This window comes from Methylophilus flavus (genome assembly GCF_042678905.1).
GTDB lineage: Bacteria > Pseudomonadota > Gammaproteobacteria > Burkholderiales > Methylophilaceae > Methylophilus > Methylophilus flavus.
The window spans coordinates 1,946,337-2,004,007 of sequence record NZ_JBHTLN010000001.1 but is presented as its reverse complement, the minus strand read 5'-3'; the positions used below and the strand labels follow the sequence as shown (position 1 = coordinate 2,004,007).

Here is a 57,671-nt window from a genome sequence, read left to right as displayed (position 1 = left end):
CATGCATGCGCAAATAGCACGTGCGTATGTTAACAAAGGATTTACGCAGGGACAGTCTCTGGATCAACCTGAAGTTGCAGTTGCAACTTGGAATGCTTTGATTCAAAAACTTGAAAAATCTTTACATCCTGTTGTTCAAGCACATGTTGCACATGCTTATCTCAATCGAGGGTTTATTCAAGAGCAAGTTCTGAGTCAACCTGAAGCTGAACTTGAAACTTACAATCATTTAATTCAGAAATTTGCAGGTTCTAAATATCGAATTGTGCAGGCTAAAGTAGCGATAGCTTATGATGGTTTAGGATTTAAAAATCTTTTGTTAGCAAAACAAGCTTGGAAGATTAGGTCACAACGTGAAAGGCTCTTAAAAATTGCCATTTATAACTTTGAAAAAGCCGTTGAGCTTTGCGACGAAGTGGAACGGCCAATGATTTTAAGTAATATCGCCTACAGTAATTGGTTGCTGGGAATAAAAACAGATACAAAAAAACAGTTAGCTGAAGCTTTTGCATTGAACGGAAAAAGAATACGCCAATTTACGTTAGAGAATTTAGAAATGCATTCAGTTAGCCCGGACGAGTCTTTTAAAGACTTGTTAAATACAGTTTTTAGGCAAACTGTTGATCAAAATGTTTGATATCCATCAAATGACACCAGTTTCTGGTATAAGCGACTTTAATTTTCGAATTCCAAATGCGCCACGCAGTATCCAAAAAGATCAGCCAATCAAATTTATATTGGATAGCGAAGCAATCGATTGCCTGGCCCATAACATTGCGCTGGTGCATTCCGGTTTCGATTCTTCTGCGTTTAAAGAGTTAGCGCTCAACAACATTGCACCACTTGGTTTTATGGACCGTTCAGCGCATATTGCCACAGCGCTGAAGGCGACATTACCTGTCAAATTTTCTGATGCGACAGAAGTATTAATTAGTACGCTGACGCTACCAAATTTACATACAGAGCGCCTGGGGCTTAGCGTATTTTTCTATCTGCCGCATACGCGTTTTGTGGCGGAATATGGCCGCGATGCTCTGCACAATGCCGGTGAAGACCCGTTTGACGCAGCCATGCTTGCACAGTATGAACTGACTCGCCGCTTCACCGCAGAATTTTCCATCCGCCCGTTCCTGATTCATGACTTTGACCGCACGCTCAAGCAGCTCACGCAATGGCTGGATGACCCTGACCCGCATGTGCGTCGCTTGTGTTCGGAAGGCACCCGCGCGCGTTTGCCGTGGGGAGCACGCATTCCGCAATTGATCAAGGACCCGACGCCGACTCTGTCTATCCTCGATGCACTGAAAAGTGACCCTAGCCTGTACGTGCGGCGCAGTGTGGCAAATCATGTGGGCGACATTGCCAAAGACCATCCCGAGATTGCCTTTGACCTGTGCGACCGCTGGTTAAGTAATGCCGATAAAGAACTGAAATGGGTGATTCGCCACGCGGTGCGTCATCCGGCAAAACAGGGCAATGCCACAGCGATTGCCTTGCGCAAAGCCGCCGGGGGCAGATAGCCATGTCACAAACGGTGCAACAGTTGCTGCAAACTGCGAGGCAACAGCTGGCGCAACTGGTGCCTGCCAGCGAAGCATCCATAGAAGCGCAGATATTGCTGATGCATACACTGGATGTGAACCGTGCATGGTTACTTGCGCATGCCACGGATGTTGTGCCTGAAAAGTCCACACAGGACTTCACGCATTTATTGCAGCGCCGTTTACAAGGCGAACCGATCGCCTATATTCTTGGCTACCGTGAATTTTTTGGCCTTAAACTCGCCGTCACCTCCGATACGCTGATTCCACGGCCGGATACTGAAACCTTGGTCGAAGCTGCCTTGCAAAAAATAATGCAACCATTGCAAATACTGGATTTAGGCACAGGCACCGGCGCTATTGCGCTAGCGCTCGCGTGGCATGCACCTCAATCGCAGGTGACAGCCGTCGACGCTTCAGAGGGCGCCTTAAGGGTGGCTGAAAAAAATAGACATTGCTTGCAGCTTGATAACGTCACATTGCTGCATAGCCACTGGTTTTCTGCGCTTGCCAACCAGGCATTCGACCTGATCGTCAGCAACCCGCCGTATATTGAAGCTGCCGATCAGCACTTAAGCCAAGGCGACTTACGTTTTGAGCCGCTCTCTGCATTGGCTGCGGGCGAAGATGGCCTGGCGGATATACGGCAGATCATCACGCAAGCGCCTGGCCATTTAAATGATGGCGGATGGCTGATGCTGGAACATGGTTACAACCAGGCAGAGGCTGTACAAAATCTTTATCAAATAGCCGGGTTTGAGCATATTCAAACTTTGCGCGATTTAGGCGACAATCCAAGGGTCACGCTGGCGCAGTGGTTGGTAATTTAAAATACCAGGCGTCACCAATAATAAAAAAGGGGGAATCATGATTCAAAAACTACGTCTGGCGATACGCAATGATCTGGAATCGCCGGAGGAATTAAGGCGTTTTGGTTCGGGCTGGTTAAGTGGGGTGGCCGCGCTGGTGCTTGGCATTGCCGGCCTATGTTTGCTACTTGGCGAGCGCTTGCAAGGGGTGTTCTCTACCCAGATGCTGGCGCCTTTATATGCATTGCCACAATTCACATGGATTATTCAGGGCTTGTTAGTCGTCAGTTTTGTGCTGGCTTGCACTAACCTGGTCTTGCGCAGGAATCGCATCCTGGGTTTTAGCGCTATCCTGCTGGTGCTGGTCACCATGACCATAGCGCAAACGCTGGCTGCGCAAGCCGCACGTACCAGCAATCTGGCACTTAGCCTGGACTGGTTTGTGCTGAATATACTGCTGACCGGCTTCCTGTTTATTCCCCTGGAAAAACTGTTTGGTCGCTTGACCCAACAGGCTTTATTCAGGGATGAATGGCGTGAGGATCTGTTTTATTTTTTAATCAGCAGTGTATTTGTGCAAACGCTGACGCTGTTTACGCTGGCACCGTCGATGACAGTGCTGCATTACACCGGTGACTGGGCAACGTTTAGAGCTGCCATTGCCAGCCAGCCGCTCTGGCTGCAAGTGATTGAAATCATGTTTCTCACGGATTTTGTCCAGTACTGGTTCCACCGCGCGTTTCATCAGCTGCCGTTTTTATGGGGGTTTCATGCTGTACATCACTCTGCTAAAAAGATGGACTGGCTGGCCGGTTCACGCATGCATATTGTTGAAATCGTCGGTTTACGCAGCATGACAGTGATCCCTATGTATGTGCTGGGCTTTGCCGAGAGCGCATTACATATTTATATTTTGCTGGTGTATCTCAATGCCACCTTTGTGCATGCCAACGTGCGCTTTAATGTCGAATGGCTGAAACCGTTCATTGTCACGCCACGTTTTCACCACTGGCATCATGGCATTGAAAAGGAAGCGATTGACGTGAATTTCGCGATTCACTTCCCCTTATTCGACAAGCTGTTCGGCACGTATTACATGCCAAAAAATCAATGGCCAAGTGGTTATGGCATCGGCGGACACCCGGTGCCGAACGGCTACTGGAAACAGTTTCTGTATCCGTTTAAAAAGTAACACTGCGCTGTGCACGATTCTTGCTGCTACAGTTCTATTCGATTGCAGCAAGAAAGGCCGTGTATGTTTAATTTCAACTCCATAAAAGCTGTCCTGTTTGATCTGGATGGTGTCTTGTATATCGGCAACCAGCTGATTCCCGGTGCACTGGCGTCTGTGGCCCAGTTACGTAAAGCTGGCATTGCCGTGCGTTTTGTCACCAACACCAGCACCCTATCGTTAGATTCTTTGCAAGACAAACTGAACCGGCTTGGCTTTAATACAGTGCCTGAAGAAATCATGAGTGCACCACAAGCGACCATACAGCACTTAAATAGACAGCCCAACCCGGTGTGCAAGTTACTTTTGGCTGAAGATGTGAAAAAAGATTTTGCCTGCTTTGACCAATCCGACACCGCTGCCAATTACGTGGTGATTGGTGATATTGGCGACCAATGGTCTTATGAATTACTCAATGAAGTTTTTCACTGCCTGGTGAATGGCGCGCAACTGATCGCCATCCATAAAAACCGTTTCTGGCAGACCGAAACCGGACTGCAAATGGATATCGGCGCATTCGTCACCGGCCTGGAATATGCCAGCAATACCAAAGCCATGCTCATGGGTAAACCTTCTCGGCATTTTTTCAATATCGCGGTGGATGCATTACGCCTGAAGCCTTCCGAAGTGATGATGGTGGGAGACGATATTGATGCCGATGTCGGGGGTGCGCAGGATGCCGGGTTACATGGTGTGCTGGTGAAAACCGGCAAATACCGGGAAACCTACACGCGCCTGTCTGCCGTCGATCCGGATGCAGTGATCAACTCGGTGGCAGACCTGCCAGCCTTGCTTGGCTGCCTGTCAGCCGCACCGCAATAAAAGCAAAGACGCGCTGACTCGCCGTGAGGCATGCCACATAGTATAATCGCGGCATGTCTGAATCGAATTCCGTTGGTATTGTTAAAGCGCAGGTAGCGCATTTCAACAAACCACTCACCTTGCAAAGCGGCGCTGTGTTACCGCAATACCATCTTGCCTATGAAACCTACGGCGAGCTCAATGCAACCAAATCCAATGCCGTGCTGATCTGTCACGCCTTATCGGGCAACCACCATGTGGCTGGCCGTTATTCAGAAGATGACAAATACCCAGGCTGGTGGGATAACCTGATTGGCCCCGGCAGGCCGCTGGATACAAACAAGTTTTTCGTGATTGGCCTGAATAACCTGGGCGGCTGTCATGGCAGTAGCGGTCCATCGAGTGTTGACCCGCTGACTGACCGGCCATATAGCGCTACCTTTCCGGTGGTGACAGTGGAAGACTGGGTTGAATCACAGGCGCGACTGATGGATTACCTTGGGATCGAACAGCTGGCTGCAGTGATCGGCGGCAGTCTGGGTGGGATGCAGGCCCTGCAATGGAATATTGCTTACCCTGAGCGCTTACGCCATGCATTTGTGATTGCTTCTGCGCCGAATTTAACCGCTCAAAACATGGCTTTTAATGAAGTCGCGCGCCAGGCGATTATTACCGACCCTGAATTTTACGAAGGCGATTATTACAACCATGGCACCGTGCCGCGCCGAGGATTGCGCATTGCCCGTATGCTGGGTCATATCACTTACCTTTCCGATGATGTGATGGGCGAAAAATTTGGCCGCAAACTGCGTCATGGCGAGCTCAAATACAGTTTTGATGTTGAGTTTGAAATGGAATCCTACCTGCGTTACCAGGGCGATAAATTCGCCGGTGAGTTTGATGCCAACACTTATTTGCGCATGACACGCGCTTTGGATTATTTTGATCCAGCTCTGGCTTACGGCGGCGATTTGAGCCAGGCGCTCAGCAAAGCAGAAGCCAAATTTATCGTGATTTCGTTCACTACCGACTGGCGCTTTTCTCCAGGTCGCTCGCGGGAAATCGTACAGGCATTGCTCGATAACGCGTTGCCGGTCAAATATGCCGAGGTTACTTCAGCACATGGGCATGACGCATTTTTGATGCCTGACCCGCATTACCACGACATCATGCGTGCTTATTTAGAGCAGGTCAAAGTATGAAAAATGTAGATATTACAAATATTCGCCCAGACTTTGCATTAATAACAAATTGGGTGCGTTCAAAAACCAAGGTGCTTGACCTTGGTTGCGGCGATGGCACTTTGCTGACCCATCTGCATGAAACGCTGGACACTACCGGTTATGGTGTGGAAAAAGACGATGCTAATTGGCTGGAAGCGCTCAAGAATGGCGTCGATGTGATCCAGATGAACCTGGAAGACGGTTTATCCGGTTTTGAAGACCAGTCATTTGATACCGTAATTCTGTCGCAGACTTTGCAAGCCATGCACAACACGGAAACCATTGTTGAAGAAATGTTGCGCGTTGGCCGTGAAGCGATTGTTACCTTCCCCAACTTTGGTTACTGGCGTAACCGCCTGCAGATAGTAACCGGCAAAATGCCGGTATCCAAGACCCTGCCTTACCAGTGGTATGACACGCCGAATGTGCATTTATGTACGATTCACGATTTTGATGAATTTTGCACCAATCATCAGATACAAGTGATTGAACGTAAAGTCATTACGGGTGGTCAAGATGTGCATATGTTGCCCAACCTGATGGGTAACCTGGCCATGTACCGACTGAAAAGCGCTGGCAGCTAACGTACTTTCTATCCAATTCAAGGCGTTACCATACGCCTCAAAACCCATCAGGAACTAGGCCCTGCAGCATTGCAGGTACTTGCCTGATGCTATTCCGCATCAATTTTTACCCGAGTTTAATTTCCCAGAATAACAACAACCATTGACTTCAATGTTTTATCCAATCATAATGATAATCATTCCCATTACTATCTGGTAGCGGGGATACATGGTAAAGACGTTTGTGAGTAACGCGGCCAGTTAACAATTCTGGCACTTATTAAAGATGCCAGTCATTAATAATTACTCAAAGGAAGTTAGTAAAATGAAAGCTAAATATCTCAGCATCGTTATCGGTGCAAGCCTGTTCGCAATCGCTGGTCTGGCACAAGCGAACACCACCTACAGCAGCTTTGTTGACGTTGCAAACTCTGTGTCTTTTGACGGCTGGAACCAGCTGAACCGCAACCGCGTGGATGATAACGGTGCTGCGAATCCATTGACTGCTGCCCAACTGGCCGCAGGTACAGCAGGTAACGTTGCCGGTTCTGGCGATGCATTGCTGACACAGGTTACCGGCAGCTATTATCCGGCCGGTTTTGGTCTTTACGGTGACGGCAACCTGACCTTCACTGACAATACCGTTTCAAACAACATCGGTTCACTGGTATTCCAGGGCATCGTCAATGACTTCAATGCTTCATTCGGTGGTGAAGCTTATACCATTACGCTAAGTTACAACGGCGGTAACCAGGCCATTGCAGGGTCATTGATCAACTTCGTGAGTACCGGCACTGTTGATGATTATTATCGTTACTCCTGGGACCTGAGCGGTGTTTCTTCACCGATCACTTCTTACACTTTGAGTTTCAGCGCTGGTTTCTCACAAGCTTTGGCTTTCCAGGTGGACCAGGTCGCATCTGCATCTGCTGTGCCGGAAGCTGACAGCTATGCCATGATGATGCTGGGTCTGGGTGTAATGGGTGCAGTGGTACGTCGTCGCGGCAAATAATAGCTAAAATAAAGCCATGAAAAAAAGCCCCGGCAATGCGCTGGGGCTTTTACATTGCTGCTCGTTGATTAAGTTAAATGCAATATCTTCAAACGGCGATACAGCGTATTTCTGCTCATGCCTAACTGGCGTGCAACGGCGGACACATTGCCAGCGTGTTGCTGCATGGCAGAACGTATGGTTTCGTCCGATTGCGCTTTTAGAGTCAGTGCCGGGCGAACAGCCTGGTCTCTACCAGAGACTTCAAGCTCATCGAGGAAATCCTGCGTCAGATGTGGCAAGCCAATCATTGCGCCATCTGCCAGCGCGATTGCCGTACGCAATACATTATGCAGTTGCCGCACGTTGCCGGGCCATGGGTGGCGCGCAAACAATGCCATCACTTCTGCGCTGATTTCAGTTTGCGGTGATTGCTCAACCTGTAAAATCAAACTGATCAGACGCTGCAGATCCTGGCGCTGGTGTAAAGATGGTAACTGCACTGCCAGGCCATTAATGCGGTAATACAGATCACTGCGGAATTCACCGGCAGCCACTTTCTCTTTCAATTTTTGGTTGGTAGCACTGATCAGCATAAAGTTAACCGGGATCGACTTGCTTGAGCCTAACGGCGTCACACAGCGTTCCTGCAACACGCGTAGTAACCTTGCCTGCAATGACAGTGGCATATCGCCAATTTCATCCAGGAACAATGTGCCGCCATCAGCTTGCTGGATCTTGCCGTGGTTGCCTTTGCGTTTGGCGCCGGTGTAAGCGCCTTCTTCATAGCCAAACAATTCGGCTTCAATCAAACCTTCGGGCAGTGCGGCGCAATTGACCGCTACAAAGGGCTGGTCACGACGGTTGCTGGCATCGTGAATGGCACGGGAAAACAGTTCTTTACCAGCCCCGGTGTTGCCCAGCACCAGCACGGGAATATCGCGGTTTAATACCTGTTTGACCTGGGTGATCGCCTGTTTCAGTTGCGGGTCGCCGGTATCCAGCATTTCCAGGCTGGCGGCTGATTCTCGGGCTTGCGAAACAATGGGCTGCGCACGTGAAGGATTTTGTACGGATGCGCGTGCGAACAGGCGGGCGCCGTTACGCAATTGCAGAGGGAAAAGCAGGTCACTGCCCTGGCAACGCTGTTTGAATGCTGCCCAGGACTCATCAAACACATCAGCAAAGGGCACACGTCGATTGGCCAGCACATCTTCATCCAGCGGTAATCCGAACTGGAACTGGCCACTGCGGTTAATTGCGCGTAACTGGCCATCGCTATCAAATAATGCCAGGCCTTCCCACAGCGTACCGATAAACTCAGGCCGCGCATGAAAATGCACGCCGATTTCGCCTTGGGCAGTGGCATGGAACAAGCGATTCTCCACCATTTGCGCTGCCATTTTGACCAGCGCCAAGGTGTGCTGCTGTGGCTGGTTCAAGTCATTCGACACATCCAGGGTAGCCACCAGCTGGTTATTCGCAGCAAAGATCGGCACCGCAGAGCAACTCAGCGAATGGTGGTAAGCCATGAAGTGTTCGGCACCCTGCACACTGATAGGTGCGCGTTCGACCAGGGCTGTGCCTATCGCGTTGGTCCCTCTATGCTCTTCGCTCCATGAGGCGCCGGGTAAAAGGGATGAGCGGATATCGCCTTGCTCCACGCCTTCCCCCATGGTGCGCAAAATCACGCCATCGCTATCCGTCAGGATCACCAGGCTGCGCGTATGCGCGATTTGCCCGCTGAGGGTCAGCATTTCCGGCTCGGCATGCGTCAGCAGCAAACGGTTTTTCTCCAGCCGTTGTGTTAATTCCTGTGCCGTAATGATCTGGTCATGCGCGGGCGCCTGCTCATCCACGCCCTTGACCATGCAGCGCCGCCAGGAGCGTTCAATCGCTTCGGCAATCGCCAATTGATCATCACGCATGGCGGGCAATGATGTTTGCGAGGAGGCTGGAGAAAACTTGGACATGACTGCTTGCACACCTGTATCACATGAATTGAACAACTGTACCAATCTGACACAACCCTGAACAGTTTTCACCGTTGCATTACCCTGTGTCACCACTGATACCAATAAATAACCGTTTGATTTTAATTCATTTTTTTCATTCACCCAAATAAAACACACTGTTGGCACAGGCGTTGCAATCATTGCCCTGCGGGTAGCAAAAGAAGCATTTGTTTACTTGCGTGCAAATCACTTATTCCAGCTTCAGACACACCATTTTTGGAGGTATGTATGCAACACCAAATCAAGCTTGCCATCACTGCAATGATGCTAGCCGGCATGAGCACCAGCGCATTGGCCAATGCAGAGCTGGACGCTTTAATGAAGGACGATAACCAGTGGGCGATGGCACGTAAAGACTACGCCAACCAGGGTTACAGCAAACTGTCACAAATCAACAAAGGCAATGTCAAAAACGTCAAACTGGCCTGGTCATTCGCCACCGGCGTTAACCGCGGTCACGAAGGTGCGCCATTGGTCATCGGTAATACCATGTACATCCATACCGCATTCCCGAACAACGTGTATGCGCTGGACCTGGACGACAACCAGAAGATCCGCTGGTCTTACTTTCCCAAACAGGACCCGGATGTGCAATCGGTATTGTGCTGCGATAACGTAAACAAAGGCCTGGGCTACGGTGACGGCAAGATTTTCCTGCAGCAGAATAATGGTGTGCTGGTGGCTTTGGATGCCAAAACCGGTGCCAAAATCTGGGATGTAAAAGTCAACGACCCAAAAACAGGCGCGGCCAATACCAACGTTCCTCACGTATTTAAAGACAAAGTGGTGACTGGCTGTTCAGGTGGCGAGTTCGGCGTACGTTGCCATATCTCCGCCTACAGCATCAAGGATGGCAGCCTGCTATGGAAAGCCTACAGCACCGGACCGGATAGCGAAATGCTGATTGGCAAAGACTTTAACAAAGAGAATCCGCATTACAGCGCACTGTCTGTCTACCAGGATGTAAACGGCGGCAACAAAGAGGGCGGTTCTTTCAAGCCTCTGGATAAATCGCAACTGAAATACCCCGAAGCTGACCTCGGCGTACGCACCTGGCATAAACCGCAGCAGCAAAAAGATGGCTGGCAGAATGGCGGCGGCCCGACCTGGGGCTGGTACTCATACGACCCAAAACTGAACCTGATGTATTACGGTACCGGCAATCCAGGCACATGGAACCCGGACGTACGCCCTGGCGACAACAAATGGTCGATGACGATTTTCGCGCGTGATCTGGACACCGGCATGGCGCGCTGGGCCTACCAGATGACCCCGCACGACGAGTGGGATTATGACGGTATGAACGAAATCATCCTGTGGGAAGCCAATGGCAAACAACTGGCGTCGCACTTTGACCGTAACGGCTTTGGCTATACCTTTGACCGCACCAACGGCAGCCTGCTGGTGGCGGAAAAAATGCATCCGTTCGTAAACTGGGCCAGCAAGATTGACCTGAAAACCGGTATTCCAGTAAAAGATGCCAAGTATTCCACACACCAGGATTACAACGCCAAAGGTATTTGTCCATCAGCCCTGGGCGTGAAAGATGAACAACCGGCAGCTTACTCACCGAAGAACAAAATGTTTTACGTGCCACTGAACCATGTATGTATGACATACGAGCCGGTTGAATCAAAATATGTGGCCGGCCAGCCATGGGTAGGCGCTACCTTGACCATGTTTGCCGGGCCGGACGGTGTGATGGGCGGCTTTATGGCGTGGGATGCGCTGAAAGGTAAAGCGCAGTGGTACAACAAAGAGAAGTTCTCTGCCTGGGGTGGTGCGCTGGTGACTTCAACTGACCTGGTGTTTTACGGGACGTTGGACCGCTGGGTAAAAGCACTGGATGCCAAAACCGGTAAAGAACTGTGGAAGTTCCAGGTGGGTTCCGGTGTGGTTGGCAACATGATCACTTACGGTCACAAAGGCAAGCAATATGTAGGCGTATTGTCAGGGATTGGCGGCTGGGCTGGAGTTGCGATGAACCTGGGTCTGACCAATGAAACCGATGGCTTGGGGGCTGCCGGTGGCTACAAAGAGCTGACCAAGTACAACGCGGCACCTGGTGGTGGCGCAATGAACGTGTTCAGCCTGTAATACATTTTTCAAGGAATGACTCTATGAATTTATTCATTAAAAGCCTGGCAATGACTACCCTGTTGGGGATGACAGCTTCTGTCATGGCAGGTAGTAATGCCGAAGCACTGGCGCAAAAAAGTAATTGTCTGATGTGCCACAGTGTGGATAAAAAAATCCTGGGACCAGCCTATAAGGATGTTGCCGCCAAATACAAAGGCGACAAATCTGCGGAGGCAAAATTGATCCAGAAAGTAAAAGCCGGCGGCAGTGGCGCGTGGGGTGATATGCCCATGCCGCCTAACAGCCCGCAGGTAAAGGACGAAGATATTAAAACCTTGGTCCAGTGGATACTCAGTCTGTAGGGCTTTTCCACAAAGAATTGTTTGACCATTTGATCTCCGAGTGTGCCAACCCGCAAGGGTTGGCTTTTTTTTGCCTGGCGAATGTCTGCCAGACAAAAGCGATTACAATGCGGACATGACCATCGCACAAACCCTGTTTACACGCCGCATGCTGATGTGTGTGGCGCTTGGCTTCAGCTCCGGCCTACCTCTTTACCTTTTACTGCAGTTATTACCCGCCTGGCTACGCAGCGAAGGGCTCAATTTAAAAACCATTGCCGCGTTCGCATTTATGCAACTGCCGTATACCTGGAAATTTCTATGGGCACCGTTGATGGACCGCTATACATTACTGGCAAGCCTGGGCCGCAGACGTAGCTGGATACTGTTCACCCAATTTGCATTGTTGGGCTCCATCATTGCACTTGGCTCGTTTCAACCAGCATTTGATATCACCGCGGTTGCATTACTGGCTACACTGGTCGCTTTATTCTCCGCCAGCCAGGATATTGTGATTGATGCCTACCGACGCGAAATACTGAGCGACGAAGAATTGGGTTTGGGTAACAGTATTCATGTGAATGCCTACCGTATCGCCGGATTAGTCCCTGGCTCACTGGCATTAATCCTGGCCGACCATATGGCCTGGTCGCAAGTGTTTCTGATTGTGGGTTTATTTATGCTACCCGGCATAGGCTTTACCCTGTGGTCACAAGAACCAGTGGCCGCCAGCATGCCAAAAACATTGCTGGCTTCCGTGGTCGAACCCTTCAAGGAATTTATCCATCGCAGTGGCTGGCAATATGCAGTCTGGGTATTGCTGTTTATCCTGCTGTATAAACTGGGGGACAGCATGGCGACTGCGCTGGCGACACCTTTCTACATTGATATGGGCTTCAGTAAAACCGATATTGGCGCAATAGCCAAAGGTAGCGGCCTGGTCATGCAGATTGCCGGCGCATTTGTCGGTGGCTTATGGATGCTCAAAATAGGCATTAATCGTGGCTTATGGGTATTTGGTGTGATACAGGCATTATCTATTCTGGGTTTTGCATGGCTGGCACAAAGTGGACCGTTCACTGAAATCGGCGCTGCCGAGCGCAGCATGCTGGCGTTTGTAATCGGTGCCGAAGCGTTTGGCATCGGCTTGGGAACAGCGGCTTATGTGGCTTATATGGCACGTGAAACCAATCCGGCGTATACCGCGACGCAACTGGCATTATTTACCAGCTTGTCAGCCGTACCGCGATCGGTATTCAATGCACTAACGGGCGGGATGGTGGAGAGTCTTGGCTGGGAGCAATTTTTTTATGCGTGTACGTTGCTGACTATACCGGGGATGGTGTTGTTGTTTAAGGTAGCGCCGTGGCGGGAGCGTTAAAGCAGATACTTGCTGTATCAGGTCGTCATATGATGTAGGGAGTAGCAGCGGTTTCTAAGTCACTGCTTTTAACCCTGCGGAACGGTTTGCTTAATGGTGGGTACTACACCAGTCCGTCATTTCGGCGGAGGCCGGAATCCAGGCAGGATGATTTTTAGCTTGGTTACAATCGTAGAACGAGAGCGGCACTTACTGTAAATACTCGTGGATATTTCTTCGAATCTTGATAAACGTTCTTTTTCGCCTCTAGGCGAGTGACTTTTCTTTGCTTGCCCAAAGAATAAGTAACCAAAAGAAAGGGCACCCTAGCTTCCGCTTGTTTCCTCCGTTGCTCGTCCTAGGACTTTCGTCTGTAACCGGACTCTGTGTGGGCGTCCAACGAAACTCGCCCTAGCGGCTTGCAAAGAACGCAAGCCACCGCGGAACTCGAACAGACGCTGGCCGAAAACTCCCACGCTCCCTGCGCTACTCGGCGCGTCAGATAGGGGCCCGTTAAAAACACTACGCGTTCAGTTAGTCGAGACTCCCCACATTCATTCCCGCTCAACCATTGAAGCAAAGCACAAACAAAACTAAAGTTAGTTTGTTAGGATTTCGTCTTAGTAATTAAAAAGGTACTAAGCGCCCTGAATGCAAAACCTTTTAACCAAAGCTTCGTCGTGGTGGTTTTAAATGGGCCCCTATCTGACGCGCCGAGTAGCGCAGGCAAAATAAGGAGGAAGGGAGCGACTGTCTGAGCTCCGCAACAAGCCACGTTCTGTGTGGCTTGTCAGGGCGAGTTTCGCGACCGCTTATTTTGACGAGCAACGCAGGATACAAGCGGAAGCTAGGGTGCCTTTTCTTTTGGTTACTTATTCTTTGGGCAAGCAAAGAAAAGTAACTCGCTGTGAAAGCGAAAAGCAACGGTGAATGTTCTAAGAAATATCTATTAAAACCATCAGCAAGCGCAACATTCGTTTTTTTATTGTACCCAAGCTAGCACTAACTCTGCCTAGATTCCGGCCTCCGCCGGATGACGGGCTGTTGCAGTAGAAATACCTGTTTCGCATATAAGCGAGCAGTTACACAATTACACAGCAGATAGTGCGAACCCTACTTAGGCTTCGCCTCTTTAATCGGTAAGTTCACCACCGCCGCCAATGAAGCCAACACAATATCCCCCACCCACATCCATTGATAATCACCATTCGCATAAAACACCAGCCCACCCAACCACGCACCAAAGAATCCCCCAATCTGATGACTGAGCAAGGTCAAGCCAAACAAGGTAGCCAAATATCGCGGCCCAAATAATTTACCCACCAGCCCTGCTGTGGGTGGCACGGTAGAGAGCCAGGTAAACCCAAGCACTGCCGCAAATATATAAAACGTCAGGGCCGTTTTTGGCGCTGCCAGATAGATGCCCACGGCAATGGCGCGCGAGGCATACATCCAAAAAAGGATCATTTTCATGCGTTGGGTTTGCCCAAGCCAGCCGGCATATAAACTGCCCAGCACATTCGCCAGGCCGATAATCGCCAGTGACGTGGCGCCTACCACAGGCGGCAAGCCACAAATGTTGACTTCACCTGGCAGGTGCGTGACCAGGAAGGCGATATGGAATCCGCACGTGAAGAACCCGGCATGCAGGCAAAGATAACTGCGATCTTTAAACGCGATACTTATTTGTTGCCTCAGGGTGATGCTTTCCGGGGCTTTGATTGCGTTTTGTGCAATCGTGCTGTGGTTTTCCCGCAATGGCAGTGCCAGAAAAATGCTGCTTAGTGATGTGAACGCCAGGATCAGCAATGCGTTGATCCAGTTGAAAGAATGAATCAGCGCTTGTGCCAGGGGTGCAAAAACAAATTGCCCGAATGAACCTCCGGCATTAATAAATCCTGCAGCGAAAGAACGACGTTCGGCGGGTAATCGCGCTGCCACAGCACCGATCAGGATAGAAAAGCTGCCGGCCCCTGCGCCTACAGCCGTCAGTATGCCTATGGAAAATACCAGGCCAAACTCTGAGCTGACAAATGGGGTCACAGCCAGCCCAGCTGCCATCAGCAGGGTGCCAATCAGTATCACTTTGAATGACCCGACCCGGTCAGCCAGCATGCCAAACAAGGGTTGTGCTAAGCCCCAGGCGAACTGGGCAATGGCCATGGCAAAGCTGATGGTGACGATACCCAGCCCGGTACTGGTATTCAACGGCGAGACAAACAGGCCCAGGGACTGGCGTATGCCCATGGTGACCGCCAGGATGGCAGCGGCGGCGATGACTATCGTCCACATGCTTTGCGGTTTATGCATCTGCAAAGCCTCTCAGCCGGCGACCTGACACGGCCTAATCCTGGTAATCCACTATCAACGGTGCGTGGTCGCTGAAGCGCTCGGCCTTATACACACTTACCGCTTTTGCGCGTTTTGCCAGTGCCTGTGTGGCAAGCTGGTAATCAATGCGCCAGCCTACGTTTTTCGCCCAGGCCTGGCCGCGGTTGCTCCACCAGGTATAACATTCGTCTGTGGTTTCCGGGTGTAAGGTGCGATAGACATCTACCCAGCCGACACGTCCGAGTATATCGGTCATCCAGGCCCGTTCTTCCGGTAAAAAGCCGGAGTTTTTCCGATTGCCTTTGTAATTCTTGAGATCGATTTCCTGATGCGCGATATTCCAGTCACCGCAGATCACCACCTCGCGGCCTCCGGCGATCAGTTGTTCCAGATGTGGCAGAAATAACGCCAGTACCTGAAACTTGAATTGCTGGCGCTCTTCACCACTGGAGCCGCTTGGCAGGTATAAAGACACGACACTCAGGTTGCCATACTGGCACTCCAGGTAACGGCCTTCAGCATCAATATGGGCATGACCCAGGCCGATAATCACCTTATCCGCTGGCTGTTTGCTGTAGATGCCAACTCCGCTGTATCCCTTTTTTTCGGCATAGTGGAAATAGCCGTGATAACCCGGCGGTTGCAGCATATCCGGCTGCATATCGCCTGCCTGCGCTTTCAGCTCCTGCAGACAGACGATATCCGCGCTGCTCGCCGCCAGCCAAGGCAAAAAGCCTTTGTTACAGGCTGACCGTATGCCATTCAGGTTCAAGGTTATAATACGCATTGTTCAAATTCTTTCTGTTTTTTTTCAAATGACTGCAAAACCAATCAGTGCCGATTTTATTACTTTTTCCATCCAGAAACAGGTATTACGTTTTGGTGAATTTAAAACCAAAGCAGGCCGTTTAAGCCCGTATTTTTTTAACGCCGGCCTGTTTGATGATGGTGAAAGCCTGCTCAAACTGGGTGAATTCTACGCACACAGTATTCTACAGTCTGGCTTGCAATTCGACATGCTGTTTGGCCCTGCGTATAAGGGGATCCCCCTGGTGTCGGCAATCAGCATCGCATTTGCGCGCATGGGGAAAAATTTCCCTTATGCCTATAACCGCAAGGAAGCTAAAGACCACGGCGAAGGTGGCACGCTGGTGGGGGCGCCCCTCAAAGGCCGCGTGCTGATTATCGATGATGTGATTTCTGCCGGTACTTCGATTCGGGAATCTGTGGAAATGATACGCCAGGCGGGGGCAACACCTTGTGGTGTCAGCATTGCGCTCGACAGGCAGGAAAAAGGCCTGGGCGAATTATCTGCCGTGCAGGAAGTTGAGCAAACCAACCAGATGCCGGTAGTGAGTATTGCCAAACTGACAGACTTGTTTGCCTACTTGCAAGGGAATGACAGCCTGGCGCAATATTTCCCGGCGATACAGGATTACCGGGCAAAATACTGCATCGTGTGATCTTGAGACACAGAAAATAGCGGGCAGCGGCCCGCTATTTTTGTTTCAGCATCCCCATTAATCTGGACATGATCAGCGCCGGATTATTTTCCACGACGCCGTTCGGTGTCACTTGATTCACCACATCAGGGATGTATTCAGCAATTTTGGCTGCGAGCTCTTCTTTGCTGATATCCAGTTTGGTGGCGATGCCGGTTAACACGCTGTCCCCTAATGCGGTGCCTATCTGCTGGGCGGAAACGTTTAGATTGGCGCCGGTGCCTACCCAGGAATCGACTTGCTCGGTCAAGCCGCCATTTTTGAGGGTTTGCAGGATTCCAGGCAGGCCGCCGTATTGCTGGAATAGCTCCATGGCGAGTTTTGCCATGGGGGCTTTATCGCCCATGACTTTAGTCATCATATTATTGGCTAAGTTGTCGAATAATCCCATTGTGGTTCCTAGTTGGTTAATTTTTTATTTTTCGCCTATTGGCGGATTTTTTTGTGTATTTTAATGTATGGGATGTAAGTAAGTTTGTTTTTCGCCACTAGGCGACCCTCTTTCTTATGCTTGTCCATAAGAAAGGTAGCGGAGGATAAAACATCCTACCCTCAGTTTGGGGTGAGCTAGTTTGTAATGTTTATTTACTAATTCAGCACTTTCTTTCGCCTCTAGGCGAGTGTCTTTCCTTTGCTTGCCCAAAGAAAAGTCACCAAAGTAAAGGGCACCCTAGCTTCCGCTTGTTCCCTGCGTTGCTCATCAAAACAAGCGGTTGCGAAACTCGACCTGGCAGCTCACACATTTCGTGAGCTGCTGCGGGACTCAAACAAACGCTCCCTTATCTCTTGTTTTGACTCCGCTACTCGGCGCGTCAGATAGGGGCCCGGTTAAAACCACCACGCTGTAACGTAGATTGGATATACGCCATTCAGCGCGCTAAGTAAGTTTTTTTCCAAATACCAAGCTTAAATCAAATTCTTTAGGTAGTTTTGCCGCGGTTGAGCGTGCTTCAATGCAAAGAATTACATTCAAGTGAAAGCGTGTGCCTTTCATGGGCCCCTATCTGACGCGCCGAGTAGCGCAGTCAGCGTGGGAGTCTTCGGCCAGCGTCTGTTTGAGTTCCGCAACAAGCCACGTTCCGTGTGGCTTGTCAGGGCGAGTTTCGTTGGCCGCCCACGTTGACGAGCAACGCAGGAAAAAAGCGGAAGCTAGCGTGCCCTTTCTTTTGGTTACTTGTTCTTTGGGCAAGCAAAGAAAAGTAACTCGCCTAAAGGCGAAAAGAAACGTTCACATGATCCAAAGAAATACTTTATTAAATCTTCCGGCAAGTGCGATATTCGTTGTCTATTGCCTCCGAGCTAATCATTAACTTTGCCTGGATTCTGGCCTCCGCCAGAATGACGGACTGATGCAGCGACTCACTGTTTCAGACATAATCCATCAAAACTTCTCATGTGCCGCTAAATACCGCCACTGCCCCGCCGGCAACTTACCCAAACTAATCCGCCCAATGCGGATCCGCTTCAACCCAACCACCTTCAAGCCCACCAGCTCACACATCCTGCGAATCTGCCGTTTGCGCCCCTCACGCAACACAAACCGCAACTGATCTTCATTCTGCCACGACACTTTGGCCGGTTTAAGCTGCACACCATCCAGGCTCAAGCCATGATTCAACTTTGCCATGCCATTGGCACTCAGCTCACCTTCAACCCGCACCAGGTATTCTTTTTCCACACTGGAATCATCACCAATCAATACACGCGCAATCCGCCCGTCCTGGGTCAGTACCAGCAAGCCGGTGGAATCGATATCCAGGCGTCCGGCAGGTGCCAGGCCGTGATAAATGCCTCTGTGGAATGTTTTCTGGGTTGGGTCTTCTGACCACTGATTTTCGGGTTTCACCAAAACCACGGCGGGTTCATAACCATCTTCCGCCTGGCCGCTGACATAGCCCACCGGTTTATGCAGCAGGATGGTGACATTCTCTGCCTGGTATTCTTTTGCATAGGTGCTGATAATGATCTCGGCATCCGGGTCTATGCGTGTACCCAGGGCCTCGATGATCTCTCCATTGACCTTGACCCAGCCGTTGACGATCCAGTCATCAGCTTCGCGGCGCGAACACAGGCCACGATCCGCCATCACTTTGGATAATCTGGGCTGTGCGTCTGGATCCGTTGGGGGGATAGGGCGTCTGGGTGCCGCATCATCACGCCGTACAGGGCGATCTGAGCTATATTGTTTGCGAGAGTCAGCCTGTGAGCCATACCTGGAGTCGTTTCGCGATTCCCTGCGTGGCTCATTGCGCGAATCTTTTCGCGCATAGGGTTTATCGCCCGGTTTGCCCTCATGCCTGGTGCGCTCCTGGCGCGCCGGTTTTTCTGCATGGCTATTTTGCCTGTCGGTAGACGATGCTTTCTCAACCACTTTAGGCGCAGGTTTTGGCGGTGGTTGGGTGCGGTCACGCAAGGTAGGCGAGGCGCGACGCACCGGTTTGCTGCGCTTTGGTGCTTCGTCATTGTCAGCAGCGGTTTTATTCAGTTTGATTGTACTCAAAATACAGGTCCCGACTTGATTGGGAAATAAAGTGCTATTGTAAGTTATCCGGCGACTTTCACCGGACGAAAATTCAAATTGCCGGGCTCTTTGCGTGCGCTGCGTGGCATAAAATGCAGGATATCTTCCGCGCGCTTCAGATCTGGCTGCTGCTGGATATACTGTTTTTTCCAGGCGCGGTGTGGGTTACTGATAATGCCAGCCAGCCAGGCAGCTTGTATAGGATTCAATTTATCGGGTGTCAGATCGAAATAATAGCGCGAGGCAGCATGTGCACCGCAAAGACTGGGGCCTAAATCCACCGTGTTAAGGTAAAGCTCCAGGATATCGGTTTTGGTCAGCGCAGCTTCCAGTTGCACGGCGTAGAGCAACTCTTCTACTTTACGCTTCCAGGTGCGCTCGCCGTTAGTGAACATGTATTTCGCCAGTTGTTGTGTGATAGTACTGCCGCCTACCTGTTTATCTGCGCTTTCCTTGCCTAGCAGATGCTGCATTTGTGCCATCACATACCCGGGATGATGCTTGAATTCGGCATCCTCGGCGATGATGGCAGCCACCGGCAGCCAGCGCCCCAGTTTGTCGTAAGACACCCATTGCATATTTTCCGGGTGCTTATGCTCATCAAGTAACGGGCAATCATACTGTATGGGTAGCGTACTGGCAGCGCGTATATTCAGGCCGGAGACAGCCATCGCATTCAATTGCGGTTGTGCACTCCACTCCTGCTTGGGCCAGCGCAAAGTACCGGAAGCGGATAAGGACCCGGAAACGATCGCATCGCGTATTACCTGCGAATGCGGCTGCAAAGGTTTAAGGAGTGCCTGCAATGGTGTTTGCGGCAGTTCCCATGTCAGCTTTAAACTGCGCATGCTGACTTTGCCGTTAAAATTGATGGTGAACAATGGCTCTGCCTCACCTAACGAGAGGTAACCATATATATGCTGCTGGTCCATTTGCAACCAGAGTTCTATCATGGGAATCACGATGGGCTGGTCGCTGACCGATTTTGCCTCTATCGAGCAATGCCGGCAGCGGGCCCGCAACCCATCTTCGTCATACAGTTGTATATCGCCGTGGTGCAAATTAAAGGCTTGCCTATCCAGCAACCAGCGACCGGGCGCGGAAGTCGCGAGCATCAATACCGGTACGACCCGCACTTGCACTCCGCCTGCCACCGGCAACCTGACGCGCCAGGCCTGGGTATCATAGGGTTGCCAGATCCAGGCGGCCAAAGCCAGTACCGTCAGCAGCGTGACGACCAGCAAGCTGAGTAGCAGCCTTTTAAACCATAATAGCGCCATGCGTATTTGCCCTATACCAGCAGGCGCTCCACCACTTTGCCATTCTGCAAATGGCTTTCGATAATCTCGTCGATATCTTCATTATCGACAAAGGTATACCACACCGCTTGCGGGTAGATGACCATCACAGGCCCCTCGGCGCAGCGATCCAGGCAACCGGCGCGGTTGATGCGGACTTTACCCGTACCTGCCAGGCCCTGTTTTTTGACGCTTTTTTTCATGTAATCAAACGCCGCTTCAGCGCCGCGGTTCATGCAGCAGTCTTCGCCTTTTTCGCGCTGGTTGAGACAGAAAAACACATGATATTGAAAGTGACTTTGATTCATAAGGTTGCTTTCTGATGCCGCTCATACATGATGATCAATGAAAAATACCACAAAGACAGGCGATAGAAAAAGATTGGACGCTTTATTCTGTTGAAAGTTGATCTTCTTTACTGAATGTCCAGGTGCGGGTAATACTCAGCACGTCGGTATCCTTGCGCATATCTTCAGGAAATACCGGGAACGGCGCGGCCAGCTGCACGATGCGGCGCGCGGATTCATCCAGCAGGCGCTTTCCAGAACTTTGCTGGATTTTAATACTTTCAATACTGCCATCAGCGCGGATAGCCACCGTTAGTTGCAGTTTTCCATACAGCTTTTGCGTGCGCGCCGCTTCCGGATAATTGAGGTTACCGACCTGTTCGATTTTTTGCCGCCATTGATCCACGTAATTGGCAAACCGGTATGCGCGGGTGCGCGCACCGATAAACTGGCGTTTGGGGCGCATTTCGTAAGCGTCCTGCTGCTTGGCGATCAGGGCTTCCAGTTTTGCCATCTCTTGCATGGCCATCATTTCCCGCTGTGTTTGCACCGGCCGGTTCAGTGCTTGCGGATTTGGTTTTCTGGTAGCAGCCTGCGTTTGTGACAGTGGGGGCGCCTGCACGCTAGTCACTGCCTGGCTGGCTTTGAGTTGCGTCAATAGCGCTTGCGCTTCCTGTTCAAGTTGCGCCACGCGCTGTTGATGACGCTGCAATTCGGCATCCTGCGGAGTGGCCGGTATAGCGGGTTGCATGGTCGCCTCAGTCGCTTGCGGTGTCGTGGCAGGCATTTTCTGCACACTTGGCAACGGGCTTTTCATCTGCCGCTTCTCGTCGGTATTGCCACCACGGTCAAGATTCGCCTGCGCCAGCGCATCGGCATTTTTAGGTGCCTGTTGGGTTTTGCTGTTCACCAGCATCACTTTGAGTGAGGGGATCTGGTCTTTCAGCGCTTTTAATTCAGGTTGAAAATGTAGCGTCAGCAGTACCGCATGCGCAATCAGCGAAAACCATAAAGCCCATACCAGAGGCGAACGTTCACGGAAGCGCATAGGGCATCTGCCGCCTGGTTAGCCCTGCAATGCCTGTAGTAATTGCTGGTGTACGCCACCAAAGCCGCCGTTACTCATCACCAGCACATGGTCACCAGGTTGTGCCAAACGGCTGACTGCTTGCACCAGTTGGGATAGATCTTCAAATGTTTGCGCTTTACTTTGCATGGGGGAGAGAGCCGCAGCCGCATCCCAGCCCAGGTTATTGGCATAGCAAAATACGGCATCTGCATCCCGTAAGCTGTCGGGTAATGCGTCTTTCATTACGCCCAGTTTCATGGTGTTGGAGCGCGGCTCAAGCACGGCCAGAATGCGTGACTTGCCCACCTTGGCACGCAAGCCTGCAACCGTGGTGGCAATGGCGGTCGGATGATGGGCAAAGTCATCATACACAGTGATGTTGTTGACTACGCCTTTGACTTCCATGCGGCGTTTGACGTTTTTAAACTCGTTTAATGCCTCGATCGCGATACAGGGCGCAACACCGACATGGCGGGCGGCGGCGATCACGGCCAGCGCGTTGCTGCGGTTATGTTCACCCATCAGCTCCCAACTGACATTACCCTGGCGTTCGCCATTAAAGAACACATCAAAACGGCCTTGCGCATCTACATTCTGCACTTGCCAGCCAGCAGCGCTATCTATGCGCTCAACACCACTCCAGCAACCACGGACCAGGACTCGGTCCAGGCTTTCCTGCTGGTTGGCAACTACCAGGCCTTGTTGTGGCACGGTGCGCACCAGATGGTGGAATTGCTTTTCAATGGCTGACAGATCTTCAAAAATATCGGCGTGATCAAATTCCAGATTGTTTAACACCGCCGTGCGCGGACGGTAATGGACAAATTTAGAACGTTTGTCGAAAAAGGCGGTGTCGTATTCGTCGGCCTCAATCACAAAGAATGGAGAGACAGAGTTGGGATCCTGCTTAGGGGTTTGTGGCAACCGCGCTGACACGCCAAAGTTCTCCGGCACACCGCCAATCAGGAAACCCGGTGCCAGACCGGCATACTCAAGCACCCAGGCCAGCATGGAAGACGTCGTGGTTTTGCCATGCGTACCGGCGACCGCCAGTACCCATTTGCCCTGCAACACATGCTCGGCCAGCCATTGCGGTCCGGAAATATAAGGCAGGCCCTGATTCAGGATTTCTTCCATCAGCGGATTGCCGCGTGTCACCACATTGCCGATCACATACATATCAGGATTGAATGCCGTCTGGCTGGGGTCAAACCCTTCAATGAGCTCTATGCCCTGGGCTTCCAGCTGGGTACTCATCGGTGGATAGACATTCGCATCACACCCGGTGACATGGTGCCCGGCCGCTTTTGCCAGAACGGCAATGCCGCCCATAAACGTGCCGCAAATACCGAGGATGTGAATATGCATAGAATTTACCGAATCAATTTAACGAATGCATTTTACCAAACAACGTTTGATAAAGCGGTAGCGAAAAAACTCAATTTTTAACGAACAATGGCAGGTACTGGCGACAACGTGCTGAAACATCCGTGGCCTGGAAAATATCTGTGATCACAGCGAGCGCATCTGCCCCGGCGGCAATGAGTGGCGGCGCGTTATCCAGGGTAATGCCGCCTATGCCGACCACAGGCAATGACAGTGATTGTTTGGCCCGGGTGAACAAGTCTGCGGTAGCGCGAGGCGCATCGGGTTTGGTAGGCGAGGGGTAACAGGCACCAAATGCTATGTAATCTGCGCCAGCCGTTTGCGCCTGTTCTGCCAGTTCAAAACGGTTGTAGCAAGAGGCGCCTATGATTTTGGCCGGGCCTAGCAATGCTCTTGCGTCTGCTATCGCCTGATCATGCTGGCCAATATGCACTCCATCTGCGTCCAGCGTGGCCGCCAGTTCAACGTCGTCGTTGATTAATAAAGGCACATTGACCTGACGGCAAATAGTTAACAGTGCGCTGGCCTGCTCGAGTCGCAAGGCCTTACTGGCTGTTTTGTGGCGGTATTGCACAATTGAAGCACCGCCTTGCAGCGCCTGTTCAATCTGTGAACACAGTAGTTCGGTGTTATCCTGGTCTGGTGTGACCAGGTACAACCCTTTAATGCTGAAGCTCACTGGCTTTTTCCTGAACCTCGGTTTCGCGTGCCCAGAAGAAGCGGTCCGGAATGAACTGCCCCATGCCGGGACGGAAAGCGTGGCGTAAGGTCTGCCAGGTGAATTCCTGCGCTTCATGCACGGCCTCTTCTATCGTCAGCCCATGCGCCAGGCAGGCGGTGATCGCGCTGGTCAGCGTACAGCCGGAACCATGATAGCTGCCTGGCAAACGTTCCCAGTGATAATCCTTGATCAGGCCGGGCATATTACTGAGCTGCATACCGTACAAGCTATTGACGACATCATTGGAGCGCTCATGCGTGCCGGTGATCATGACGTATTCAGTGCCCATTTCGAGCAAGCGCAACGCACACTCCTCCAGCGAGCTATGCTTCACTTCATCGCCTTCGTCGTAGTAGGCCAGGCGTCTCGCCTCCAGGCTATTAGGGGTGATTAAGGTGGCCTGCGGAAACAGTAATTCGCACATCGCGGCCTGCATTTCTTCATTGGAAAGCTCATCGCCACGCCCAGAAGTGAGGATAGGATCAATAATCAGCGGCACATCGGGGTAATCAGCGACGATTTCCGCGATGATGGCGACATTTTCAACACTGCCCAGCAAGCCCAGCTTGAATGCGCTCACGGAGACATCTTCCAGAATGGTGCGTGCCTGGTCATTGATCCAGTCCGCATCCAGCGGCATGACACTTTCCACACCCACGGTATCCTGCACTGTAATGCCAGTAATCACGGACAGTGGATAACAGCCGATACTGGCGAGCGCCATGATATCCGCCTGCACACCGGCACCACTGCTTGGGTCTGTTGCTGCAAATGTAAGAACGGTTGGGGGAGTGATAGCCATGAAAATTCCTTTGGAGCGGCTGACGGGAATCGAACCCGCGTATCAAGCTTGGGAAGCTGGCGTTCTACCATTGAACTACAGCCGCGAATAGCCATTATTTTACTTGTATTTTACTTGGTTGGCTAAGCGCCTACATAAAATGTTGTCGGGCAAAAAAGTAAAAGCCGGGTAAACACCCGGCTTTTACTGACTACCCTAAGCTAACACGATTGAATTAGATACAATTCGAACTTACGCCATCCGGCAATTTCACGCCTGAATTCAGGATAGGCGTACTGCCCAGGCTGTCTTCGTTGGCAGGACAGGCAATCGCATCAAGATCCTCTTCATCACCCGCAGCAGGATTCAGAGAAACGATAAACATCGTATTCAATATCGGGTTATTCGGGATCAGACCGCCCAGGCCGGCGCCATCTCTGGGAGAACCGAATCCCTGAGTGGTTGGTCCTGTTGCTGCAGCTGTAATACTGCCTGTAGCGTTAGAAGTTTCAACAAACTGATAGCCATATACCTGTTTTCCCTCAGCAGTCACAATCACACCAGGGGCATTCAGGTCGTAGGTTCCGGCGATCGGCTTATTGGTACCTGCAGATGGGTTATCGAAAGTAGCACCGGTCACAGGGGTTGCGGCACCCGCCTGATCATTGTTAAAGAAGCCCGACAGGTTAACATTGAGGCCGGATAAGTCTGTGACAGTATTATTGCCATCGAACGGCTTGGTACTTGTGCCGTTCAATGCCACATTCACTGTAGGAGCAACTTTGTAAATAAATCCATCGTTAGCCCCCAGTATGGTGTCACCATAGCTGGCATTGTATTGTGTGAAATCATAAGATGCAGTCAATGCACCACCACGCGTGTCGGCAAGTGGGGTGGTTGAATACACCAGCCACCTGCCACCGGCACCAGTCGAAATCGAGCCATTGCCAGCATTGTTGAAATTACGTTCAGCAACCAGTTGCACGGCCGTCGCGGTACCACTGGTAGTCGCTACATTGCCATTCAGCGTCAGGTCCCTGGCAGCGCGCACCAGCAAGTCACCGGTCAGATTTGCAGATTCGACGGTGATATCATCGACATCACGCACACTGACATTACGCCCGTTCACCACCTGGATTGAAGCAAACTGGTTAGCAGCGTTGTTAGCAGTAAAATCGCCTGTACCGGTTTTCACAATCACTGCATTGCCAGCCGCGTTCACCACATCATTCAAAGCCACGTTGCCGCCTGCGGTGGTTTCAAAAGTGGTAGCGGTATGCAGGTTAACCCTGTCATTGTATGTCTGGTTACCGGTAGTTTTCATGGTAGAACCAAAAATCTCGGTGGTGCCGCCAGCATCCGTTGTCAAACTTGCCAGTTCTTTGGTTGTGCCTACGGATTTTGTGAAATTGGTTGTGCCGTTGGTATTCACAATCAGCGCACGATTGCCTGCCGCTACGGAATCAACAGTCCCGTTAAAGTTCACATTACCACCGGTGACGCCTCGGCTGTCGATCACCGCATTGGTGGCGATCAGCGCATTGCCGTTGATATCAACAGTGCCGCCGTTACCAGATGTGCCTGATCCACCAGCCACACCACCACGTGTATCGATAGATTGCAAAGTGACAGTGCCCCCTACAGAAGTCAGATTCACGTTGCCGCCATTACCTGCGTTGCCGGTACCATCTGATGTTGCACCGCCAGCAGTGATATCTCCGACTGTGACGCTGCCCTTATTCGCGATGGCGACGACCTGGCCGCCAGCACCGCCGGTGCCGTTGGCGCTGGTTGGCGCAGATCCGTTGGTATTGATATTACCAACAGTCACATTCTGGCCCGTCAACAAAGCTGCACCACCATTGATGCCGTTACTGTTAGCAGGTGTCGAACCGGAGGTATCGATTAGTGTGGTACCCAGGTTGGCATTTCCATTAGCGGCCACGACGACGTTACCGGTGAAATTCACATCTGTGCCTGCACCAGTCTGTCCCATGCCATTGGTATTCAGGCTACCGTTATTCATGGTGATATTGTTGCTGGCACCGATAATGATATTGCCTGAAATGGCCATGTTAGAACCATTGACGGGGATGGTTGTGGCAGTGATAGATTCGCCAGCCACATTGACTTTGGTATCACCCAGGTTGATATCATTGAACGCGATCACAGCAACATTACCGCCTTGACCACCAGTATAAGTAACACCGCTGGCAGCAGGATTCGCGGTATTGATTTCACCCGACATAGAGATATTTTTACCTAACAGCAGCACATTGCCGCCGGTAGCACGTGTGGAACCGGCACTTTGATCATAGGTATTGATTTTCATATCACCCAGATTGACATCACCATTTGAGCCGATCATCACCATGCCACCATTAGTCGTGACATCACTGCCGCTGGTCTGGATAATGTTTGCACCCGCGAGTGACACCACACCTTTATCAGTCACGATATCGGCTTTCAGGTTCAGGTTACCAGTGTTATTGCCATCAGAGTCTGCGGTGATGGCAACGAATCCGGCACCGTCAGCAATGATATTAGCATTCAAATTGACATCGTTTTTAGCCAACAGCGTTAAACTGACATCGGTATTGCCTGTTGCAGTTTTCAGATTAAAGTCTGAATTGACATTGATGTCTTTATTGGCCTGCAACACGATATTGGCATTATTGCCTACGCCAGTGAAACTGCCGCCTGCTCCCACATTGAACACACTATCCTGGCCGAAATTGTCAGTATAAGCTTGCTGATTATCCACACCCGGGTTAAATCCAGAGGTGTTAGAAGCAGGTCCATTCACCAGCGTGATATTTTCAGGGTCCAGTAACAAGGTACCTCTGTCACCATTCACAGCTGAAAGATTTACACGCCCGGCAAAGTCCAGGTAGTTCTTACCGGATACTTCGGTAAAACCACCGTTGCCACCTAACAGGCCACCTTGCGCCGAGATAGATCCATAAAAACGTGTCGCATGGTTAGCCCAGACAACAACCTTGCCGCCATCGCCTTGCCTGATCGCGTCAGCTTTGATAGTCGCGCCATTTGCAATGTATGCAGTTCTGGCGTTATAAACGGAGGCATCTCCACCCTGATAACCACCACCTACCAGCACTTTACCGCCGCCGGTATCACCGGAAGCGTCCAGCAGCGCACCTTTCATCAAGGCCACTTGCTCCCCGGTCACTTCAATGGTGCCGCCAGTGGTATTTTCACCTTTGGCAATCAACTTGCCGGACACTTCTACCTTGGAGTTATCGCCACCTTCGAGACGAATCATCCCATCTTTTTCGACCAGTTGGTTGGCTTCGATAATGCCTGTGACATTGATGGCTGCGGTGCGTGCATTCGCTGCAAGTTGTACCAAGCCACCATTCGCCTGAATCAGGCCGCTGTTCTTTACGAGTGCCTCAACTGCCTGCCCGGTCAGATTGGCCCGCACCAGGCCATTGCCATAAAAGTCCAGGACAGCTTCCTTTGCGGCCGCCATGACAACGCTGCCCTTACTGGCGACCAAAGTACCTTCGTTTTCTACCTTTTTACCAAGCATGACGATGTAGCCTTCATCCTTGGCTTTGATATAGCCTTTGTTGACTACGCTGCCTGCCAAATCTCCACCGGTAAACTGGTAGCGGCCTTGCAGAAAAGCTTCGTTGGAAATATTCAAGGTAGAAGCAATGATGTTGCCTACGTTGACTTCGGCACCTTTACCAAACAAGATACCATTCTGGTTGACCAGTACCAAAGTACCATTCGAGTTTAAGGTTCCCATGATTTCAGAGCGGCTGTTACCAATCACACGGTACAACGCCCTGCCAGCATCTGGCATCACCACATCCAGCTGATGACCCTTGAGCACCCCAAATTTGTAAAAATCAACAATATTGACGTTTGCGGTATGTGTATATTGGGTATGTGTAGCACTGATATCTTTAACGGTCAGATCACCTGCCACTACGCCAGCAACCACATTTGTATCCGCCAATGATGACAACGGCAATAAGGCAGCTGCAAAAGCACTCGCAATCACTGCCCGCCATTTTGTACCTGGGGTAAAAGAAACCTTTGTTAAGGAGAGGCTGCCTGACTGAATTAAGTCATTCACCTGACCGTTTAAAGAAGACTTACCGTTGCTGCGCGTTCCTTCGGCAACTGCGACCCATGCCTGCTGGGTCTTGCTCCAGATCAAACGATAAATATGGTTTAGGGATGCTGCTTTCATGACATTCTCCTCTATGGGGGCTCCACTGATCCTCAGGGAACAGTGGTCTTCCTAACTTCTCTCAATTCCTGATAGTCAATAGTTTGCTTCAGGATGTTTTTTTTGTCTGTAGCCCAGTATGACTAACGGGCTACTGTTCTTAAAATTATTTATGTTAAAGCTTGTTTTTAAACTTGTATCTGTGTTGGATTACCTAAAAGTTTTTACGTATCTGAGCCCATAACTGATACTCAGTGTTACTTTCGGCGCCATCCAGATCACGTTTTTGCTGTGAATAAATGGTAGTTAAAATCCACTGGGCCGGAAACTGGATATCCGTTCCCACGCCTATATGATTGGACCTGACATGATTGTCACTGGTCAAAGGATCATGATTCAGCTTTCCACGTCCGACATCATAGAAAGCGAATGGTGTCACCGATTGAATGTACGGTGTCACGTCCGCAGCGGTCGACACGTAAGTTTTGCGTACATCAGTGCCCACCATCCAGCCCTGATCAGCCTGGCTTGGAATTTCGGAGAACTGCCTCCAGCGGTTGATGGCACCAATACCGAATCTCTCGGCAATGTCGAGATTATTGTTAGTACCCTGATAATCGGCACGCACAATCCAGTTAATGCCGTTTTCAAAAACTTGTGTTCGACTTGATGTCCAGTTCCATTTCGTGAAACTGCCCTCTGTATCCAGAAGATCGCGATCCCTTGCCTTGGCCGCACCTTCCTTAAAGGACACATTCCCCTGCGTCAGCAGCAGGCTCCATTGATAAGCAACATTACCACCGTCGTTAATCCAGTCGCCCACCAAGCCCAATTCGATACTGGAAATATCGCGCCGGTTACTTTGATTGACTGCATCAATATCATCATCGAGAATCTTGTAATTGCTGGCGGCTTTGAATGCGATGCCTTTTTTAGTCTCACGCATTAACGGATGTTCCAGGGAGCCATAAAAGTAATGTGCATCTCCATGCGCGTCGAATACCTTGAATTCCTTGCCCAGCTTGTAATCAACATAGCTATAAGCCACGTTTAATATCGTGCCGGCATCGCCGACAGGTGTGAAGTACAAACTGCTCAGCGAACGCTGGCCTTCATCATTAGACACTTTACCAACCACAGCCAGCTGGTCACCGCGGCCCCTCAGGTTATTAACAGCCAGACCAAAGCCTAATGTTTCGCGATTGGTGAAACGGTTTCCATAGTTATTAGCGCTGACAAACCCGCTGTATGAAACGCGTGGTTCAACTGAGACAGCCACGTCAGAACTACCGACGGCTTCACCCGGGTTAAGCTGCGAGGTCACCTGAATACCAGGCAGGCCGTTCATCACCATCAGGTTACGCACCAGATTACGCTCATTCAGTACATCGCCTTTTTCCAGGCCATATTCAGAAAGTGACTGGAAATATTCCTGATCCAGCCCTTTGCCCGTTTCTGCCTTCACTTCACCCAAGGTGCCTTCAAGAATGGAAAGCTCAACCACTGCTTCAGCATCTGTGGATTTCTGCAAGTCCTGAGTCGGCAGGTAAACTTGTGTCAGCATATAGCCGCGCTGGCGGTAATAATTCCGGATAGTCCCCACAGCCTCATTCAGCTCGCGCATGCCGATTTCATGACCGGTCAGGTACGCGACCTGGGCAGCCAGTTCTTCACTGGAGAATTGTTTGTTGCCGGAAAATTTAAATTCTTTAACCACAATCTTGAGACTGGATTTTTTTTGTTTCTTTTCTTGCACGGGCGTTTCTTCAGGCACCTGGATAATCGGCGCAGGCTGAGGGAAAACAGGCCTTGGCAAGTTCTGTTGGATATTTTGTATGTCCGGTAATTGCACACCACCAGCGAACGCCTGCACTGTGTAACCTAGCGCCAGTAAATTCAGCACGCTCAAACGGGTTATTTGTTTTTTCAAGATTTTTCCTTATAGCACCCTTACATTTAAGCTCATATGATATCGCACTAAAAAATGTGAACTATCAGGTTCATCCTTTTACCTACAAATTTTTACAATCTTTACCGCTAAAACACTTTAATTGTTGTAAAAACCCTTCAAAATCAATATTCAAGCGCATCCACATCGACTACCCAGCGTATTTTTGCCTGCAATGGGTGCTGTCTTGCCCAGGCCACCGCAGCCTGCAAAAGTTGTTGTAATGCGCCACGTTGTCCACATTGCAACATCACATATCCGCGCTCCATACGATTTAACCTGGCAATGCCGGGCCGCACCGGGTCATAAATCATCGGTTTTTCAGGGAAAGTGCCAGCGTTTTGCAGGACATATTCGCGGGCAGATTGTGTCAAATCGTTTAAAAACCGCTCCACCAGCGCATAATCAGCAGCTTCTGCTTTCATGACGGCGATATAAGCTGCTGGCGGAAACTGTAAAATGATACGTTCCTGCAACAGGGTGTTGGCGAATTCGGCGTAATTTTGCTGTTGCAAGGCAGCAAATAACGGGTGCTGCGGAAAGGCAGTTTGTATCAACACTTCACCTGGCTTATCGCCCCGGCCTGCGCGCCCGGCCACCTGCATCAGCTGTGCAAACAGGCGCTCACTGGCGCGATAATCAGGGCTATACAGCGCGCTGTCGGTGTCCAGTACACCGACCAGTGTCAGGTTAGCAAAATCATGGCCTTTGGCTAGCATTTGCGTACCAATCAGAATATCTACTTTTCCGGCATGCACGGCGGACAGCAGTTCGGTGAGAGCATCTTTACCCTGGATCGTATCTCTGTCTACGCGGGCGACACGGGCTTGTGGAAACAGCTGCTGCAAGGTTTCTTCCACACGTTGCGTTGCCTGGCCGACAGGGCGCAAATCGGCATTGCCGCAACTCGGGCATTGCAGGGGAACCGCTTGCTCATCGCCGCAGTGGTGACAGCGCAGTAGCCGTTGCCGCAGGTGCAACACCACTTTCGCCGAACAGCGGCGGCAATCTGCCAGCCATTGGCAGGCGGAGCAATGCAATACCGGCGCATAACCACGCCGGTTGATGAACAGTAAACTTTGTTCACCCCGCTCCAGGCGTTTAGTTATCGCCTGTTTCAATTGTGGGGTTAACCCGGCTTCCGGTGGCGAGTGCGTGGTATCCACACAAAATATGCGTGGCAATTGCGCCTGCGCCGCAGCACGATTTTTTAATGTCAGCAGCCGGTAAGTTGGCTTTTTCTGGCCAGCCGCAACACTACCTGCCTGTCCCAGCGCGTTGTACCAGCTTTCCAGCGAAGGGGTGGCACTACCCAGCACTACCGGAATCCGGCATTGTTTGGCGCGCACCAACGCCACATCGCGTGCGTGATAGCGCATGCCATCCTGTTGCTTATAGGAGCCGTCGTGCTCCTCATCGAGAATCATCATCTTGAGATGCGGCATGGGTGTAAACACACTCAAACGCGTACCGATCACGATGCGTGCTTCGCCTGACTGCGCGGCATGCCAGTGCTGCAAGCGCTCACTCTCACTTAGATGGCTGTGTAAAGTCACCAGTGAAAACTGGCTTAAACGACTGCGGAAACGGCCTTCCAGCTGCGGCGTAAGATTGATCTCGGGCACCATAATCAATACCTGAGATTTCGGCTCAGCCAGCACGGCTTGCAAGAGGCGGATATAGACTTCTGTTTTGCCCGAGCCGGTCACCCCAAACAATAACCAGGGCTCAAAGCGGTCTATCTTATTCAAGATGGCTTTAACTGCGTGCGCCTGCTCATCGTTCAGTGTCGGTTCCTGGTCAGAGGCTGCTAATGAAGGCCGTATCGCCACCACTTCACGCCGGGTCACCAGCCCATTTTCCAGCAATGGCTGTATGGTTTTGCGCCAGCCGGAAGACACGTCACCCAACTGCGTTTCGCTGCATTCTTTATGTTGCTGCAGCAGAGTGATGAGCCGGGAAAGTACAAGCTGGCGCTTGCCTACCAAATTCTCAGGCACTGCATGCGCCAATGCATACATCCACATCTTTCGCGACACCGCCGGTTTGATTTGCCGCAAGCGCAATGGCAAACTGGAGAGCAGCGTCTGGCCGAATGGGTAATGATAATAGTCCGCGCAAAAACGCAGCAATTTCAAGGTAGCGTCATCAAACGGAACATCGTCAAAGGCTTGTATCACGGCCTTCAGTTTATTTACGGGCACTTCACTTTCTGCAGGCAAAGCCATGACAATGCCAATCAGCTGCCGTCCGGCAAAAGGCACAACGACACGATTGCCTACGAGAATATCCAGGCCTGGATTCAGGTAATCAAACTGCCGATCCAATGGCACATCCAGCACCACGCGGACAATGCCTGTGGAAGAGATGGCTGGAGAGGAAAGGGCTGCTGAACACATGGGTGAAAGTGGTTTATTAGGTTAAAATGGCGGTTTGACTATTCCGCACCATTTTAACCTTGAAACAAACGATCACAGAATTGATTCTGCAAGCGGTAACCCCGCTGGTGGAAGACACCTCCAGCCTGAATATCATTCTTGAGCGGCCAAAGTCCGCCGAGCATGGTGACTTCGCCAGCAATATTGCCATGCAGTTGGCCAAACCGCTCAAGCAGAATCCACGCGCCATTGCACAAACCATTATTGATGGCCTGCCCGCCAATAGTGTGATCAGCAAAGTGGAAATCGCCGGTGCCGGATTTATTAATTTCTTCCTCTCCGCACAAAGCAAGCAGGATATCGTCAAAAGTATTTTTCAGGCGGGTACAACGTTTGGCCGCAATACTGCCGGCCAGCTTGAAAAAGTGCAGGTGGAATTTGTCTCGGCTAACCCGACCGGTCCGTTGCATGTCGGCCACGGACGCGGTGCGGCCGTGGGTGACTGCCTATGCCGTTTGCTGGATGCGAATGGCTGGGACGTGACGCGCGAGTTTTACTACAACGACGCAGGCGCGCAGATTGATAACCTGACCAAATCCGTACATGCGCGGGCACAAGGCATTGCCACTGACGATGCGCGCTTCCCTGAAGATGGCTACCGTGGCGAATATATCGCCGATATTGCTAAGGCTTATTTAGCCAAAGAAACCGTGACTGCGGACGATATGGCGGTTACCGCGAGCGGCGATATCAATGATGCCGAATCTATCCGCAAATTTGCCGTGGCCTATTTACGCCATGAACAAGATCTCGATTTACAGGCTTTCCAGATCAAATTTGATGTGTTTTCGCTGGAAAGTGCTTTGTATACCGAAGGCAAAGTAGACAACGCTGTACAGGCTTTGATCAGCAGTGGGCACACCTACGAGCAGGATGACGCACTGTGGCTGCGCACCACCGATTTTGGCGACGACAAAGACCGTGTCATGCGCAAAAAAGAGGGCGGCTATACCTATTTTGTACCGGATGTCGCTTACCACCGGGAAAAATGGAACCGTGGCTTCAAACGCGTGATCAACGAGCAGGGCGCCGATCACCACAGCACCATCACCCGCGTACGCGCTGGCTTGCAGGCGCTGAATACCGGCATTCCACAAGGCTGGCCGGAATACGTACTTCATCAGATGGTGACCGTTATGCGCGGTGGCGAAGAAGTCAAACTATCAAAACGGGCTGGCAGTTATGTCACCTTGCGCGACCTGATTGAAGAAGTCGGCTGTGACGCGACCCGCTATTTCCTGGCCGCGCGTAGTGCAGATTCCCAGCTGGTATTTGATATTGACCTGGCCCGCGCGCAGACCAATGACAACCCGGTTTACTATATCCAATATGCGCATGCGCGTATTTGCAGTGTACTCAACCAGTGGGGTGGCGATAGTGCCAGCCTGGCCGATGCTGATCTGTCACCATTAACCTCTGCGGCAGAAACCGCATTGATGCAGGCACTCAGCCAGTATCCGGAAGTAGTCAGCACCGCTTGCCAGGCATTGGCGCCGCATATGGTTGCCAATTACCTGAAAGAGCTAGCCAGTGCCTTGCATAGTTATTACAATGACACGAAATTTTTGGTGGATGACGCACAGATCAAACAGGCCCGCCTGTCACTGATTACCGCCACACGCACGGTATTACGCAACGGTTTGCAACTACTGGGTGTAAGTGCACCGGAAAAAATGTAAGCGTATTTAATGCGTTAAACATGCGCTGTCGCATAACGAGTTAGAAATACCTCACAGAAATGAATGGTTAAACACTACACATGAGTCGCGATTACAAACCCTCTCAAACAAAAGCCAAAGCTAAAAGCAGTGGCAGCTCGTTTTTTAACGGCCTGCTGGTAGGGCTTTTTTTGGGGGTCGCCCTGACAGTGGCCCTGATCATTTACATTAAAGGTGACCATAGCCCGTTCTCCAGTGCCTTCAAAAAAGACGAAAGCCAGCACGAATTACCGATTAAAAATACGGTGACGGAAGAGGAAGTCAAACCGGGCAGTGCCTCTATCGAAGACCCGAACAAATTTGATTTCTATACCATCTTGCCAGATACCGAGAGCAAAATCAGCGAAGAACAGGTAAAAAAGAACCCTACCATCAAGCAGGAAAGTTATTTTGTGCAGGTGGGTGCTTTTGCCAGAGAAGATGATGCCAACAACCTGAAAACACGCTTGGCCTTGGTCGGTTTTGAAGCATTTGTGCAAACGGCAGATATCCCCAACAAGGGCACCATGCACCGGGTCCGCATTGGCCCTCTGCGCGATCTGGCCAAGATCAGTAAAATCAGCCATGACCTGGAAACCAATGGCTTCCAGGCCAATCTGATCAAGGTCAATATCGAGTCGTCTGCACATTAAACATTGATTTAACCTTGGGCTGTGTCATCGCAGTGTCACCCGGTTACGTTAAATCATCAATTTGCAAATTATCGATACGTTTAATCATTACTTTCCACCGAACAAGGAATCTCATTATATGAAAAAATTGTTGTTAAGCTTGATGCTCCTGACTGGACTTACCAGTGCAGCCTGGGCGGATCCACAAGCAGGTCAGCAGTTTGACCAGGTCACGCAACAAATCGCGACCGACCAACCTGCAAAAATCGAAGTCATGGAAATCTTCTGGTACGGCTGTCCGCATTGCTACCATATGGAACAGCCATTGGAAGCATGGGTGAAGAAATTACCTGCTGATGTTTATTTCAAACGGGTACCGGCCTTGCCAAACGCAGGTTGGGCGCCAATGGCTAAAACCTACTATGCCATGCAGGAACTAGGCGTACTGGACAAACTGCACAGCCAGCTGTTTGACGCCATTCATAAAAGCAAGACACTTAACCCGGCGGATGAAGCAGCGGCGATTGATTGGGTGATTAAACAGGGTGGCCTGGACAAGATTAAAGTTGAAAAAGCGTTCAAGTCATTTGCAACGACCATGCAGATGAACAAAGCCATGCAAACCTTCAAGTCATCGGGTGCCACAGGTGTACCTAGCCTGATTATTGACGGCAAGTATATTACCGGTAGCTCCATGGCCGGCGGTAACGACGCAGCCTTGCAAACAGCTGATTTTATTATTAACAATGTGCGCAAAGACAAAGCCAGCGGGAAGAAGTAAACCTGACGGACAGTAATAAAAAGCCCTGCAGTTACAGGGCTTTTTTTACGACTTCAACCAGCGACCAATCCAGGTTTCGGGCATTTCGGTACCAGTGACGATATAGTGCAATGTCTTGATGTCATGCATGACATAACGCTGTATCGATTTTGCCTGGTCCATGCCGCAACATAAGATCTTGTCCCCCATTTGTAACGGGGTTGAAAGCTCCGGCAGCATGGATTTCTGGTCGCCGCGCACCAGCATCAATGGTACCACCGGCATTTCGTGCCGCTTCCCTGAAGGACTCATGACCAGGTGTCGGAGGGTAGGTTGCAAACCTTGCTGCATTAATGAACAGACGGCAAACGCCATCTCGCCTTCAATCGTGATATCCCAGGTATCCGGCACCTGCTCGCCTAATTTGGACACCAGTTGGGCAATCACCGCATTCGCCCAGGCATTGGTTTGATGCCTGGCATTCGCCAGAAATTCAGCCAGCATCGGTGACACCATATAAGACAAACAGGTATGCGCAATCACATCGCTGGGCTGCATGGTGATATCGGCATTAAAGTGATCAAATAGCGGATCGTTATGGCGCTTGTTTTTGCGGATAATCACAAACAGTTTCGGATTCACTTCCTGCGCGGTCATCACAATCGCCAGGTTATTAATGTCATTGTCTGTGCCTGCCACTATGCCTATCGCATGTTCTATCCCGGCTTCCTGCAGAATATGTGACTCCACGCCGCTACCGACAATACAGTTCTCGCATTGCGTGCCTTGCGGATCCGCTTCAATAATCGTCACATCCATAGCACCATTCTGCAGGCTGTTTACCACCGATTTGCCAAACCGGCCAAAACCACAGGCAATCCATTTACCTTTGGGAATCGCTGCCGGTGGCGCAATCGCATCACCTGGGGCTCTGGTCAGCCACTCGTGTAACAGATAGGTACCCAGCGAATTCAGCCGCATGGCCAGATGTTCACCAAAAATCTTGTAGGGGTTAATAATATGATCAGTGCCGAACGAGGCCATATTGGCCGCCACCACATCATTTTCCACCCGCGCAAGCACCGGCAATTCCGGTTTGATCAGCTTGATGGCCACCGAAATGGCGAGGTTGGCATGATCATCATCCGTCAATGCCGCCACGCCCCGGCACATGGGGTTTTTGATGCCCGCGTACAGCAGCACTTCAGACAGCTTGGCATCTGCACATAAATGAGGCACATAAAACTGGTAATCCGTCATTTCCAGGTCGTTAATCCGCTCAGGCGCGATTTCAAGTACTACCACCCGCAGCTCATTTCTATCCAGCGCCCGCACCAGCTCACTACCGGTCTCGCCGTAGCCACAAATCAGGTAAAACGGCTCCCTCAGGTTACAGACATCGCGCTGGAACCTGGCGGTTTTAATCGCCTGCTTGAGGGTAGCCTCCTGGAACAGGGCAATAATCGCCCCTATGGCATAAAACCACGCAATCACCGTGAAATAAATGGAGAAGGTCATCCACATGCGCTGGTGACCGGTGAACGGGTAGGGGATTTCCCCAAAGCCGATGGTAGTAGCGGTATAACTCAGGATATAAAACGCATCGAAAAAACTCAGGTGATAAGCCTGGCCGTGATCATCGGCGCCAGGAATCAGCACAAAACCGATCAGTGCGATGGCGTAGCTGATAATCACCATCAACAGCGGCGCGCGCATGCGCCGCAGAATCAGGAAAATGATCTGATTAAGGTTCATTACTGAATAAAGCTAACGACGCAGGGTGACTGTTTCGTAAATCAGTAAGATCACTGAAGTCACATTGGCCAGAAAAGCACCACCGGACAGTGAAACGATACCCACGATGACTTCCGGCTCGGTAGATTGCGTACCGGCTGCAGTCCAGATAATGGCAGCAGCAATCAACTGCAAATCAGCCACCAGGCTAGTGGCCAGGTGAATGGCGCCAATCTGGGTACGGTCGCCAAACTTGAGCACGGTCGCAATCAGGTTGACCACGATGGCTGCATACAACTCATAATGCAAATGGTGCTTGGGATTATCAATCTGGCCGACAAAAAAACCGAAGTTGAGCGTCATAGCCAAAATAATAAAAAACCCAAAAATGACTTTTTCCAGATTCATGATGGTTTCCACATGTTGTTTTATGGCATTCTAACCCAACCATTTTTTTCTGTAAGTTTTATGCCACAGTCAGACCCTTCCCAACTTCGTATCGTTATTACCGGCGCCTCCAGCGGCATAGGGCAAGCGCTGGCAAAAGCCTATGCCCGGCATTATGGTGCGCAATGCACATTGGCACTCATAGGCCGTAAACAATCCGCATTGGACACCCTGCAAAATGAAATAGTGACTGCGTATGGCAGCCAGGTTCATGGCTATGTGGCCGACGTGCGTGATGTTGAGCGCATGCAAACGATTGCCAGCGAGTTTTTGGCAAATATAGGTACACCCCATATTGTGATTGCCAATGCCGGTGTCAGCCGCGGTACCCTGACGGAATACCAGGAAGATATTTCCGCCTTCCAGGCCGTGTTTGATACTAATGTCATGGGCATGGTGCATACCTTCCAGCCTTTTATCAACGCAATGAAAGAATCAGCAGGGAAAGGTGAGCCGGCGCAACTGATAGGCATCGCCAGCGTGGCAGGCATACGTGGCTTGCCGGGGTCAGGGGCTTACAGCGCAAGTAAAGCCGCGGCGATTACCTATCTTGAAAGTTTGCGCGTGGAAATGCAGCTAAACAATATTTCCGTAACCACAATCGCGCCAGGCTATATTCGTACCCCTATGACGGATATTAATACTTATCCCATGCCATTTCTGATGGATGCAGATGTGTTTGCCAATAAAGCTATCCAGGCTATCTCTGCACAAAAACGCTTTACCGTGATTCCCTGGCAAATGGGTATCGTCGCCAGGCTGATGCGTTTACTGCCTGCGGCTCTGTGGGACTTCATTATGAAAAAAGCCCCGCACAAGGCAAGGCTTTGACTGTCGCTCTTACGTTCGACGATATTAAAGAATAGGTCTAACTGTTTGTAAATTCGGAATTACGTTGATATGACGGAAATCTTCATACAAGATTACAAAAAGCCCATTCAAGTGAATGGGCTTTTTATTTTTAACGAGCGATTGGTTTGTAACGGATACGTTTTGGCTTGGCGCCTTCTTCACCGAGGCGTTTTTTCTTGTCGGCTTCATATTCCTGATAGTTGCCGTTGAAGAACGTCCATTGTGAATCGCCTTCCGCAGCCAGGATATGCGTCGCGATCCGGTCCAGGAACCAGCGATCATGCGAGGTCACCAGTACGCAACCGGAAAACTCCAGCAAGGCGTCTTCCAGCGCGCGCAGGGTTTCTACATCGAGGTCATTTGAAGGCTCATCCAGCAGCAAGACATTGGCGCCGGAAATCAGCGTTTTCGCAAGGTGCAAACGACCACGCTCACCACCTGATAGTTGACCGACAATTTTTTGCTGGTCACCGCCTTTGAAGTTAAAGCGGCCGATATAGGCCCGGCTAGGCATTTCGAATTTGCCTACCGTTAATATATCCAGGCCACCAGAGATGGCTTCGAATACCGTTTTGTCGTTATCCAGGCCTTCGCGCGTTTGGTCTACCGCAGCAAGCTGCACGGTTGGGCCTTTGATGATCTCACCGCTATCTGGCTGTTCTTTGCCTTGCAACATGCGGAACAGCGTGGATTTACCGGCACCGTTAGGGCCGATCACACCGACAATCGCACCAGGAGGGATACTGAAGGAAAGGTTATCGATCAGCAGGCGGTCACCAAAGCCTTTGGAGACATTGTTGAATTCAATGACCTGGTTACCCAGGCGCTCACCTGGCGGAATAAAGATTTCCTGCGTTTCGTTACGGCGCTGGTACTCGACACCGGACATTTCTTCATAACGGGCCAAACGTGCCTTGCTCTTCGATTGACGCGCTTTTGCACCTTGGCGCACCCATTCCAGCTCTTGCTTCATGGCTTTGCGGTGGGCATCTTCCTGTTTGTGTTCCTGGGCCAGGCGCTCTTCTTTCTGCTCCAGCCAGTTGGAGTAATTGCCTTTCCATGGAATTCCTTCGCCACGGTCCAGTTCCAGGATCCACTCGGCAGCATTATCAAGGAAGTAGCGATCATGAGTCACGGCAACTACAGTGCCCGGGAAGCGCACCAGGAACTGCTCCAGCCATTCCACTGATTCGGCATCCAGGTGGTTGGTCGGTTCATCCAACAGCAGCATGTCTGGTCTGGATAGCAATAATTTGCATAAGGCGACACGGCGTTTTTCACCGCCAGACAATGGGCCTATCTTGGCATCCCACGGTGGCAGGCGCAGGGCATCGGCGGCGATCTCCAGTTGTTGCTCTACATCACTGCCGCTGGCAGTCAGGATATTTTCATATTTTGCCTGTTCTTCGGCCAGTTTGTCAAAATCGGCATCCGGCTCGGCATATGCTGCGTAGATTTCTTCCAGCTTCTGCTTGGCTTCCATCACGGCACCCAGGCCAGCTTCCACTTCCTGGCGTACGGTTTTTTCTGCATCCAGTTCCGGCTCCTGTGGCAGGTAACCGATGGAAATATTCGGCTGCCATTGCACTTCACCTTCGTAGTCTTTGTCAGCCCCGGCCATGATACGCAAGACGGTCGATTTACCGGAACCATTTAAACCTAACAGGCCAATTTTGGCGCCAGGGAAAAATGACAGGGAAATGTTTTTAATGATCTGCCGTTTGGGAGGTACGATTTTGCTCACGCGGAGCATGGACATCACATATTGGGCCATAGGATTTGCAAGCCTTCAAAAATTCTAAAAACGTATTTTAATACGCATCGCCGAAGTACGCTTGTTTAAACGCAAACGAATCCAGGTATTGAGATGCAGATATGAAAAAGGGCCCGGCGGGCCCTTTTTCAGCTAGCCTCTAATCAGGCAGCTTTTTGCTCAATGAAGTTTGAAACATTGGATTGCGCTTGCGTACCGATTTCAATTTTCCGCGGCTTAAGCGCTTCCGGGATTTCACGCACCAGGGCAATACTCAATAAACCGTTTTCAAGATTGGCGCCGGTGACTTTGACATGGTCGGCCAACTGGAATTTGTGTTCGAAATCGCGGTTGGCAATGCCACGATGCAGGAAAGTGGTTTCCTGCTCTTTTTTGGCTTTGCGGCCAGTCACGCGCAAGGTCTGGTGTTCTGTTTCAATCTCCAGCTCGTTTAGCTGGAACCCGGCAATGGCCATGACAATCTTGTAAGCGTTTTCATCGACCAGTTCGATGTTATAAGGCGGGTAGCTGATTTCGTTTTCGCTGCGCTGGCCGTCATTGAGCATTTTTGCCAAACGGTCAAAACCAATGGCGGTGCGATAGAGTGGGGTTAAGTCATAAGTACGCATACGTTTATCCTTTTAAAAATTAAGCGATTAACTGATTCACAGACCTCAAACTGCAAGCATCTGTGATTTCAATATGGGAATTCGCTTTATTTTTTCAAGAGGATGATACGCATCTGTTTTTAAACGCCTAACTTTTCTGTCCAGGCCAAAGCCTCCATATGGCACTGGTTCACCTTATCCGGATTCAGCTGCAACATCTCGGCCAGGTGCAGGATCTGGTCACTGTTGGCATCTTCACAAGCTTCGGTCAGTTTGAGAAAAGGGCCAAAAATACCTTCACGTTTGGTCAATGCATCCATAATCGGTTCTGGTAACTGCAACTTATCCAGAATATCTTCCATCGGCACTTTCAGCATCACGTCCAGCAGGGAAAATACGCCGACCACAAACAGGTTATCTCGGTCTTTCTTGTCAAAGAAAGGTTCACCCAACAGCTCAGTCAGGCGTCCGCGCGTAATCGAGGTTTTCATCAGGGCAGGGGAGGTGCTGTTATTACCGGCCGTGACCATCAGCAAGGTCAGCCAGCGATAGAGCTGGTTACGGCCAAGTATGGTCAAAGCATGACCGATAGACTGGACTTCGCACGACAAGCCAAAACCAACTGAATTGATGTAGCGCAATAATTTATAGCTGAGGGTGGTATCGCGTTTGAAACCGTTTTCAATGTCCCGGTTGTCGGCTTCCTGGCTGACCAGGTTCAATATATTCAGCACCCCTTCAAAACTGGGGTTGATGACCTTTGCATTCAGGTTTTCGGGTTTGGCATAAAAGTAGCCTTGAAACAGCGGGTAGCCTGCTTCTTGCAAGCTCTTGAATTGCGCGTTTTGTTCGACTTTTTCGGCAATCAGCTTGCAATTAGGTTTCTGGTATTTGTTTAGCCATGTTTTGGCTTGTTCAATCGTTATTTCGCGCATATCGAGCTTGATATAATCCGCGATTGGAATCAGGGCTTCGAGATGGCTATGACGTTGCGGGTTATCCAGTGCGATTCTGAATTTGGCGGCTTTGAGCGCCTGGCATCGCGCAATGATTTCTGGCGTCACATCGACCTGGTGCACAATCTCCAATACCGTTTTTTCGGCTGGCATCAACTCCAGAAACTCGCTACCCAGCATGACATGGTCGACATTGATAAATGCCAGTTGCTGACCCAACAGCCAGCTTTCGTGCATTTCATCCATGGTGGTGGAGAGGATTTTGGCGCAGGTTTGAATGTCTTCTTCAAACGGCGTATCACTGCCATCGGACTCTTTCCTAAAAAAGAACTCGTAACCAATGATCTCCTGCTTGTCATTAACAATAGGCTGGCGCCCGATAATACTCTGATGTGATGTGGTCATGACTACATTTCCTGATTAGCACCGGGAGACCGGTGACTAGTTTCCAAATAGTAGTATAGGCGAAAGCAATCTACTTCTTAATTGTAAAAAGGCCCCAATTGCTGGGGCTTTTCAAGATTTGTATTTATTCTACAGTGACGCTCTTGGCCAGATTACGTGGTTTATCCACATCCGTGCCTTTCAGCAACGCGGCATGATAGGCCAGTAATTGGACAGGGATCACATGCAGTATCGGTGATAGCACGCCTACATGTCTTGGTGTACGGATGACGTGCACACCTTCCGAAGCATTAAAATGGCTGTCAGCATCTGCAAACACAAACAACTCGCCGCCGCGCGCCTTCACTTCCTGCATATTGGATTTCACTTTTTCCAGCAGGGCATCGTTAGGTGCGATGACGACTACCGGCATATTGCTATCTACCAATGCCAGCGGACCATGTTTGAGTTCGCCTGCCGGATAGGCTTCGGCATGGATATAAGATATTTCCTTAAGCTTGAGCGCCCCTTCCATTGCGATAGGGAAATGCACGCCGCGACCAAGGAATAGTGCATGCTCTTTATCACCAAAACGGGCAGCCCACTCGCGGATCTGCGGCTCCAGATTCAGGGCAATCTGAACGCTACTGGTAAGCTGGCGCAAGTCGGTCAGGTAAGCCTGTTCCTGCTCAGGCGCTAACAAGCCACGCTCTTTCGCTAACGTCACTGAAAGCACAAACAGCGCAATCAGTTGCGTGGTAAAGGCCTTGGTACTGGCAACACCGATTTCGGCGCCGGCACGGGTGTAGAAAATCAGTGACGATGCTCGCGGAATAGCACTTTCCTGCACATTACAAATCGCCAGGCTAAACGGATGTCCCAGTTTCTGAGCATGCTTGAGCGCTTCCATGGTATCCAGCGTTTCACCGGATTGCGAGATAGTGACCACTAGCTGCTTAGGGTTGGGCACAGAGTCGCGGTAGCGGTATTCACTGGCAATTTCTACTGAGGTTGGGATTTTGGCGATGCTTTCCAGCCAGTATTTGGCAGTGAGGCCGGCGTAATAGCTGGTGCCTGCTGCCAGGATTAATACGCTATCGATTTGCTGAAAAATGGCTGAAGCAGATGTACCAAACAACTCACTTCTAAAGGCACCATCATCAATCAGCGCCTCTATGGTATCGCTGATCGCACGCGGTTGTTCATGAATTTCTTTTTGCATAAAGTGGCTATATGGACCAAGCTCAAGCGAGGCTAGTGAAACATCACTCATATGCACTTTACGTTGCACCGTTTCGCCTTGCCTGTCATAGATCACCACGGCATCGGTATTTAAAGTGGCGACGTCGCCATCCTCCAGGTAAATCACTTTGCGTGTAGCAGACAGTACCGCAGAGACATCGGAAGCCACAAAGTTTTCCTGCTCGCCCAGGCCAATCAACAATGGACAACCGAGACGGGCAACCACTAATTGCCTTGGATTATCCAGGGCGACCACACTGATGGCATAAGCGCCGGTCAGTTCAGTGATGGCATGTTGCACTGCTTTCAACAAGTCTCTGGTTTGCTGGTAATAATAATGCACCAGATGCGCAATGACTTCGGTGTCTGTCTGTGAATAAAACTGGTAGCCCAAGGCCGTCAGGCGGTCACGCTGTTCGTCGTGGTTTTCGATAATGCCGTTATGTACCACGGCTATTTGCGCATTATCCTGTGCTGGCGAGACATGCGGGTGCGCATTCTGCTCTGTCACTCCACCATGGGTGGCCCAGCGTGTATGCCCGATGCCGATATGGCTCTGTAAACCTTGCGCTTTATTCTCCAGCTCAGCCACGCGGCCGACCGAACGTACACGCTCAATCTGCTGATTGAGCACTGCAATCCCCGCTGAGTCATAACCACGGTACTCAAGGCGGCTTAAACCCTCAATGAGTAATGGAACGATATTTCTGTTTGCTACCGCACCGACAATGCCACACATACGCTTATTTTTTCACCTTTTGCGGACGTTTCCATCCTTGAATTGAACGTTGCTCTCGGGCACGACACAGGGTCAGTGAGTCAGCCGGGACATTTTTAGTAATGGTTGAGCCTGCCGCAATAGTGGCCCCTTTACCGACAGTGACAGGCGCCACCAGCTGCGTGTCGGAACCAACAAATACATCATCTTCAATGATAGTCTTATGTTTGTTTGCGCCATCGTAATTACAAGTGATGGTTCCCGCGCCGATGTTTACATTCGCACCAATACTGGCATCACCAACATAGCTTAAATGATTGACCTTACTACCCAGGCCAACCGTGGCATTTTTAATCTCGACAAAATTACCAACGTGGGTTTCAGCCGCTAGTTGTGTCCCTGGGCGCAGGCGCGCAAACGGCCCGATTTTGCTGTGTTGGCCTATGGTCGCATCATCGATATGAGTAAACGCTGCGAGCCTGCTGCCTTTGGCGATGACGGCATTTTTAATGACACACTGTGGGCCAATCTGTACATCGTCTTCGATGGTGACATTGCCTTCAAACACGCAATTGATATCAATCACCACGTCCCGCCCACAGGTAAGTTGACCGCGGATATCAATACGGCTGGCATCCAGCAGCGTCACGCCTTGTGTCATTAACTCGTTTGCCTGTCGCAACTGGTATTCTCTTTCAATCTGTTGCAGATCAACTTTGGAATTAATCCCTGTCACTGACCACGCATCGGCCACGACTTGCGGCAATACGGCGCGGCCTTCGCTGACGGATAACGCGATGATATCAGTGAGGTAGTACTCCTGCTGCGCATTATTGTTTTTAATGTGCGCCAGCCAGCTTTTCAGTTGCGCATTGGGCATCGCCATAATGCCGGTATTCACTTCCTTGATGGCGCGTTGTGTCTCACTGGCATCTTTATGTTCGACAATTGCCAATACCTCATTGTCGGCATTGCGAACAATGCGGCCGTAACCAGCCGGATCATTTTTTATAAACGTTTGTACGACCAGGTGCTGATCTGCGTGCTTCAGCATTTCCCTGCATGCGGCTATATCAACCAAGGGCACATCACCTAAAAGAATCAGTGCAGATCCCTGATCTGCTAGCAAGGGCAGGGCTTGTTGTACGGCATGTCCGGTGCCCAGTTGCTCTGCCTGTAACACCCAATCCAAATCTTCTCCAGGCGTTTGCTGCTGCACCTGCTCACCACCAAAACCATACACAATAATGATTTTCTTCGGGTCAAGTTGTCGTGCCACATCGATCACATGATGCAAAATCGGCTTGCCACCAATGCCGTGCAATACCTTAGGCAGGTCGGAGCGCATACGCGTACCTTTGCCGGCGGCCAGGATAATAATATTCAGGTCAGTCATAGTGTTATTTTAGCTCAGAAACAAAAAAGGCGACTCGAGAGTCGCCTGTTATTTTGTTTGCTATTTTTCTCAGTGTACCGATTTACGCAATTTTTGAATTGCCTGAATTTGTGCCACTGCTTCAGCCAGCTCAGCTTGCGCTGCTGCATAGTTGATTTCCGAGGATCGATTTTTCAGCGCTTCTTCAGCCGCTTCTTTGGCCGCGATGGCTTTTGCTTCGTCCAGATCCTGACCACGAATGGCTGTGTCTGCCAACACAGTGATTACACCTGGTTGTACTTCCAGCATGCCGCCAGAAATATAAATCACGGTTTCATCTTTATCTGCAGTTTGTTTGATACGCAAAGCACCTGGCTTGATGGTCGTAATCATAGGCGCATGGTTTGGGTAGATACCTACTTCACCGCCGCCTGCTGGTGCCACGACAAATTCGGCTTCGCCGGAGAAGATAGATTCTTCAGCGCTTACTACATCGATATGCACAGTATTTGCCATAATGTTCTCTTTTCTATTTCACTGAAAATTCATTAGACAAGCAGGTGAAAACCACCTGCCTGCATAACAAAGATTTAGTTCAGTGTTTTAGCTTTCTCAACCGCTTCTTCAATACCACCAACCATGTAGAACGCTTGCTCAGGCAAGTGATCGTATTCGCCGGCAACAATCGCCTTGAAGCCTTTGATGGTTTCTTTCAGTGGCACGTATTTGCCTGGCGCGCCAGTAAATACTTCAGCCACGTGGAAAGGTTGTGACAGGAAACGCTGGATTTTACGTGCACGGCCTACGGACAGTTTGTCTTCTGGAGACAATTCATCCATACCCAGAATCGCGATAATGTCGCGCAGTTCTTTATAGCGTTGCAGTGTTTGCTGTACGCTACGTGCGACGTTGTAATGCTCTTCACCAACCACCAGTGGATCCAGCTGGCGTGAAGTTGAATCCAGTGGGTCAACCGCAGGGTAGATACCTAAAGAAGCGATGTCACGTGACAACACAACTGTAGAGTCCAAATGCTGGAAAGTTGTTGCTGGTGATGGATCGGTCAAGTCATCCGCTGGTACGTAAACCGCTTGGATAGACGTAATAGAACCCACTTTAGTTGAAGTAATACGCTCTTGCAGACGGCCCATTTCATCAGCCAGGGTAGGTTGGTAACCTACGGCTGAAGGCATACGGCCCAGCAACGCGGATACTTCAGTACCGGCCAGTGTATAACGGTAGATGTTATCTACGAAGAACAATACGTCACGGCCTTCGTCACGGAATTTTTCAGCCATGGTCAAACCTGACAGCGCTACGCGCAGACGGTTGCCTGGAGGTTCGTTCATCTGACCGAACACCATGGCTACTTTTGATTCTTTCATGTTGTCCAGCTTGATAACGCCAGCATCTGCCATCTCGTGGTAGAAGTCGTTACCTTCACGGGTACGCTCACCCACACCGGCAAATACGGACAAACCGGAGTGCTGCTTAGCGATGTTGTTGATCAGTTCCAGCATGTTCACGGTTTTACCTACACCGGCACCACCGAACAGACCCACTTTACCGCCTTTAGCGAACGGGCAAACCAGGTCAATCACCTTGATGCCTGTTTCTAACAGGTCAACAGATGGAGACAGTTCTTCAAAAGCCGGGGCTTTCTGGTGGATAGAACGGAATTCTGTAGAATCGATTGGACCTACTTCGTCGATTGGGCGACCCAACACGTCCATAATACGGCCCAGAGTGCCTTCACCTACTGGTACAGAGATCGCTGAACCCGTATTTTTAAATGCGGTGCCACGTGCCAGACCATCTGAAGAACCCATGGCAATGGTACGTACCACGCCGTCACCCAGCTGTTGCTGCACTTCCAGTGTCAAACCGGCTTCTGCATTGGAGTTTTTGTCATCAATGATCAATGCATCGAATACTCTAGGCATTTGGTCACGTGGAAATTCCACGTCAACCACAGCGCCAATACACTGCACTACTTTACCTGTTACTACTTGATTTGCCTTTGCCATTTTCTTTTCCTAACTTTATGAGTCAGATCTAATTGAATTCTTTCACTTGCGCTTGAAGCGCACGCCTTAGGACGAAACTGCTGCCGCACCGCCGACGATTTCTGAAATCTCTTTGGTAATCGCAGCCTGACGGGCTTTGTTATAGACCAGTTTCAGTTCGCCAATCACGCTCTTCGCGTTATCGGATGCAGACTTCATCGCCACCATACGTGCAGATTGTTCTGATGCCATGTTCTCGGCCACTGCGTTGTAAATCAGTGATTCGATATAACGGGTCATCAACTCATCCACCACTGGTTTAGCTTCCGGCTCATAGATGTAATCCCAATGGCCATTTGCGCTTCCCAGTTGCTCACCTGACAATGGCAGCAGTTGCTGCATGGTCGGCTCTTGCTTCATGGTATTGATGAACTTGGTATAGCAGATGTAAAGCTGATCAATTTCACCGGCAATGTAAGCATCCAGCATCACTTTGATGCTACCAATCAGTTTTTCCAGTTGCGGTGTATCGCCCAGGCCTGTGATGTGTGATTTCACCTGTGCGCCGATACGGTTCATAAAGCCATAGCCTTTGTTACCAATCGCGCTGACGTTGATGCCTTTGCCTTCAGCTTCCCAGGCTTTCATCTGGTTCAGAGACAAACGCAATACGTTGGTATTCAAACCGCCGCACAGGCCTTTGTCTGAGCTGACCACAATCAGACCGATATTTTTCACCACATCACGCTTGATCAGAAACGGATGCCTATACTCAGATTGAGCAAAGGAGAGGTGAGCCGCCACATTACGGATTTTATCCGCATAAGGACGGGAAGCACGCATTCTATCCTGCGCTTTACGCATTTTAGAAGCAGCCACCATCTCCATCGCCTTGGTGATCTTGCGTGTATTTTCTACACTCTTGATCTTGGTTCTAATCTCTTTACTACCTGCCATATTAGGTTCCTAAGTCGAAGTGTCAGAGATTAATAAGCGTTGGTTGCTTTGAAATCTTGAATCGCAGCTTCCAGTGCTTTCTCGTTGTCGCCACTCAGATCTTTACTGGAATCGATTGCATCAATGATGTTCTTGTACTTGGAGTTCAAGAAACCATGCAATGCGTTTTCAAATGCCAGTACCTTGTTGGTTGGTACATCGTCAAAGTAACCTTTGTTTGCTGCAAACAGGCTGACGCCCATCGCTGCAACACTCAATGGTGAGTATTGCGCCTGTTTCATCAGCTCGGTAAACATACGACCGCGGTCCAGCTGTTTACGGGTTGCTTCATCCAGGTCAGACGCGAACTGCGCAAACGCAGCCAGTTCACGATACTGTGCCAATGCCAGACGCACACCGCCACCCAGTTTCTTGATGATCTTGGTTTGTGCAGCACCACCCACGCGGGATACGGAAATACCGGCGTTGATCGCTGGACGCACACCTGCGTTGAACAAGTCAGTTTCCAGGAAGATCTGGCCATCGGTAATCGAAATCACGTTGGTTGGAACGAATGCAGACACGTCACCGGCTTGTGTTTCAATCACTGGCAATGCAGTCAATGAACCAGTTTTACCCTTAACCTTGCCATCAGTGAATTTCTCTACATACTCTTCGTTGACACGAGCAGCACGCTCTAACAGACGTGAGTGAATGTAGAACACGTCACCTGGGTAAGCTTCACGGCCTGGTGGGCGGCGCAGCAGCAGGGAAATCTGACGGTAAGCAACCGCTTGTTTTGACAAGTCATCGTAAACGATCAATGCATCTTCACCGCGGTCACGGAAGTATTCACCCATGGTACAACCGGCATAAGGTGCCAGGAATTGCAGTGCAGCAGAGTCTGAAGCAGAAGCAGCCACGATAATGGTGTAAGCCATCGCGCCGTGCTCTTCCAGTTTACGTACCACGTTAGCAATCGTAGAAGCTTTCTGGCCAATCGCAACGTAGATACAGGTCATGTTCTGACCCTTCTGGTTAATGATGGCATCAACCGCTACCGCTGTTTTACCTGTCTGACGGTCACCAATGATCAATTCACGCTGGCCACGACCTACCGGCACCATGGAGTCGATAGACTTCAGGCCAGTTTGAACAGGTTGTGATACTGATTTACGCGCAATCACGCCCGGCGCGATTTTTTCAATCTTGTCAGTCAGTTTGGTTTTAACCGGACCTTTACCATCGATAGGCTGACCCAGTGAGTTCACTACACGGCCAATCAGTTCCGGGCCTACTGGCACTTCCAGAATACGACCGGTACATTTACATACGTCACCTTCAGTGATGTGCTCATAGTCACCCAGCACAACGGCACCAACGGAGTCACGCTCCAGGTTCAATGCCAAACCAAATGTGTTGCCTGGAAACTCAATCATCTCGCCGGCCATGACATTGGACAAACCGTGAATACGCACAATGCCGTCTGTCACAGAAATCACAGTACCTTGGGTACGCGCTTCGGCGGTAGTAGAGAAGTTTTCCAAACGGCTCTTAATGAGCTCGCTAATCTCTGATGTTGATAACTGCATTTAAATCTCCTATGCCTTATGCTGTGAGCGTATAGGCTAAATTTTGTAACTGACCTTGGACAGACGCGTCAATGACCGTGTCGCCAACAATAATTTTGATGCCGCCGATGATTTCCGGATCTACGGATACGCTTGCTTCAATCTTCTTGCCGAACTTGGCTTCCAGACGTTTGACCAAATCTTTAGTCTGCGCAGCTGTCAGTTTTGCAGCAGCAATAATTTCAGCGTCCAGCGTGCCTTCATCTTGCGCTTTCAAAGCCTCAAAAGCTTCAGCAATAGCAGGCAATAAGGATAAACGGCCGTATTCAACCAAAATCTTGATTAAATTTTGCCCATGAGCATCCAGGTTGTCGCCGCCAACTTTAAGGAATGTCGCCTCGATATCAGCAGCATTCAGTTTAGGGCTATCAATCAATGTTTTCATGTGCACATCTGATGCAACTGCCGCAGCAAATGCCAGCATTTCAGACCACTTTGCCAGTGCCTTTTTTTCTTTGCCTAACTTGTAGGCGGCAACAGCATAAGGTCTTGCAATGGTTGAGAGTTCAGCCATGTTTTATCCTTATAGTTCCGCAGCAAGTTTAGACAACATCTCGCTATGTGCTTTGGCGTCGATCTCTTTACGCAGGATTTTTTCTGCACCAGCCACAGCCAGTGTAGAAACTTGAGCGCGCAGGCCTTCTTTGGCGCGGTTCACTTCCTGATCGATCTCGGCTTTGGCACCAGCAATAATGCGATCACCTTCAGCTTTGGCATTACCCTTGGCTTCATCGATGATTTGCGCAGCGCGTTTTTCAGCTTGCCCAATAATCTCACTTGCTTTTTGTTTTGCTTCATTCAGTGTCGCTTCAGATTTTTTAGCCGCTACTTCCAAGGCACTTCTACCTTCTTGAGCAGCAGCCAAACCATCCGCAATCTCCTTTTGGCGCGCTTCAATCGCTTTTAACAGCGGCGGCCAAACGAATTTCACTGTGAACCAAATCAACACTGCAAATGCGATAGCTTGCGCGATGAGTGTGAAATTAATATTCATTTTTGATCCATCTTACTGGGTTGTTGAAAGGTTTAAGTCACTACTTAAACCCTACCGGGCGTTAATTACTGTGCAACAACGCTCAACAATGGGTTTGCAAATGCAAACATCATGGCCAAACCAACACCGATAATGAAGGACGCGTCGATCAAACCCAACAGCAGGAATACTTTACCTTGCAAAGCTGGGATCATTTCTGGTTGACGTGCAGCACCTTCTAGGAAACTTGCACACATAATACCAATACCGATACAGGCACCTGCAGCACCCAAACCGATGATCAAACCGATACCAATGCCTGTGTAGGCCTGAATCAATGCTAAAGCTTCCATTATGTATTACCCTCTCTTATATTAAGAAATAAAAACAACTACAAAATTAATCAAAGAAAAACTTGAAATTAGTGCGATTCATGCGCCATAGCCAGGTACACCACGGTCAGCATCATGAAAATAAACGCTTGCAAGGCCACGATCAGGATGTGGAAGATAGACCAGCCAGCACCCAGCACTGCACCTGCGATGGTTCCTGTCAAACCCGTGGCTGCCCACAGACCCAACAACAGGAAAATGACTTCACCGGCATACATGTTGCCGAACAAACGCAAGGAGTGGGAAAGCGGTTTTGAAACGTATTCGATGAGGTTAAAAGCGAAGTTTGCAACGAATAACAACGGGCTTAAAACGAGACCAACAAAACCAAGTGCGCTTTTTGGTTTGAAGAATTTGGCAGAACCGAACGGGGCACAGAACAACTCGTGAATCCAGCCGCCCAGGCCTTTGGCTTTGATTGAAAAGAAAATCATCAGGAACCAGACTGCCAGTGCCAATGCAAAGGTGGTGTTGATATCTGAAGTTGGCACTGCACGCCAGTGATCGAAGCCCAGTGCATGAATCCCTTTTGCGAAAATATCTACCGGCAGGAAGTCCATGGCATTCATGGCGAACACCCACAGGAAAACGGTCAGTGCTGTTGGCGCGATAAAACTATGCCTGTCGCCGTGGAAAATATTCTTTACCTGATCATCAATAAAACCAAACACCAGCTCTACAAAGGCCTGTGCTTTGCTTGGCACACCAGAGGTAGCTCCGCGCGCGACCAGCCAGACCAGACCCATCACCACAAAACCCAGGATCACCGACATCGCCAGCGTATCCACATGCAATGTCCAGAAACTGGTATCACCTACGGATTGGGCGTTAAAACCCAGGTGATGTTGAATGTAACTGGAAGGGGTCAACGCGTGTTCTGCTTGTTGTGTGTGTTCGGTTGTCATAATCTCAAACTATTTTTTAAATAAACATGTCTACACAGGGGTTTGCGATTTTGCCAGCGCAGCACCCGAGAAGAGGGCAGCGGCTGCCAAGCCGGCAATCAGTGCAAACGGCACCAACGATTGATACAACTTGAATACCGCCAATAAGATAATGGCGATAATCAGAATTTTTACTGCTTCAGCCTTGAGCAAATTCAACAATACATCTGTTGCTTGCGTTTTAGACTGGCTTCTTGCTGCGATTCTTGCGGCAAACCAGGCACCTACTATCACCGCCGCACCACCGAACAATGCTGAAACACCTGCGGGAAATCCGGAAATTAAACCCGCTGCAATCGTCACAGCAGCCGTTGCCATCACTTGCCAACGCAGCATATTGCGATACATCTGTGCGTCGGAGAGGCTGGTTTCCGGTGTGGTCATGGGGTTTAACTGCAAAAAATCAAGGCAAATTGCTACAAAGACGCGAGATTTTGAATTATTCACAGGGTTAAGTCAAGCTTTCAACTGACTTAACTGCCTGAATGTGCTGGAAAATTCCCATACCAAGCCAAAATTTTGCTTTTTACCGGAACTTTTGCTTAATTGCGCGTGAGTTTTGCTATCCAATCATCCAGCTGGTCCAAATTTGCATAGCTCAGTTTTAATACACCGGAACCATTGGTTTTAGCACTGATATTCACGCCCGCACCTAATTGCTCGCTCAATTGCGTTTGCAGGGAGGCGATATCTGGCTGCTCACTTTCCTTGCCTTTCTTTTTCCCGCCTGGCGACTGCTGCATCAAGCGCTCCACTTCACGCACAGACAGGCCATCCTGCACCACTTTATTGGCCAGCAGGATTTGTTGCGCCGGCTCAACACCCACCAATGCCCGGGCATGACCCATATCAATCTGGTTATCCAGCAACATGTCCTGCACCATCGGTGTCAGTGTAAGCAGGCGTAATAAGTTGGATACCGCTACACGTGAGCGCCCAACGGCTTCAGCGGCTTTTTCATGAGTCATTTCAAATTCATCGATCAGGCGCTTGATGCCCATGGCTTCTTCCAGCGGGTTCAGGTTTTCGCGCTGGATGTTTTCAATCAAGGCCATTGCCAGTGCAGCCTCATCGGCGATGTCGCGTACAAGCACCGGCACTTCAGTCAATCCGGCTTTTTGTGATGCGCGCCAGCGGCGTTCACCGGCGATGATTTCAAATTTATCTTCTGCAATCTCACGCACCAGGATAGGCTGCATGATGCCTTGTGTGCGTATGGAGTCGGCCAGCGTTTGCAAAGCCTCTTCATTCATATACGAACGTGGCTGATATTTGCCGGGCTGAAGCTGGCTGACATGCAGCGTGCGTAAGGTGTCTGATTGAGCGATGGTTTCTACATCACCGGATAACAATGCATCAAGTCCGCGTCCGAGTCCTTTGAGCTTAACCATACTGCTGATTCCTTGTGTTGAATGTCTGTGAAAAGTTGAGATGAAGAATTAATTCTTCTGGATGAGTTCTTGCGCCAGCTCCAGGTAGGCCTGCGCACCCTTGGAGGCACGATCATACAGCAGCACCGGCATGCCATAACTCGGCGCCTCTGCCAGGCGAACATTGCGCGGAATAATCGTCTGGTAGACTTTTTTACCAAAATGACTGACCAGTTGTGCCGACACCTGTTGTGCCAACATATTGCGGTTATCAAACATGGTGCGCAACAAGCCTTCGATTTCCAGTATCGGGTTTAAGTGAGCGCGCACTTTCTTAATAGTATTGACCAGGTCTGACAAACCTTCCAGTGCATAGTACTCACATTGCATGGGAATCATGACAGAGTCCGCAGCTGTCAGGGCATTTACCGTCACCAGATTCAGCGAAGGCGGGCAGTCCAGCAACGCATAATCATAGGTATCTCCCAATTTTAGCAGCGCGTTTTTCAAGCGTGTCTCACGTGCCATTTCATTGACCAGCTCAACCTCCGCCCCGGCCAGGTCACGATTGGAGGGTGCCACATCAAATTTCGCCGCTTCTGCATGCAGAATCACTTCCTGCAAGGATTTATTGCCGATCAGCACCTGGTAAATACTATCTTTTAAATGTGTTTTGTCTATGCCACTACCGGTGCTGGCATTACCTTGTGGATCCAGATCGACCAACAGCACCTTTTTTCCCTGCTCGGCCAGGCTGGCTGCTAAATTAACGCAAGTTGTAGTTTTACCTACGCCGCCTTTTTGGTTGGTGATCGCGATTATTTTCATTATGAATTCTCAAACACAATTAAATGTCTTTCCGCTTGCAAAGTTGGCACTTGCAAACGAATAATTTCTGAAGGAATGACACTGGCAAGCTGCAGCTCATCGTCAGGCACCACACCCTTCATAGCCAGCCAGCGCCCATGTGGAACAATCAGATGCATGGTCAGCCGCCTGAATAAAGCGATATCTGAAAATGCCCTCGAAATAACCTGATCAAAAGGCGAGGGTGGCTGATAGGCTTCAACCCGCCCGTGCACCACCTCTGCATTGACCAGCCCCAATTCCGCTTTCGCCTGGCGCATAAAGATGGCTTTTTTCTGCACGGTATCTATGGTGGTCACCTGTACATCGGGGCGGGTTATCGCAATGATCAACCCTGGCAAACCGCCACCACTACCTACATCCAGTAAACGGCCGGACTGTATATGAGGCAACACGCTCAAACTATCGAGTATATGCAGGCTTAACATTTCCTGTGGATCGCGCACGGCCGTCAGGTTGTATACCTTGTTCCATTTTTGTAGCAAGGTGATATACGCCAGGCATTTTTCCTGCATCGCCTCAGAGACGACAGATCCCAAGCCCAGCGCCTCAACCCCGGCAGCCAATTGTGATGCCAAAACCGTCATGCTGCTGCGATATCGCCAGACTGATGTTGTTTTTTATGCTTGCGCTTCAGATATACCAGCAATAAAGAAATGGTCGCTGGAGTGATGCCCTGGATGCGACTTGCCTGACCTATCGTTTCAGGCTGTTGCATCAATAGCTTCTGGCGCGCCTCATTACTTAAGCCATGTACATCATTGTAATCAATGATGTCACCCAGTTTAATATGCTCACTATTTTTCTGGCGCGCGATTTCTTCATTCTGCCTATCGATATAACCTTGATATTTGGCAGCAATCTCTACTTGCTCAATTACATCCGATGCCAGGATTTCGGGTGCAGGCACAATATCCAGTAGCGATTGGTAACTAATTTCCGGGCGACGCAATAATTCAAACAGGGAATACTCATGCTCCAGTACTTTGCCAAAAACAGCGTGCTGTGTTTCACGTGAAACAATTTTGTTTTGACTATTGCTATTCACCTGACCACCTTCAGGTTGCAGGTAGGTATTCTTTAATCTTGTCTGTTCGCGCTCCACCATTTCTTGTTTTTTACTGAAGGCTTCCCAGCGCGCGTCGTCCACCAAACCTAATTTGCGTCCGATTTCGGTCAGTCGCATATCTGCATTATCTTCACGCAACTGTAAACGATATTCCGCACGGCTGGTGAACATACGGTAAGGCTCATTGACGCCAGTAGTAATTAGGTCATCAACCAGTACCCCAAGATAGGCTTGTTCACGGGAAGGGCACCAGCCATCTTTCTCCTGTGCGTAGAGTGCCGCATTTGCACCCGCCAGTAGACCCTGTGCAGCTGCCTCCTCATAACCTGTAGTGCCATTGATCTGACCTGCAAAAAACAAGCCTTTTACAGCCTTGGTTTCCAGGGTCGATTTTAAACCCCTGGGATCATAGTAGTCATATTCTATGGCGTATCCGGGGCGCAGTATGTGTGCATTCTCCAGCCCACGGATCGAACGCACCAGCGACAACTGGATATCAAATGGCAAACTGGTAGAGATACCATTCGGGTAAATTTCATGGGTTGTCAAGCCTTCAGGCTCAAGAAACACCTGATGCGATTCCTTGTCGGCAAAGCGATGGATCTTGTCCTCTACTGAAGGGCAGTATCTTGGACCGACTCCCTCAATGACACCGGTATACATTGGGGAGCGATCCAAGCCACTGCGGATGATGTCATGGGTTTGCTGATTGGTGTGGGTAATCCAGCAAGGTAATTGCTGTGGATGTTGTGCGACATTCCCTAAAAATGAGAATACTGGTACTGGAGTATCACCAGGCTGCTCGGTCATGAGACTATAATTAATCGTGCGGCCATCAATCCGTGGTGGGGTGCCAGTTTTCAGGCGGCCGGCAGGGAGACCGAT

General features: G+C 50.2%; 50 protein-coding genes and 1 tRNA gene (2 of these 51 cut by a window edge). 16 read left to right on the top strand and 35 right to left on the bottom strand.

What is annotated here, in order from left to right; all coding sequences use genetic code 11:
• The 8 genes from ACFQ2T_RS09730 to ACFQ2T_RS09695 form a co-directional block, all read left to right on the top strand.
• Positions 1-637: the 3' end of a tetratricopeptide repeat protein gene (locus tag ACFQ2T_RS09730; protein ID WP_379033720.1), read on the top strand. The gene continues 965 nt to the left of window position 1, outside the view; the window shows 637 of its 1,602 coding nt (coding positions 966-1,602); the start codon falls outside the window, past its left edge; the stop codon is at positions 635-637.
• 100 nt (positions 638-737) lie between these two features.
• Positions 738-1,520 carry a DNA alkylation repair protein gene (locus tag ACFQ2T_RS09725; RefSeq protein ID WP_379033717.1) on the top strand — a complete coding sequence of 261 codons (783 nt, stop codon included), beginning with the start codon at positions 738-740 and terminating at the stop codon, positions 1,518-1,520.
• Between the two features lie 2 nt (positions 1,521-1,522).
• Positions 1,523-2,371, top strand: coding sequence for a peptide chain release factor N(5)-glutamine methyltransferase (prmC, locus tag ACFQ2T_RS09720; protein ID WP_379033714.1), 849 nt, complete (start codon positions 1,523-1,525; stop codon positions 2,369-2,371).
• A gap of 37 nt (positions 2,372-2,408) precedes the next feature.
• Entirely contained in the window at positions 2,409-3,542 is a 1,134-nt protein-coding gene (locus ACFQ2T_RS09715; RefSeq protein WP_379033711.1) for a sterol desaturase family protein, read from the top strand.
• A gap of 63 nt (positions 3,543-3,605) precedes the next feature.
• Entirely contained in the window at positions 3,606-4,403 is a 798-nt protein-coding gene (locus ACFQ2T_RS09710; RefSeq protein WP_379033708.1) for a TIGR01458 family HAD-type hydrolase, read from the top strand.
• Positions 4,404-4,456: 53 nt separating this feature from the next.
• Complete coding sequence (gene metX / locus ACFQ2T_RS09705; RefSeq protein WP_379033706.1) at positions 4,457-5,584, top strand: homoserine O-succinyltransferase MetX; 1,128 nt, start codon at positions 4,457-4,459, stop codon at positions 5,582-5,584.
• Entirely contained in the window at positions 5,581-6,189 is a 609-nt protein-coding gene (metW, locus tag ACFQ2T_RS09700) for a methionine biosynthesis protein MetW (RefSeq protein WP_379033703.1), read from the top strand. Before metX ends, metW begins: the two co-directional genes overlap by 4 nt.
• Before the next feature lie 304 nt (positions 6,190-6,493).
• Positions 6,494-7,180: a PEP-CTERM sorting domain-containing protein gene (locus ACFQ2T_RS09695; RefSeq protein WP_379033700.1), complete on the top strand. Its 687-nt coding sequence runs from the start codon at positions 6,494-6,496 to the stop codon at positions 7,178-7,180.
• Positions 7,181-7,248: 68 nt separating this feature from the next.
• Here the strand turns inward: ACFQ2T_RS09695 and ACFQ2T_RS09690 are convergent, their stop codons facing one another.
• A complete protein-coding gene (locus ACFQ2T_RS09690) occupies positions 7,249-9,132 on the bottom strand; it encodes a sigma-54-dependent Fis family transcriptional regulator (protein WP_379033697.1) in 1,884 nt (627 codons plus the stop codon).
• A gap of 270 nt (positions 9,133-9,402) precedes the next feature.
• On the opposite strand from ACFQ2T_RS09690, the gene ACFQ2T_RS09685 reads away from it, so the two are divergent.
• The 3 genes from ACFQ2T_RS09685 to ACFQ2T_RS09675 all read left to right on the top strand — a co-directional run bounded on the left by ACFQ2T_RS09685 (position 9,403) and on the right by ACFQ2T_RS09675 (position 12,975).
• Positions 9,403-11,271: a methanol/ethanol family PQQ-dependent dehydrogenase gene (locus ACFQ2T_RS09685; RefSeq protein ID WP_379033694.1), complete on the top strand. Its 1,869-nt coding sequence runs from the start codon at positions 9,403-9,405 to the stop codon at positions 11,269-11,271.
• A 50-nt stretch (positions 11,272-11,321) separates the two neighbouring features.
• Positions 11,322-11,615, top strand: coding sequence for a c-type cytochrome (locus tag ACFQ2T_RS09680; RefSeq protein WP_369814166.1), 294 nt, complete (start codon positions 11,322-11,324; stop codon positions 11,613-11,615).
• A 115-nt stretch (positions 11,616-11,730) separates the two neighbouring features.
• The gene (locus ACFQ2T_RS09675) at positions 11,731-12,975 is read left to right on the top strand and encodes an AmpG family muropeptide MFS transporter (RefSeq protein WP_379033691.1); all 1,245 of its coding nucleotides are present in this window, start codon (positions 11,731-11,733) and stop codon (positions 12,973-12,975) included.
• A gap of 1,092 nt (positions 12,976-14,067) precedes the next feature.
• On the opposite strand, the gene ACFQ2T_RS09670 is transcribed toward ACFQ2T_RS09675, so the two are convergent.
• Positions 14,068-15,264, bottom strand: a complete 1,197-nt coding sequence (locus ACFQ2T_RS09670) for an MFS transporter (protein ID WP_379033688.1) — start codon at positions 15,262-15,264, stop codon at positions 14,068-14,070.
• Positions 15,265-15,298: 34 nt separating this feature from the next.
• The gene (locus ACFQ2T_RS09665; protein WP_379033685.1) at positions 15,299-16,072 is read right to left on the bottom strand and encodes an exodeoxyribonuclease III; all 774 of its coding nucleotides are present in this window, start codon (positions 16,070-16,072) and stop codon (positions 15,299-15,301) included.
• Between the two features lie 28 nt (positions 16,073-16,100).
• On the opposite strand from ACFQ2T_RS09665, the gene pyrE reads away from it, so the two are divergent.
• Positions 16,101-16,748: an orotate phosphoribosyltransferase gene (pyrE, locus tag ACFQ2T_RS09660; RefSeq protein ID WP_379033682.1), complete on the top strand. Its 648-nt coding sequence runs from the start codon at positions 16,101-16,103 to the stop codon at positions 16,746-16,748.
• Positions 16,749-16,782: 34 nt separating this feature from the next.
• Here pyrE and ACFQ2T_RS09655 read toward each other — a convergent pair whose 3' ends face one another.
• The 12 genes from ACFQ2T_RS09655 to ACFQ2T_RS09600 form a co-directional block, all read right to left on the bottom strand.
• The gene (locus ACFQ2T_RS09655; protein ID WP_379033679.1) at positions 16,783-17,148 is read right to left on the bottom strand and encodes a YidB family protein; all 366 of its coding nucleotides are present in this window, start codon (positions 17,146-17,148) and stop codon (positions 16,783-16,785) included.
• Between the two features lie 1,020 nt (positions 17,149-18,168).
• Positions 18,169-19,287 carry a pseudouridine synthase gene (locus tag ACFQ2T_RS09650; RefSeq protein ID WP_379033676.1) on the bottom strand — a complete coding sequence of 373 codons (1,119 nt, stop codon included), beginning with the start codon at positions 19,285-19,287 and terminating at the stop codon, positions 18,169-18,171.
• A gap of 44 nt (positions 19,288-19,331) precedes the next feature.
• The gene (locus ACFQ2T_RS09645; RefSeq protein ID WP_379033673.1) at positions 19,332-20,588 is read right to left on the bottom strand and encodes a biosynthetic peptidoglycan transglycosylase; all 1,257 of its coding nucleotides are present in this window, start codon (positions 20,586-20,588) and stop codon (positions 19,332-19,334) included.
• A gap of 11 nt (positions 20,589-20,599) precedes the next feature.
• Positions 20,600-20,914: a (2Fe-2S) ferredoxin domain-containing protein gene (locus ACFQ2T_RS09640; RefSeq protein ID WP_379033670.1), complete on the bottom strand. Its 315-nt coding sequence runs from the start codon at positions 20,912-20,914 to the stop codon at positions 20,600-20,602.
• An 82-nt stretch (positions 20,915-20,996) separates the two neighbouring features.
• Positions 20,997-21,941 carry an energy transducer TonB gene (locus tag ACFQ2T_RS09635; RefSeq protein WP_379033667.1) on the bottom strand — a complete coding sequence of 315 codons (945 nt, stop codon included), beginning with the start codon at positions 21,939-21,941 and terminating at the stop codon, positions 20,997-20,999.
• Between the two features lie 18 nt (positions 21,942-21,959).
• Positions 21,960-23,330, bottom strand: coding sequence for a UDP-N-acetylmuramate:L-alanyl-gamma-D-glutamyl-meso-diaminopimelate ligase (mpl, locus tag ACFQ2T_RS09630; RefSeq protein ID WP_379033664.1), 1,371 nt, complete (start codon positions 23,328-23,330; stop codon positions 21,960-21,962).
• A 70-nt stretch (positions 23,331-23,400) separates the two neighbouring features.
• Positions 23,401-24,027, bottom strand: a complete 627-nt coding sequence (gene thiE, locus ACFQ2T_RS09625; protein ID WP_379033661.1) for a thiamine phosphate synthase — start codon at positions 24,025-24,027, stop codon at positions 23,401-23,403.
• Positions 24,011-24,871, bottom strand: coding sequence for a bifunctional hydroxymethylpyrimidine kinase/phosphomethylpyrimidine kinase (gene thiD, locus ACFQ2T_RS09620; RefSeq protein ID WP_379033659.1), 861 nt, complete (start codon positions 24,869-24,871; stop codon positions 24,011-24,013). The genes thiE and thiD overlap by 17 nt, the downstream gene beginning before the upstream one ends.
• A gap of 11 nt (positions 24,872-24,882) precedes the next feature.
• Positions 24,883-24,956: transfer RNA gene (locus ACFQ2T_RS09615), tRNA-Gly, on the bottom strand.
• A 129-nt stretch (positions 24,957-25,085) separates the two neighbouring features.
• Positions 25,086-29,075 (bottom strand): two-partner secretion domain-containing protein, encoded by a 3,990-nt coding sequence (locus ACFQ2T_RS09610; RefSeq protein WP_379033656.1) that lies wholly within the window; start codon positions 29,073-29,075, stop codon positions 25,086-25,088.
• 193 nt (positions 29,076-29,268) lie between these two features.
• Positions 29,269-30,984: a ShlB/FhaC/HecB family hemolysin secretion/activation protein gene (locus ACFQ2T_RS09605; RefSeq protein ID WP_379033653.1), complete on the bottom strand. Its 1,716-nt coding sequence runs from the start codon at positions 30,982-30,984 to the stop codon at positions 29,269-29,271.
• A 143-nt stretch (positions 30,985-31,127) separates the two neighbouring features.
• Complete coding sequence (locus tag ACFQ2T_RS09600) at positions 31,128-33,401, bottom strand: primosomal protein N' (protein ID WP_379033650.1); 2,274 nt, start codon at positions 33,399-33,401, stop codon at positions 31,128-31,130.
• Positions 33,402-33,460: 59 nt separating this feature from the next.
• On the opposite strand from ACFQ2T_RS09600, the gene argS reads away from it, so the two are divergent.
• From argS to ACFQ2T_RS09585, 3 genes are all read left to right on the top strand, one after another.
• Positions 33,461-35,119, top strand: coding sequence for an arginine--tRNA ligase (argS, locus tag ACFQ2T_RS09595; protein WP_379033647.1), 1,659 nt, complete (start codon positions 33,461-33,463; stop codon positions 35,117-35,119).
• Positions 35,120-35,199: 80 nt separating this feature from the next.
• Complete coding sequence (locus ACFQ2T_RS09590; RefSeq protein ID WP_379033644.1) at positions 35,200-35,790, top strand: SPOR domain-containing protein; 591 nt, start codon at positions 35,200-35,202, stop codon at positions 35,788-35,790.
• A 118-nt stretch (positions 35,791-35,908) separates the two neighbouring features.
• On the top strand, positions 35,909-36,550 hold the full coding sequence (locus ACFQ2T_RS09585; RefSeq protein ID WP_379033642.1) for a thiol:disulfide interchange protein DsbA/DsbL: 642 nt from the start codon (positions 35,909-35,911) through the stop codon (positions 36,548-36,550).
• A gap of 45 nt (positions 36,551-36,595) precedes the next feature.
• Here the strand turns inward: ACFQ2T_RS09585 and ACFQ2T_RS09580 are convergent, their stop codons facing one another.
• The gene (locus ACFQ2T_RS09580) at positions 36,596-38,284 is read right to left on the bottom strand and encodes a potassium channel family protein (RefSeq protein ID WP_379033640.1); all 1,689 of its coding nucleotides are present in this window, start codon (positions 38,282-38,284) and stop codon (positions 36,596-36,598) included.
• Positions 38,285-38,296: 12 nt separating this feature from the next.
• Positions 38,297-38,671 (bottom strand): DUF6394 family protein, encoded by a 375-nt coding sequence (locus ACFQ2T_RS09575; protein ID WP_379033637.1) that lies wholly within the window; start codon positions 38,669-38,671, stop codon positions 38,297-38,299.
• Positions 38,672-38,731: 60 nt separating this feature from the next.
• Here ACFQ2T_RS09575 and ACFQ2T_RS09570 point away from each other — a divergent pair, with 60 nt between their 5' ends.
• The gene (locus ACFQ2T_RS09570; protein ID WP_379033634.1) at positions 38,732-39,541 is read left to right on the top strand and encodes an SDR family oxidoreductase; all 810 of its coding nucleotides are present in this window, start codon (positions 38,732-38,734) and stop codon (positions 39,539-39,541) included.
• 130 nt (positions 39,542-39,671) lie between these two features.
• On the opposite strand, the gene ettA is transcribed toward ACFQ2T_RS09570, so the two are convergent.
• The 18 genes from ettA to mnmG form a co-directional block, all read right to left on the bottom strand.
• A complete protein-coding gene (ettA, locus tag ACFQ2T_RS09565) occupies positions 39,672-41,336 on the bottom strand; it encodes an energy-dependent translational throttle protein EttA (RefSeq protein ID WP_379033632.1) in 1,665 nt (554 codons plus the stop codon).
• A 143-nt stretch (positions 41,337-41,479) separates the two neighbouring features.
• Positions 41,480-41,944, bottom strand: coding sequence for an Hsp20 family protein (locus ACFQ2T_RS09560; protein WP_379033629.1), 465 nt, complete (start codon positions 41,942-41,944; stop codon positions 41,480-41,482).
• A 119-nt stretch (positions 41,945-42,063) separates the two neighbouring features.
• Positions 42,064-43,284 (bottom strand): EAL and HDOD domain-containing protein, encoded by a 1,221-nt coding sequence (locus ACFQ2T_RS09555; RefSeq protein WP_379033626.1) that lies wholly within the window; start codon positions 43,282-43,284, stop codon positions 42,064-42,066.
• A 124-nt stretch (positions 43,285-43,408) separates the two neighbouring features.
• Positions 43,409-45,244 carry a glutamine--fructose-6-phosphate transaminase (isomerizing) gene (gene glmS / locus ACFQ2T_RS09550; protein WP_379033624.1) on the bottom strand — a complete coding sequence of 612 codons (1,836 nt, stop codon included), beginning with the start codon at positions 45,242-45,244 and terminating at the stop codon, positions 43,409-43,411.
• Between the two features lie 4 nt (positions 45,245-45,248).
• On the bottom strand, positions 45,249-46,619 hold the full coding sequence (glmU, locus tag ACFQ2T_RS09545) for a bifunctional UDP-N-acetylglucosamine diphosphorylase/glucosamine-1-phosphate N-acetyltransferase GlmU (RefSeq protein ID WP_379033622.1): 1,371 nt from the start codon (positions 46,617-46,619) through the stop codon (positions 45,249-45,251).
• A gap of 69 nt (positions 46,620-46,688) precedes the next feature.
• Positions 46,689-47,114, bottom strand: a complete 426-nt coding sequence (locus ACFQ2T_RS09540; RefSeq protein ID WP_379033620.1) for a F0F1 ATP synthase subunit epsilon — start codon at positions 47,112-47,114, stop codon at positions 46,689-46,691.
• A gap of 74 nt (positions 47,115-47,188) precedes the next feature.
• Positions 47,189-48,625: a F0F1 ATP synthase subunit beta gene (atpD, locus tag ACFQ2T_RS09535; protein ID WP_379033618.1), complete on the bottom strand. Its 1,437-nt coding sequence runs from the start codon at positions 48,623-48,625 to the stop codon at positions 47,189-47,191.
• A 66-nt stretch (positions 48,626-48,691) separates the two neighbouring features.
• A complete protein-coding gene (gene atpG / locus ACFQ2T_RS09530) occupies positions 48,692-49,561 on the bottom strand; it encodes a F0F1 ATP synthase subunit gamma (RefSeq protein ID WP_379033616.1) in 870 nt (289 codons plus the stop codon).
• 29 nt (positions 49,562-49,590) lie between these two features.
• Entirely contained in the window at positions 49,591-51,132 is a 1,542-nt protein-coding gene (gene atpA / locus ACFQ2T_RS09525; protein ID WP_379033614.1) for a F0F1 ATP synthase subunit alpha, read from the bottom strand.
• A gap of 16 nt (positions 51,133-51,148) precedes the next feature.
• Positions 51,149-51,685 carry a F0F1 ATP synthase subunit delta gene (locus ACFQ2T_RS09520; protein WP_379033612.1) on the bottom strand — a complete coding sequence of 179 codons (537 nt, stop codon included), beginning with the start codon at positions 51,683-51,685 and terminating at the stop codon, positions 51,149-51,151.
• Between the two features lie 9 nt (positions 51,686-51,694).
• The gene (locus ACFQ2T_RS09515; RefSeq protein ID WP_379033609.1) at positions 51,695-52,165 is read right to left on the bottom strand and encodes a F0F1 ATP synthase subunit B; all 471 of its coding nucleotides are present in this window, start codon (positions 52,163-52,165) and stop codon (positions 51,695-51,697) included.
• A 65-nt stretch (positions 52,166-52,230) separates the two neighbouring features.
• Complete coding sequence (atpE, locus tag ACFQ2T_RS09510) at positions 52,231-52,497, bottom strand: F0F1 ATP synthase subunit C (RefSeq protein ID WP_055830697.1); 267 nt, start codon at positions 52,495-52,497, stop codon at positions 52,231-52,233.
• Positions 52,498-52,565: 68 nt separating this feature from the next.
• Positions 52,566-53,441, bottom strand: a complete 876-nt coding sequence (gene atpB / locus ACFQ2T_RS09505) for a F0F1 ATP synthase subunit A (RefSeq protein WP_379033605.1) — start codon at positions 53,439-53,441, stop codon at positions 52,566-52,568.
• A 30-nt stretch (positions 53,442-53,471) separates the two neighbouring features.
• Entirely contained in the window at positions 53,472-53,864 is a 393-nt protein-coding gene (locus tag ACFQ2T_RS09500; RefSeq protein WP_379033602.1) for an ATP synthase subunit I, read from the bottom strand.
• 158 nt (positions 53,865-54,022) lie between these two features.
• Positions 54,023-54,871: a ParB/RepB/Spo0J family partition protein gene (locus ACFQ2T_RS09495; protein ID WP_379033599.1), complete on the bottom strand. Its 849-nt coding sequence runs from the start codon at positions 54,869-54,871 to the stop codon at positions 54,023-54,025.
• 48 nt (positions 54,872-54,919) lie between these two features.
• Positions 54,920-55,678, bottom strand: a complete 759-nt coding sequence (locus ACFQ2T_RS09490; RefSeq protein ID WP_379033596.1) for a ParA family protein — start codon at positions 55,676-55,678, stop codon at positions 54,920-54,922.
• A complete protein-coding gene (gene rsmG / locus ACFQ2T_RS09485; protein WP_379033594.1) occupies positions 55,678-56,304 on the bottom strand; it encodes a 16S rRNA (guanine(527)-N(7))-methyltransferase RsmG in 627 nt (208 codons plus the stop codon). The genes ACFQ2T_RS09490 and rsmG overlap by 1 nt, the downstream gene beginning before the upstream one ends.
• Positions 56,301-57,671, bottom strand: partial view of a tRNA uridine-5-carboxymethylaminomethyl(34) synthesis enzyme MnmG gene (gene mnmG / locus ACFQ2T_RS09480; RefSeq protein ID WP_379033956.1) — the 3' portion only. The gene runs 567 nt beyond the window's last position; the window shows 1,371 of its 1,938 coding nt (coding positions 568-1,938); its start codon lies beyond the right edge, outside the window; it ends in the stop codon at positions 56,301-56,303. Before mnmG ends, rsmG begins: the two co-directional genes overlap by 4 nt.

Bases quoted from the DNA above. Each gene is read 5' to 3' on its own strand.
- ettA (WP_379033632.1), bottom strand. From the start codon at position 41,336: ATGGCCCAATATGTGATGTCCATGCTCCGCGTGAGCAAAATCGTACCT.
- ACFQ2T_RS09690 (WP_379033697.1), bottom strand. From the start codon at position 9,132: ATGTCCAAGTTTTCTCCAGCCTCCTCGCAAACATCATTGCCCGCCATG.
- ACFQ2T_RS09560 (WP_379033629.1), bottom strand. From the start codon at position 41,944: ATGCGTACTTATGACTTAACCCCACTCTATCGCACCGCCATTGGTTTT.
- ACFQ2T_RS09670 (WP_379033688.1), bottom strand. From the start codon at position 15,264: ATGCATAAACCGCAAAGCATGTGGACGATAGTCATCGCCGCCGCTGCC.
- atpB (WP_379033605.1), bottom strand. From the start codon at position 53,441: ATGACAACCGAACACACACAACAAGCAGAACACGCGTTGACCCCTTCC.
- ACFQ2T_RS09675 (WP_379033691.1), top strand. From the start codon at position 11,731: ATGACCATCGCACAAACCCTGTTTACACGCCGCATGCTGATGTGTGTG.
- ACFQ2T_RS09540 (WP_379033620.1), bottom strand. From the start codon at position 47,114: ATGGCAAATACTGTGCATATCGATGTAGTAAGCGCTGAAGAATCTATC.
- ACFQ2T_RS09555 (WP_379033626.1), bottom strand. From the start codon at position 43,284: ATGACCACATCACATCAGAGTATTATCGGGCGCCAGCCTATTGTTAAT.
- pyrE (WP_379033682.1), top strand. From the start codon at position 16,101: ATGACTGCAAAACCAATCAGTGCCGATTTTATTACTTTTTCCATCCAG.
- ACFQ2T_RS09685 (WP_379033694.1), top strand. From the start codon at position 9,403: ATGCAACACCAAATCAAGCTTGCCATCACTGCAATGATGCTAGCCGGC.
- atpD (WP_379033618.1), bottom strand. From the start codon at position 48,625: ATGGCAAAGGCAAATCAAGTAGTAACAGGTAAAGTAGTGCAGTGTATT.
- ACFQ2T_RS09610 (WP_379033656.1), bottom strand. From the start codon at position 29,075: ATGAAAGCAGCATCCCTAAACCATATTTATCGTTTGATCTGGAGCAAG.
- metW (WP_379033703.1), top strand. From the start codon at position 5,581: ATGAAAAATGTAGATATTACAAATATTCGCCCAGACTTTGCATTAATA.
- ACFQ2T_RS09715 (WP_379033711.1), top strand. From the start codon at position 2,409: ATGATTCAAAAACTACGTCTGGCGATACGCAATGATCTGGAATCGCCG.
- ACFQ2T_RS09590 (WP_379033644.1), top strand. From the start codon at position 35,200: ATGAGTCGCGATTACAAACCCTCTCAAACAAAAGCCAAAGCTAAAAGC.
- glmS (WP_379033624.1), bottom strand. From the start codon at position 45,244: ATGTGTGGCATTGTCGGTGCGGTAGCAAACAGAAATATCGTTCCATTA.
- ACFQ2T_RS09640 (WP_379033670.1), bottom strand. From the start codon at position 20,914: ATGAATCAAAGTCACTTTCAATATCATGTGTTTTTCTGTCTCAACCAG.
- atpG (WP_379033616.1), bottom strand. From the start codon at position 49,561: ATGGCAGGTAGTAAAGAGATTAGAACCAAGATCAAGAGTGTAGAAAAT.
- atpE (WP_055830697.1), bottom strand. From the start codon at position 52,497: ATGGAAGCTTTAGCATTGATTCAGGCCTACACAGGCATTGGTATCGGT.
- ACFQ2T_RS09680 (WP_369814166.1), top strand. From the start codon at position 11,322: ATGACTACCCTGTTGGGGATGACAGCTTCTGTCATGGCAGGTAGTAAT.
- ACFQ2T_RS09665 (WP_379033685.1), bottom strand. From the start codon at position 16,072: ATGCGTATTATAACCTTGAACCTGAATGGCATACGGTCAGCCTGTAAC.
- ACFQ2T_RS09500 (WP_379033602.1), bottom strand. From the start codon at position 53,864: ATGACCACACCGGAAACCAGCCTCTCCGACGCACAGATGTATCGCAAT.
- ACFQ2T_RS09575 (WP_379033637.1), bottom strand. From the start codon at position 38,671: ATGAATCTGGAAAAAGTCATTTTTGGGTTTTTTATTATTTTGGCTATG.
- ACFQ2T_RS09580 (WP_379033640.1), bottom strand. From the start codon at position 38,284: ATGAACCTTAATCAGATCATTTTCCTGATTCTGCGGCGCATGCGCGCG.
- thiD (WP_379033659.1), bottom strand. From the start codon at position 24,871: ATGGCTATCACTCCCCCAACCGTTCTTACATTTGCAGCAACAGACCCA.
- ACFQ2T_RS09490 (WP_379033596.1), bottom strand. From the start codon at position 55,678: ATGAAAATAATCGCGATCACCAACCAAAAAGGCGGCGTAGGTAAAACT.
- atpA (WP_379033614.1), bottom strand. From the start codon at position 51,132: ATGCAGTTATCAACATCAGAGATTAGCGAGCTCATTAAGAGCCGTTTG.
- ACFQ2T_RS09585 (WP_379033642.1), top strand. From the start codon at position 35,909: ATGAAAAAATTGTTGTTAAGCTTGATGCTCCTGACTGGACTTACCAGT.
- rsmG (WP_379033594.1), bottom strand. From the start codon at position 56,304: ATGACGGTTTTGGCATCACAATTGGCTGCCGGGGTTGAGGCGCTGGGC.
- ACFQ2T_RS09495 (WP_379033599.1), bottom strand. From the start codon at position 54,871: ATGGTTAAGCTCAAAGGACTCGGACGCGGACTTGATGCATTGTTATCC.
- ACFQ2T_RS09520 (WP_379033612.1), bottom strand. From the start codon at position 51,685: ATGGCTGAACTCTCAACCATTGCAAGACCTTATGCTGTTGCCGCCTAC.
- ACFQ2T_RS09710 (WP_379033708.1), top strand. From the start codon at position 3,606: ATGTTTAATTTCAACTCCATAAAAGCTGTCCTGTTTGATCTGGATGGT.
- ACFQ2T_RS09515 (WP_379033609.1), bottom strand. From the start codon at position 52,165: ATGAATATTAATTTCACACTCATCGCGCAAGCTATCGCATTTGCAGTG.
- ACFQ2T_RS09695 (WP_379033700.1), top strand. From the start codon at position 6,494: ATGAAAGCTAAATATCTCAGCATCGTTATCGGTGCAAGCCTGTTCGCA.
- metX (WP_379033706.1), top strand. From the start codon at position 4,457: ATGTCTGAATCGAATTCCGTTGGTATTGTTAAAGCGCAGGTAGCGCAT.
- ACFQ2T_RS09570 (WP_379033634.1), top strand. From the start codon at position 38,732: ATGCCACAGTCAGACCCTTCCCAACTTCGTATCGTTATTACCGGCGCC.
- ACFQ2T_RS09645 (WP_379033673.1), bottom strand. From the start codon at position 20,588: ATGGCGCTATTATGGTTTAAAAGGCTGCTACTCAGCTTGCTGGTCGTC.
- glmU (WP_379033622.1), bottom strand. From the start codon at position 46,619: ATGACTGACCTGAATATTATTATCCTGGCCGCCGGCAAAGGTACGCGT.
- mpl (WP_379033664.1), bottom strand. From the start codon at position 23,330: ATGCATATTCACATCCTCGGTATTTGCGGCACGTTTATGGGCGGCATT.
- prmC (WP_379033714.1), top strand. From the start codon at position 1,523: ATGTCACAAACGGTGCAACAGTTGCTGCAAACTGCGAGGCAACAGCTG.
- ACFQ2T_RS09635 (WP_379033667.1), bottom strand. From the start codon at position 21,941: ATGCGCTTCCGTGAACGTTCGCCTCTGGTATGGGCTTTATGGTTTTCG.
- ACFQ2T_RS09600 (WP_379033650.1), bottom strand. From the start codon at position 33,401: ATGTGTTCAGCAGCCCTTTCCTCTCCAGCCATCTCTTCCACAGGCATT.
- ACFQ2T_RS09655 (WP_379033679.1), bottom strand. From the start codon at position 17,148: ATGATGACTAAAGTCATGGGCGATAAAGCCCCCATGGCAAAACTCGCC.